Here is a 56197-nt window from a genome sequence, read left to right on the forward strand (position 1 = left end):
AACGTCACCGTCAACTACCCCGAGGGCCCGCTCTACAACATGTTCTCCTACAGCGCCTGCTCGAACAGCGGAGACAGCGGCGGCGCGATCGTCCACGAGACCGCGGCCATCGCCATCCACTCCGGCAGGCGCGACGGCTCCGACTGCCACGCCTACGGCCAGCCCGTCAACCCCGCCCTGGCCTGGTACGGCGTCGAGGTCTACTGACCCGGCACCGTCACCGCGCCGCGCCACCGCCGCCGGTCGCCGCACTCCGGCGGCCGGCGGCGTACGGCGCCTTCAGCGCCTGCCAGCGCGCCGCCTCGGCGGCCGTCAGGCGGCCGCGCAGTTCGGCGAGCTTCAGCAGGTTCGCCTCCGCGTTCCGGGCCAGGGTCTGGGCCTCGCCGAGGTAGTGGTCGTCGATGAGGGCCTCCACCTCGTCGTCGGTCATCACGGGCAGGATCCGCTCGGCGAGCTTGTTGGTGTTGCGGTACGAGCCCTGCAGCTTGAACGGCGGTTCCGTGCGCGCGGCGTCGGTCTGGGCCGCGGAGGCGATGTAGGCCGCGTTGACCTTGAGCACGGTGTCGCGGACGTGCAGCAGCCGGCGCAGCACGGCGAGGATCTGGTCCAGTTCCGCGGTGGCGTAGGGGTGGGCGAGGCGGTCGGCGTGGGCGGACCCGTCGCCTTGGGCGAGGCGGACCAGGAGGTCGACGTCGCTGCGCTCCCGGGACGTGAGCGGGGCCAGCACGGGGTTGGCGGTGAGGGCGTTCTCGATGTGGCTGAGGGCGAACAGCTGTTCCCTGCCGGACAGGACGTCGCCGAGGTTCCAGACGTCGGCGCGGTTGGCGAGCATGTCGGGTACCTGGAAGCGGGCCCCGGACTCGGTGAACGGGTTGCCGGCCATGCACACCGCGAAGCGCTTGCCCCGCAGGTCGAAGACGCGCGCGGAGCCGTCCCACACGCCGTCCATGCGGCGCTGCGCGTCGCACAGCGAGACGAAGCGCTGGAGCAGCTCGGGCGACGCGTGCTGGATGTCGTCGAGGTAGAGCAGGGCGTTGTTGCCCAGGGCGAGGGCGAAGTTGATCTTCTCGACCTCCCGGCGGGCGGCGGCGTCCGGGGCCGCGGCCGGGTCGAGGGAGGTGGTGCCGGTGCCCAGCGACGGGCCGTCGACCTTGACGAAGACCAGGCCGAGGCGGGCGGCGACGTACTCCAGCAGCGACGTCTTGCCGTAGCCGGGCGGGGAGAGCAGGAGCAGCAGGCCCTGGCTGTCGGTGCGGCGGGCGCCGGACTCGCCGCCGGCGGCGCCGAGCTGCCGGGCGAGGTTGTCGCCGATCAGGGGCAGGTACACCTCGTCCAGGAGGCGGTTGCGGACGAACGTCGACATGACCCGCGGCCGGTACGTGTCCAGCCGCAGCCGCTCGCGTTCGGCGCCGACGAGGGCGGTGCGGCGGCGGAGGTACGCGCGGTAGGCCGGGACCCGTACCTCGCGGAACTCGGTGGTGCGGGCGAGGAACTCGTCCAGGCGCACCGCGAGCCGCCCGCCGTCGATGCGGCGGTGCGCGCCGAGCAGCCCGTCGACGGCGGTCTCGGTGGCGGCGTCGGACTCGCGCCGGGCGAGGGCGGCGCCGGTGACCTCCACGGCGACGGCCTCCGCGAGGCAGCCGCCATCGGCGCCGGCACCGGCCGCGCCGGCGCCGGCCGCGTCCGCGCCGGCCGCGTACGCGCCGGCCGCGTACGCGCCGAGCCAGGCGGCGGCGAGCTGGTGGCGGGCGGCGGGGTCGCCGGCGAGGGCGTCGAGGTCGCGCTCGTACTCCTTGGCGGCGCCCGGGCCGAGCGCGTCCCGGAAGCCGGTGCGCAGGGCGCGGGCGGCGGGGCCGGTCACGAACGCGGGCGGGTCCGCGGCGGCCAGCTCCTCGAAGAGGTACGCGCCGGTGCCGCCCGGCGCGGCCGGGGCCGGCAGGCCCGCGGCGGCGGCGAAGTCCGCGGCGCGGGCCGCCAGTTCGGCCGCCAGCTCCGCCACGGCGCCGTCCAGGCCGAACGTCTCCCGCGCCCGCGCCAGCGACCGGGCCCGCGTCGACCACGCCGCGCGCTCCTCGGCCCCGGTCCCGTACGCCCAGAACAGCTGCGCCGCGGCCCGCGCCGCCGGCGTGAACCGCAGCAGGCCGCACGTCTCCCGCAGCCGCAGCAGCGCGCCGAGGATGGCGGCGGCGTCGCGGTCGTGGACGCCGCGGTCGTAGCCCTCGTCGTACGCCGCCTCCGCCGCCCGCCGCGCCAGCTCCGGCAGCCCGCCGTCGGCGGCGGCCGCCGCCGCCAGCTCCGCGGCGGGGGTGCCGGCGAGCAGCCGGGCCGCGAGGTACTCGCCCCGGTAGACCGCCGGCGACTCGGAGACCAGCGGCTGGTCCCAGAAGTCGCGGGTGTCCGCGAACCCGGGGTCGGCGACCGGCGCCCGGTAGTCCGTGCCGGTGATCACGAACGCCGGCTCCCCGTCCCGCGGCACGAGCGTCAGCTCGGCCGGCCGGGAGTTGACGGCGAACCGGTGCCGCCCCAGGCGCAGCGTGCCCTGCCCGTCGTAGAGGTCGGTACGGTCGCGCAGGGCCCGGGCCGCCTCCTGGCGGGCGGCCTTGAGCCGCCCCTCCAGCTCCTCGGCGTGCCCGGTGTCGCCGAGCGCGCGCAGCTCCGCCGCGGTGGTACGGACCTTGGCCACCAGCGGGTCGGACGCGAAGAAGGTGTGGACGTCGTCCGCGGACGTCAGGGCCGCGGCCCGGCGGGAGACGGTGCCGAGGATCCGCTCGGCGGAGCGCACCAGCCGGTCGGCGTGCCCGGCGCGCTCGTCGAGCTGCGCCTGCTTGCGGGCGGAGAAGGCTTCGTAGACCTCCTCGCGCTTCGCCGCGACCTGCTCGGCGAAGTCCTCCGCGGAGCCGAACTTCGCCTCCAGGTTCTCCAGCCGCAGCAGGAGCCGGCCGAGCTGCTCGTCGCAGTCCTCCGGCGTGCCGGCCGCGGCCAGGCCCCCGGTCACCGCCTGGCCCAGCAGCGCGAACTCGGCGGCGAACTCGGCCCGGCCCTCGCGCTCGTGCAGCTCGCGGCGGCGGGCGTCCAGCCGGGCGCGGGCCCGGTTGACGGCGCCGAGCACCTCGCCGATGCGGGCGAGGATCGAGGTCCGTACGGTCGCGTCCGCCAGGTCGAGCGTGCCGACGACCTCGGTGACCGCCTGGAGCGCCGCGGCCTGCTCGTCGATGCGCTCGGCGACCGGCGCCGCCGCCGCGGCCGTCGCCACCGCGGCCGCCTCGGCGGCCAGCTCGTCCACCGTCCGGTGGGCGGCGTCGAAGGCGGTCTCCTCGGCGAGGAACGCCACCGCGCGGCGGGCGGTGGCCGTCAGCGACTCCGCCAGCCGCCCGTCGAGTTCGCCGATGCGGCCCAGGTCGGCGTAGCGCTGCTCGCGCAGCGTCTCCAGGCGGCCCTGGGAGCGGCGCAGCCCGGCGATCTGGCGCACCCAGCCGTCGGCGGTGTCCGGGGCGGTGCCCCGGGCCCGGCGGATCTGGCCGGTGATCCGCGCGTCGGCCTCGTCGACCGCCGCGGCGGCCTGGACCCGCAGCTCCTCGACCCGCTCGAACTCGTCGATGACCTGCGCGGCGGTGGTACGGACCGCCGCCAGCGGCGCCGCGAGGTCCCCTCCCCCGCCGGCTACGCCCTCACTGGCGGGGGTACCCCCACTGGCCACCTCGCCCAGCCAGTGGTGGCGGTCGGCGACGCGGGCGGCGGCGGCGACGATGGCCTCGAAGACGGCGCTGTTCGGCTCCATCCCGTCGGCCATCCGGGCCAGCGACAGGCAGTCGGAGACGCCCCGTACCAGCTCGGCGTTGCCGATACGGGCCAGCGGCCCGGTGCCGGCGGGGCGGGCGGCGGCGTGGGCGTCGGAGACGTAGGGGGTGCGCCAGACCTGCACCGGGTGCACGCGGGTGGGCCCGCCGCCGGGCGCCGTCCGGAAGACGACCAGCGTGCCGTCGTCGAGGAGCGACCAGCCGTGCGTCTGCCAGAGGGCGGCGACCTCCTTGCGGATGACGTTGTACGGCAGGAGCAGGGTGCGGCCCTCGGCGCGGGCGTGGAAGACGTAGAGGACGTCCTCGCCGTTCGGGGCGTGGACGACGCCCTCGTATTCGAGGTCCTTGGTCTCGGTGTCGAAGGTGCGCGCGGCGCTGCCCGCGGGGACGTCGGCGAGGTAGTAGCCGCCGGGGAAGACGACGCCCTGGTCCTCGGGCAGCCGGCGGCAGGCCCGGCCGAGGCCGTCGAGCCGGACGGCCTCCCGGGTGCGGGTGTTGTAGACGAGGTGGCGGCGGGTCGTCTCGTTGTACGGGAGGATCCGCAGCAGGACGAGCGGGCCCACGACGGCGTACTCGATCTCGGCGTCGGCGAGCGACTGGAGGGGTTCGTCGACGGGCTCGCTGTAGACGCCCTCGCCCTCGCCGCCGGCGGTGCCGTCCCCGGCCCGGAGGGTGAGGGTGCCGCCGACGCAGGAGACGAAGACCAGGCCGCGGACGGAGACGTGCGGGTGGCGGCCCGGTACGTGGTCGGCCCGGGTGGCGGCCGTCCACTCGACGTCGTGGGCGGGCGGGAAGACGTGGTCGCGCTCGCCGCGGTCGTCGACGTACGCGACGGAGCCGTCCGGGGCGACGCGCCAGCGCAGGACGCGGATGTCGGTGAGGGCGTTCCCGGTCTGGAAGACGGCGAGGAGGTGGGAGCGGGCCAGGCGCAGCTGGAGGAGCCGGGTCTCGCGGTAGTAGCGGTACAGCTCGGCGAAGTCGCGGCGGAAGGCGGGGTCGTCGAGCAGGCCGGGGACGGCGTCGCGGGGCGCGGCGCGGAACCGTACCACCGCGCCGCCCCCGCCCCCCTCGCCCTCCCCCTCGGTCGCGGCCTCGCTCCCGGTCCCGGTCCCGGTCTCGCTCTCGCTCTCGCTCTCGCTCTCGCTGAACTCGACCTGCCACAGCGAGAACACGTCGCCGACCCCGGTCCCGTGGTCCCGGCCCGCGGGGGCGTTGCAGCCGAACAGCAGCACGCCGCCGACCTGCACGATGTCGCGGGGCACGCAGTCGTGCTCCGTCCGGAGGTGCTCGGTGCCGGCGAGCCGGGCCGCGGAGCCGCCGAACTCCGCGACGCGCCGGTCGTTGAGCGTCTCCGCCCGGCGGGCCAGCTCCTCGGCGGCGGTGCGCAGCCGGTCGCGCAGCACCTCGTACGTACCGGCCGCCAGGGCGTCCGCGCTGCTGCCGGGTACCTCCGGCGCGGGGGTCTCCACGTCGTCCTCCACCTCGTCCTCGACGTCCTCGACGTCCTCGTCGTCGGTCCCGGCCGGCGCCGGGGCCAGCTACTCGCTGCCCTGCGGCGGCGTCCCGTTGACCGCCGCAGGGCCGACCAGCGACGCCACCGGGAGGTCCGCCGCACCGCTCGCCCGCGCCGCCTCCAGCAGCCCCTCCAGGGCCCCGGCGTGCGGCCCGTCCGCCGCGATGAGGCGGGTGAGCAGGCCGGCGACGCTCAGGTCCCGCAGGCCCGTCGCGCCGAGGCCGGACGTCATCGCCGTCAGGTCCGACGTGAACGTGCTGTCCGGCCGCAGCCACGGGCCCGCCATCGCCTGCACCGACTCGGAGCTGCCGACGAAGCCGTCGACGCTCTTGCCCATCGACACCGCGTTGACCAGCTTGTCGAAGAAGACGCTGTCCCCGCCGACGATGCTGATGTCCGCGTTCTCCAGCCCGGTGGCGAGCACCGTCGCCTGCGCCTCGGCGATCTTGCGGCCGACGTCGACCTGCGCCATCCGGATGTCCTTCTCCGCCTCCAGCCGCAGCCGGTACTCCTCGTGCTCCCGGCTGGCCGCGTCCAGCGCGGCCATCGCGGCGGCCTTCTCGTTGATGCCCGCGGCCTCCGCGCGGAGCTTCTCCCGCAGCCCCTCGGCGCCGGCGAGAGCCTTGTCCCGCTCCACGTCCGCCTCCGCCTTGCCGACCTTGGCGACGGCCTCCGCGCTGCGCTCCTGCACCTGCGCGGCGGCGAGCCCCTCGGCGGCGGCGTCGGCCTGCTTGCCCTCGGCCAGCCGGATGGCGGCGGCCGCGTCCAGCTCGGCGGCCTTGCGGCGGGCCTCGGCCATGGTGAGCTCCTCGGCGGCCCGGTGGTCCGCCGCCTGCTCGGCGGCCTCGGCGGCCTTGATGTCCTTGACCAGCCGCTCCTGGGCCTCCGCCTCCGCGGCGATGATCAGCGCCTGGCGCTCGCGCTCGGCCTCCTCGACCGTACGCAGCTTCTTGATCTCCTCCTCCTGCTGCGCCACGGTCTTCTCGACCGCGATCCGCTCGCGGACGACGTCGGCGATGTCCCGCTTCTCGCCCTCGACCTCCTTGTCCTTGGCGATCCGGGACAGCTCGGTCGCCCGCTCCCGGGCGATGACCTCCAGCACCCGGTCCTTCTCGATCTTCTCGTTCTCGATGGCGACGACGCGCTCGCGGTTGAGCTGGGCGACGGCGACCTCGCGCTCCCGGTTCTCGTTCTGGATGCCGAGCTGCTCCTCGGTCTTGATGTGCGCGGTGTGCGCCTTGAGCCGCTCCTCGGCCTGGACCTTGGCGGTCTCGGCCTCCTCCCGCGCCCGTACGATCCCGACCTCGCGCTGCTGCTTCGCCTCGGCGTCGGCCTGGCGGCGCTCCAGTTCGAGGACCGCCTCGCGGGCCTCGACGTTCTTGCGGGTGATCTCCTTCTCCTCGTCGCGCCGCAGCTCGTTGGTGCGCACGTTCTCGACGGCGGTCAGCTCGGTGATCTTCCGGATGCCCTGGGCGTCGAGGATGTTCTGGCCGTCGAGCTGGGCCATCGGGGTCTGCTCAAGGAAGTCGATGGCGGCGTCCTCAAGGCTGTAGCCGTTGAGGTCGGTGCCGATGATGCGGATGATCCGGTCGCGGAACTCGTCGCGCTTGGTGTAGAGGTCGGCGAAGTCGAGCTGCTTGCCGACGGTCTTGAGCGCCTCGGAGAACTTGGCGTTGAACAGCTGCTGGAGCGTGTCCTGGTCGCTGGCCCGCTCGGTGCCGATCGCCTGCGCCACCTTGATGACGTCCTCGACGGTCTTGTTGACGCGGACGAAGAACGAGATGCGGATGTCGGCGCGGATGTTGTCCCGGCAGATCAGCCCCTCCTTGCCGGTCCGCTCGATCTCCATGGTCTTCACGGAGATGTCCATGAGTTCGGCCTTGTGCAGCACCGGCAGCACGACGGTGCCGGTGAAGGTCACGTCGACCTTGCGCATCTTGGAGACGATCAGCGCGTGGCCCTGCCGCACCTTGCGGAACAGCCGGCTCACGGCGAACACCAGCGCGAGCGCGATGAGCAGGACCACGGCTATGAGCACGCCGAGTCCCGTGGTGATGGCGGTCATCGGTACTTCCTTCTCTGCGGTCTGTACGTGCGGGTCAGCGCCGGCGTCAGCCGAAGGAGCTGAAGGGGCCGGAGACGTCGGGGACGCCGTCGGCGGGTGCGACGCGGAAGAACTCGCCTTCGTCGTCGTAGTCGAAGATCAGTGCCCGGCTGCCGGCGGTGAGGCCGTTGCCGTCGTCCCCGCGGACCTGGACGGTCGCGCTGGAGCCGTCGGCGGCCGTCACCTCGGCCTGGCCGTAGGCGGTGGTGACGCCGGCCGTGCGCACGACGCACACGCGGCCGACGAAGTCCCGGCGGGCGGCCGGCCTGCCGGTGCCGAGGAGGCGGCGCAGCGGGCGGGCCAGCAGCCGGGTGACGTACCACCCGGCGACCAGCGCCAGCGCCAGTCCGGCCGTCCGCGCCGTCCAGGCCAGCCACGCGGGCGGCCCGGCGGCGGCGACGGCCACGCCGGCCGCCAGCGCGCAGAACCAGGCAACGGCGACGACCAGCGACAGCGCCACCGTCACCGGCACGCCGCCGAGCCCGAGGGCGGCGGGCAGCACGGTGAGCCCACCTGTCCCCCGGGCGTCGGCGGCGGCGTCGACACCGGCCCCGCCGTCCGCGCCGCCGGCGTCACCGACGACGCCGGTCACCGCGGCGACCAGCCAGTACGCGACGACAACGAGCAACGCGAAGCTGAACACGACGGCCGGAAAACCCAGCGCCGCATCAACAAAAGCACCCATTGCCGCCCCCCTCCACCGCACCGGCGAAGGCCCCCCACCGCCGGCGTCGACAGAACTCACAGTGCCATCCCGGGCGTTCGGCGTCATTTCCCGGTTCCGGCAGATTTCCTGCACCGTGACTGCACGGATACGGTGCGGCACGACGGTCGGCGCCCGGCGCGGATCACCGGTTTCCCACGGGTCGCTCGGGTCGCTCAGGCCGGGGAGGCGAACTTCTCGAAGTGGCCCAGGAAGCGGGGGGCGCCGTCCTCCACCCGGTAGAGGAACACCGCGTACGGGCGCAGCTGACGCGTGGCGTCGCGGAAGACCAGCTTCTTGGTGACGCCCTGATGGGTGGTCCGGAACAGCCTCTCCGTGACCGCGCCGCCGTCCGTGGGGCTGCCGCTGGTGTCGCGGACGGCCTTCGCCAGCAGGCCCACGGCGTCGTACACCTCGGCGGACCAGTAGCCGGGGGGTTCGCCGAAGCGCTTCTCGTGGGCGGCGGCGAACTCCCGGGTGGCGCGCGCCGCCCGGGGGTCGAGGTGGGCGGCCGCCAGGACCCAGCCCTCGGCGGGGCTCGCGGAGCCGCTTGTGGCGGGGTCGAGGAACGGCGGGGCCCAGACGGTTTCGATCGCGCACCTCGGGCCGGTGAAGCCCGCCGCGTCGAGGGCCGCGGAGCAGCGGGCGGCGCGCTGCGGGGAGGCGCCGGCGTAGACGACGGCGTCGGCCCAGCCGGCCGCGTCGCGCGCGGCGGGGGCGAAGTCGCCGCCCGCCGCGACGGGGAACTCGCGGACGGTGCCGCCCGCGGGCGGGTTCGTCCGGAGCGACCTGGCGATCTCCCAGGTCACCCGGCCGCCGGCCGCGTCGCGGACAACCGCCGTGCGCCTGCTGGGGCGTTCGTTCGTCAGGTACAGGACCAGCGCGACGGGGTCGGCGCTGTAGTCCTGCCGCAGGGTGCAGACGGCCCCGGGCGTGGCCCACGAGAAGCCGCCCGCGCCGGGGGAGACGAGGATCTCGGGGAGCCGCCCCTTCTCGTAGACCGGCACGGCCGCCCGGGCGGTGGCGTCGGCGGTGGGGCCGATGACGCCGACCACCGCGTCGTCGCGGACCAGGCGTTCGGCCACCTCCCGGGCGCGGTCCGGCTCGCCGCCGTCGTCCTTGGTGGTCAGCCGCAGGCGGAACGGCCGGCCGGAGTCGGCGTTGTGCCGCTCGACGGCCAGGCGCGCGCCGCGTTCGTGCGCCAGGCCCGTGGCCCGGCCCGGGCCGCTGAGGTCGGCGTGGACGGCCACGGTGTGGGTGGGCCTGCGGTCGGGGCCCGCCGCGGCCTCCGCCTCCTCGCCGCCGTCCCCGCGCCGCCACGCCGCCACCGCGGCCGTACCGCCGCCGGCCAGCAGCACCGCGGCCCCGGCGCCGGTGACGAGGAGCCGGCGCCTGCCGGGGCGGGGCGGCGGCGTGCCGGAGGTCACCTGGGTGGGCTCGGCCTCCGGACCGGGGCCGGAGGCCGGCGGCGGCGGGTCCCGGAGGTCCAGCACCCGCGCCGAGCGCTCGGCGATCAGCCGCGTCGGCCCCGGCGGCAGCCAGTCCCCGCCGTCGACCCCGTCACCGCCCAGCCACCGCGCCAGCTCCGCCGGCTCCGGCCGCCGCGCCGGGTCCTTCGCCAGGCAGGCGGTGAGCGGCTCCAGCAGCTCCTCCGGGACCTCGGACAGGTCGGCCGGCTCGCGTACGGTACGGAACATCACGCCCGCCGGCAGCCCGTGGCCGAAGGGCCGTACCCCGCAGGACGCGTACGCCAGGACGCAGCCCAGCGAGAAGACGTCGCCCGCCGGGCCGACCTTCTCCTCCCGCGCCTGCTCGGGCGGGAGGTACCCGGGGGTGCCGACGACCACGCCGCTCCGCGTGAGCGCGCCCGCGCCCTCCACCCGGACGATGCCGAAGTCGATGAGCCGCGGCCCGTCGAGGGCGAGCAGCACGTTGCCGGGCTTGACGTCCCGGTGGAGCAGCCCGGCGGCGTGCACGTCCGCGAGCGCCTCCGCCAGCCGGACGCCGAGCAGCCGCACGCTCCGCACCGGCAGCGGGCCGAACTCCGCCACCGCCTCCGCCAGCGAGGGGCCCGGCTCGTACGCCGTGGCCAGCCACGGCTCCGGCGACTCGGCGTCCGCGCCCACCACGGGCACGGCCCAGCGGCCGGCGATGCGGCGGGCCGCGTCGACCTCGCGCCGGAACCGGTCCCGGAAGGCGCGGTCGGCGGCGTGTTCGGCCTGGATCACCTTCACCGCGGCCAGCGCACCGCCGGGCGTACGGGCCAGGTACACCGCGCCCATCCCGCCGGCGCCGAGCCGGGCGAGCACCCGGTGGCCGCCGATGGCCCGCGGGTCGTCCGGGGTGAGGGGGCGCATCTCACGTCCCCCGCGGTACGGGGCCGGCGTAGCGGAAGCGCCCGTCGCGTACGACGTAGCGGTGCGCGTCGGCTCCCTCGACCTCGCGCTCCTTGGTGAAGGCGTAGGTCCGGGAGATCCCCTCGTGGCGGGACGCGGCGAGCCGCTTCAGGAGGTCGGCGCGCGGCGGTGGCTTGCCGCGCTTCGCGAGGCGGGTGAGCGCGTCGCCCACCAGCGTCGCGGCGTCGTACGCCTCGGCGGCCCAGTACGCGGGCGGCTCGCCGAAGCGCTTCTCGTGGGCCGCGGCGAACTCCTCGGTGCCGGCGGCGCCGACGGCGGTGAAGGGGGCGATGAACTCCCAGCCGTCGGCCCCGTCGCCGGCCTCGGCAAGGAAGTCCGGGGTCATGGAGGTGTGGAAGGCCACGCGCGGTCCGGTGAAGCCGGTCGCCGCGACCGCACGGGCCGTGCGGCCCCCGCCCGCCCCGTCACCCGCGTAGTAGAAGCCGTCCGCGCCGTACGCGTCGACGATGTCCGCCACGACCGGCCCCAGTTCCTCGGTGCCGGCCGGCACCACCCGGGGGTGGGTGCCGATGCTGGCCGCGGCCATCCGGTTCGCGAGGAAGCCCTGCTGGTACGCGGCCGAGGCCCCGGCCCGGTCCAGCAGCACCCCCAGCCGGGTGACGCCGCGCCCCACCAGCCGCGCGACGACCGGCTCCGCGAGGACCGCGTACGACGGGCACAGCACGAAGAGGGAACGGCCCTCGTCGATGCTGTAGGTGAGCGACGCCGACGACACGGTGAGCAGCGGCAGCCGCGCCTCCCCGTACGTGCCGAGCACGGCGGCGGTGGTGACGTCCCCGGTCGGGCCGACGACGGCGAGCACCCTGTCGTTCCGTACGAGACCCTCGGCCACACGCTCCGCACGCGCGCGGTCCCCGCCGTCGTCCGCCTCCGTCACGCCCAGCGTGAACGGCTTGTCCTTGCGGGCGTTGAACTCCTCCACCGCCAGCCGGACGCCACGCACCTGCGCCCGGCCCACGTCTCTCCGCACGCCGGACAGGTCGCCCTGCACGGCGATGAGCGCGTCGTGCCGCCGCTTCGCGGGGGGCGGGGAGCCGGAGTCGTCGGCGAGCGCCGCCCAGAGCCCGAAGCCGCCGCCGGCCGCGAGCACCGCGCCGCCGGAGGCGAACGCCAGCACCCGCCGCCGCCCCGGCCCCGCCGCGGCGGCCCCGTCCACGCGGGTGGCCTCGATGTCGATCGGCGCGAGCAGCGCGGCGGAGCGCTCGGCGATCAGCCCCACCACGCTCTCGGGCAGCCAGTCCGCCGGGTCGGCCGGGGTGTCCTCCACGAGCCGCTCGTCGAGCTCCCGCGCGGCCGGCCGCGCGGCGGGGTCCTTGGCCAGGCAGGCGGTGAGCAGTTCGCGCAGTTCGGTGTCCGTGGCCGGCCCGGGGCCGGCCAGGTCGGGTTCGTCGTGGACGGTGCGGTAGAGGACGGCGTCGGCGGCGCCGGTGCCGAACGGGGGCCGGCCGGTGGCCGCGTACGCGAGGAGGCAGCCCAGCGAGAAGACGTCGCCCGCCGGGCCGCCGATGTCCGCGCCGCGCGCCTGCTCGGGGGAGAGGAAGCCGGGGGTGCCGACGACCACGTCGCCGGAGGTGATCGTGGTGTCCGCGGCACCGCGGGCGACGCCGAAGTCGATGAGCCGCGGCCCGTCGAGGGCGAGCAGCACGTTGCCGGGCTTGACGTCGCGGTGCGCCAGGCCCGCGTCGTGCACCACCGCCAGCGCCCGGGCGAGCATCTTGCCCAGCACCCGCACCGCGCGGGGCGGCAGCGGCCCGCAGCGCGCGACCGCCTCCGCGAGCGTGGGTCCGGGGACGAACGCGGTGGCCAGCCACGGCCGCGCGCCCTCGGTCTCCGCGCCCGTGACCGCCGCCGCCCAGCGGCTGTCGACGCTGCGCGCGGACCGCACCTCGCGGCGGAACCGCTCGCGGTACGCCTCGTCCTCCGCCAGGTCCGCCCGGATCACCTTGACCGCGGCCAGCGCGCCGGTGTCGTCGGCGCGGCCCAGGTAGACCACGCCCATGCCGCCGGCGCCCAGCCGGCCGAGCAGCCGGTAACCGCCGATCCGCGCCGGGTCCGAGGGCCTGAGGTCCTCCCTCACTTTCCCCCCTCCAACCCGGCCTCCAGGCGCAGCGACATCTGCGCCATCGCCTGGACCATGAGGCCCGACATCTCCTCGTCGGTGCGGCCCTTGCCCGCCACCCTGCCGGTCACCGTGAAGGTGACGGACTCCAGGCGCTTCTGCTGCCACTCGTAGGGGTAGCCCTGGCCGCCGGTCGCCTCGTTCACGTAGGTGGCGTGCTCGCCGAGGCTTTCGTACGCGACGCCCCGGGTGTAGTCCTGCGGGGAGAAGGCCGAGGACAGCAGGTCGGTGAGGGTCTCGGTGGCGCTCAGCCGCTGGGTGGGGCAGCGCATGCCCTCCTCCAGGGCGGTGGCCATCTCCCACCGGGCGCTGTGCTCGTCCCGGTGCACGGTGACGATCGCGGACAGCTGGATCGGCCCCTTGCCGTCCGCGGCGGGGACCTCGAAGCGCCGGGTCAGCGTGGCGAGGACGGTGTCCGGGTACTTCTGCTGCTGCCATATGCACTGGTCGTTGAGGACGGGCCAGGTGTCCGGATCCCGCTCGTACGGATCTCCCCGCCCGACGCCCGGGCCGAAGTCCTCCGGCACGGCGATGACCTCGCCGATCAGCCGCCGCGCCGCCGCGGCGCCCGTGGGCGGCGACAGCTCCGTGTCCGCCCCGGCCACATCCGGAGTCCCGGCGCTCTCCTCCGCCGCGGCGGGCGACGACTCCGCGCGCCTCTCCCGCTTCTCAGGTCTCTCCGGCTCCCCGCCCGATCCGCCGCCGCAGCCGGTGACCAGCACCGCCGCCGCGGCCGCCGCCGCACCTAACCGAGCCCTGGCCCGCCCCACCCGCATGCTGCCCCCCAGCATCCTTGCCGTCCGGCCCCGTGAGGCAGGACGACGCCACGTCACCCGACGGTTTCACCCCACCACGCAGCGTTTCCCCGGCGCCACGGCCTCACTCGGCGTACCGGCGCTATCCGGCCACGGGCAGTGCCTGCTCCGTCCAGATCGACTTCCCGGTGGGCGTGTGCCGCGTCCCCCACCGCCGGGTCAGCGCCGACACCAGCCGCAGCCCCCGGCCGCCCTCGTCGGTCTCCGAGGTGTGCCGGATGTGCGGCGTCGTCGGGCTGCCGTCGGAGACCTCGCAGATCAGCGCGCCGCTGCGCAGCATCCGCAGCCGCACCGGGCCCGCGGCGTGCCGTACGACGTTCCCGACCAGCTCGCTGACCAGCAGCTCCGTCGTCGTCACCAGCTCCTCGTCGGTCAGGTCCCACTCGGTGAGCTGCGCCCGGGCCAGGTTGCGGGCCTGCCCCGCCGCCCGCGGCTCCATCGGCAGCGGCCACTCGGCGACGTCCTCCGGCGCCAGCGGGCGGGTCCGGGCGAGCAGCAGGGCCGCGTCGTCGGCGAGCGCGCCGTGGGCGGGCAGCAGGGCCGAGGTGGCGGTGGCGCAGAGGGCGTCCAGGTCGGCGGCGTCCGCGCGGGCGGGCGGGGTGTCGCGCGCGAACCGGGCGAGCACCCCGGCGAGGCGGTCGGTGCCCGCGCTCAGGTCCCGGTCCAGGTTCTCGACCAGGCCGTCGGTGTAGAGCGCGAGCAGGGCCCCGGCGGGGAGTTCGGTCTCGCCGGTGTCGAACGGCGGGGTGGCCACTCCCAGCGGCGCGTTGGGGGGCGGGGACAGGAAGCCGACGGTGCCGTCCGGGCGGACCACGGCCGGTGGCGGGTGGCCGGCGCTGGCGTACGACAGGAGCCGGGTCACCGGGTCGTAGACGCCGTACAGGCAGGTGACGAAGGTGTCGTCGCCCAGCTCGCGCACGATGTCGTCGAGGTGGCCGAGGATCTCGTCGGGCGGCAGCTCCAGGTCCGACAGGGTGCGCGCGGCCGTGCGGAGCCCGCCCATGGTGGCGGCCTCGGCCATGCCGTGGCCCATGACGTCGCCGATGACGAGCGCCACCCGCGCCGCGGAGAGGGGGATCACGTCGTACCAGTCGCCGCCGACGTCGGCGCCCTGCCGGGCCGCCTGGTAGCGGGCCGCGGTCAGCACCGCGGACACCTCGGGGAGTTCGCGGGGGAGCAGGCCGCGCTGGAGGGTACGGGCCCGGGTGGTGGCCGCGTCGTACAGCGCGGCCCGCTCCAGCGCCTGCGCGATCAGCCCGCTGAGCGCGGTGAGGAGGGTGCGCTCGTCCTCGTCGAGCACCCGCGGCCGGTCGAAGGAGATGACCGCCGTGCCGATCCCGCGCCCGGACACCGTCAGCGGCAGGAAGGCCCACGCCTGCTTGCCGCTCTCGCGGGCCACGTCCCCCCGGTCCGGGTAGCGCTCCAGGTACTCCTCCCGGGAGGAGAGGTAGAGGGGCGTACGGGTGCGCAGGGCGTCCCGCTCCGGCCTCCGGACGCCGGCCGCCCCCGACCGGCTGGCCAGCAGCCGGGCGAAGCTCTCCTCGTAGCCCTGGGAGCCGATGAGGGTGAGCCGGTCGCCGTACAGGCCGTGCACGGTCAGCCCGCTGGCGCCCAGCGGCGCCACCACGCCGTCGGCCACCGCCGCCATCACGTCCTGCGCCGTGACCGCCTCCGCCAGCCGGCGGGTGGCGCGCTGCATCAGGGCCGCGCGCTCGGCGGCGGCGCGGTCGGCGGCGGCCCGGTCGGCCTCGCGCAGATGGCGTTCGGTGATGTCGGTGATGTAGAGGGCGAGCCCTTCGGGTACGGGGACGACCCGCAGGTGGTACCAGTACGGCCCGTCCGGCCACGGCACGTCGAACCCGGCCGCGCGGCCCTCCGCCGCCGCGGCCCGGGCGCGGTCCGCCAGCCCCGGCAGGGCCCGTACCGCGGGAACGTTCCAGAACAGCACGCCGTGCACGTCCTCCAGGGAGCCGAAGAGGCGCTCGGCGGCGCGGTTGAGGAAGACCACGCGCCAGTGGGTGTCCAGGGAGACGAAGCCGTCGCTCATGTGCCGCAGCGCCCACCCGGCCGACTCGGCGGCGGCGTGCGTGTCGGTCGAGTCCCAGATGGTGCCGGTGACCTCGACCGGCTCGCCGTCCGCGTCGGTGACGGTACGGGCGCGGGCCTCCACCCAGCGGTACGTGCCGTCCAGCCGCCGTATCCGGTACTCGGTCTGGAAGCCGCCGCGCAGCCGGATGCCCTGGTCGAAGCCGGTCACCGTCTGCGGCAGGTCGTCGGGGTGGATGAGCGCGGCCCACGCCTCGATGCCGCCGCTGAGCACGTCCGGGTCGATGCCGGCCAGCACCTCCTCGATGGGGCGCTCGCTGGTCAGCTCGCCGGTGCGGAGGTCCCAGGTGTAGCGGGTGGACGGCACCTCGCGCCGGCCCCGGCGGGGGCCGGCGCGGGCGCCCGGCTGGTTCTCCAGGGCGTGCAGCATCGTGGGGGACGGGTTGAGGGGGCCCTGCGGCCGGAGCTTCCCCGACATCCAGGCCGCCACCTCGGTGAGGAAGGGGCGGCCCGCGTCCTCCGGCGCCTCCCCCGGCGCGAAGAGCACGGACAGCGCACCGCGCCGGCCGCCGGGGCCCGGGACGGGGACGGCCAGGTGCCCGATCCCGGCGGGCAGGCCGGCGGGCCACTGCGCCGCCGGGTCGCCGCGGCCGGGCACCGCGGCGGGCGGGGCCAGGTCGCGTTCCCAGGCGACGGAGTCCTCCCGGACGGCCCGGCTGGGCGCGACGGTGTCCCGGGCGCGGATCACCAGCCAGGGCCGGGTGAGCGAGGCGGGCAGGCCGCTGTCGGCGACCAGGTAGAGGATGCCGCTCATGCCGCCGCCGGGGAGGTGCACCATGCCGCCCAGGCCGCGCACCTCGGCCACCGCCTGCTGGAGCGCGATCAGCAGCACCTCGGTGTCGCGGCGGCTCTCGTCCACGGCGGCGAGCAGCTCTCTCCGCAGGCGCTGCCGCTCCGCGGGCTGCTCCACGTCGCTCCCTCTCTCGCCTGCCGCCGTGATCAGATGTTATGACCCATTTCAGGCAGTCTCTACCGCCGGCCGCGGAGGCGCACGCCCGCGGGGACGCGAAAACCCCCGTTCCGGCGCGGAACGGGGGTTTCGGGCTCCCGGGCGGGGCGGCGTGCACCCCGGCGCGGCTACGTGCGGCTATCTGCCCGCCGCGAAGCGCATGAGCGCGCGCTCGTCGCCCTGCTTGATCTTCCCGGTCTCGTTGATCACCTGAAGCGTCCAGCTCGCGCCGTTGCGCGTCGCCTTCGCCACGGCGCAGCCGTTGTCCGCGGAGAGCAGGCTCGGCCAGATGTCGGCGACCTGCTGGGTGCTGCCGCCGGAGGCGTCGTACACCTTGAAACTGATGTTCCGCGCCTTCTGGAAGCTGCTGCCCTTCTTGTACGCGGCGGCGATGAACACGATGGCGGTGACCCGGTCCGGCACCTTCGAGAACTCGACGGTCACGGTCTCGTCGTCGCCGTCGCCCTTCCCCGACTGGTTGTCGCCGCTGTGCACCACCGCGCCGTTGCCCATCGGGTCCAGCGAGTCGAGCCCGGCCAGCCGCACCGGGTCCTCGCCGGCCATCGCGATGGCGATCAGGTCGAGGTCGGTGCCCTTCGTCTGCTTCAGCTTGCCGAGGATGCCGCCGCTGCTTCCGACCGTGGGGTCCCACGAGACCCCTATCGACAGGTGGGTGACACCGGCCAGGTCGGCCGGCTCGTCGTCTTTGGTGAGCGTGATCATTCCCGTTATCCCTTGCTGGTGAGACGGTGGCCGTCGGAAGTGACTCTGCTGGCCGTGGGGCCCCGGCGGCAGCCACTCCTCTACTGGAACATACCTCCCCCGGCCGGGCGGCCCCGCGGCAATCCCGCGGCGTGGACGCGCGTCCGCCCCCGACCGCCGTCGAACGCGCAACCGAAAACGCCCGTGCGGCGGGCCCCGTGTGCCGCTCCGGTGTGACCCCCGGCTTGGCACCGGAGGCTACCGACGACCGGCCCCGCACGCGAGGGGGAGCGCCGCGCCGGCCCCGGGTCACCCCCGGCAGCGCGCGCCCTCCCGCACCGCGCAGGTGCCCAGCGAGCACCAGCGCCGGCGCCCCGGCGCGTCGAGGAACAGCCAGCCGCAGTCGGGCGACGGGCACGCCGTCACCGTGAAGCGCTGCGGGTCGCCCAGCAGGTCGGCCGCGCTGCGGGCCACCGCCAGCACCGGCAGGCGCAGGCCCGCGGCGGCCCGGAGCCGCCAGCGGCCCAGCCCGTCCTCGTCGAGGACGAACTCCGCGGCCCGGGCGGCGTCCTCCGCGGTACGCGCCACGTGCGCGAACGCGCGCCGGTCGGCGGGGTCGACGAGGCAGTCGTGCACCGCGGTACGCAGCTCGCGGGCCTCCGTCAGCGCCGCCCGCGCGTCCGCGGGCCGCTGCTCCGCCTGCTTGAGGAGCCGGGTGACCAGCCAGTCCTCGACCAGGGCGAGGTGTCCCGCCCACACCGCCAGCGCCCGGTAGCCGGTCAGCCACTCCGCGCCCGTACGGAACCCGCCGCCCCAGCCGGCCCAGGTGTTGCAGAACTCCAGCGCGGGATTGCCGCTGGTGTGCAGCGGCAGCCGGACGTGCTCGATCCGTACCGCGTACGCGGGCACCGACGGCTCGTCCAGCGCCGGGTCGGCGCCCAGCACCTTCTCGTACACCTCCCGCAGGGCCGGCCCGGGCGCGACGCCCAGCTCCGCGTCCAGCGCCAGCCGGGTGGTGCGGTACAGGTCGAGGGCCTCCGCCTGCCGGCCGGCCCGGTACAGCGCCGTCATCAGGGCCGCCACCAGCCGCTCGCGCAGCGGGTACCGCTCGACCAGCGGCCGCAGCTCGGCGGCCAGCGGGCCGCCGTCGGCCGGTGCCCGGCCGGCGGCGCGGGGGTGGCCGTCGAGCCCGACGCGCAGCCGGTCCTCGGCGCGCTGCTCCAGCGCCCCGAGCCGCAGCTCGGCCAGCTCCGCGCCGAGCCGGGCGCGCAGCTCGCCGTCCGCGAGCCCGTCGAGGAGTTCGCCGCGCCACAGCGCCAGGGCCTCCTCGGTACGGCGCAGCCGCCCGGCGGCGTCGCGCACCGCGGCGGCGGCGCGGGCGCGCTCGGCGAACTCGGCGGCGTCGGTGCGCCAGCCGCCGGGCTCGACGGCGTAGCCGCCGCCGCGGGTGGCGATGCGGACCCCGTACGGCCGGAGGGCGGCGCGCAGCCGGCTGACGTAGGTGTGGAGGGTGCCGCGCCACCGGTCGTCGGGGCCCTCCTCCCACAGCAGCTCCGCCAGCCGGTCGGCGGGGACCACGCGCCCGGGGCCGAGGAGCAGCACCGCGAGCAGCAGCCGCTCCTGGCGCCGCCGGCCGAGCGGGACGGGGGCGCCGTCGCGTACCGCCTCGAAGGGGCCGAGCAGGCGGAACTCCAGCACGAGGGCAGCGTACGCCGGTGTGGTAAGCGGATGGTGAGACGGCGGTCCCAGGCTCGGTCGCGGACACACCACCGCGAGCCGAAGGAGCCCACCGCCATGCGCCGTTACGCCGCCGCAGCAGCCACCGCCGCAGCGCTCTGCCTGACCGCCGCCCTCGCCGCCCCGGCGGCCGCCACCGGGGACGGGGACGGCGACGGGGGCGGGGGCGACAGGGGCTGGCGCCCGGTCCACTACGACCCCGTGAACTACCCCGCCGGCGAGCGCTGCGACTTCGCCTTCCGCACGGAGCCCGTGCGCAACGAGACCATGGTCAAGACCGTCGCCACGTACCCCGACGGCTCCCCGAAGACGGAGCTGTACAAGGGGGCCCTGACCGTCCGCGTCACCAACCTCGAAACGGGCGCCGCGTACGTGGAGGACGCGAGCGGCCGGGGGCTGGCGCGGTACGCCCCGGACGGCGCGCAGACCTACTACGCCGTCGGGCCGTTCCTCGTCGGCTTCGAGGAGGGGCAGGGGAACCTGCCGCGCGGCGAGTACGTGGTCGACGGCGTGTACACCTTCACGTTCACGGCCGACGGGCAGCGGACGGTGGACTGGGTGGGCCCGAAGAAGCTGACCGACGTCTGCGCCGAGATCGACTGACCGGGCGCGCGTCCTTCACGGGGTGGCCGGGGCCCGTTCGAGGGTCAGGGTCACCTCGAAGGACGCCTCCGCGGACGCCTTGGACAGCACCACGCCGGCCTCCGCCGCCAGCGTCACCCCGAAGCTGACCTCCATCGTCGACACCCGCCACCCGTCCCGCGCCGGCACCTCCGCGAGCGACCGCTGCGCGATCGCGGACGCCTCGACGATCGCCGCCTCGATCTCGGCGCCGCGCTCGGCCAGCGGCGCGGTCGTGCCGCCTCTCCGCCCGATCTGCCGCCCGCCGCCTCCGGCGCCGAGGTCCACCGTCTCCACTCTGACCGGGGAGGTAGAGGCCGCCACCGTTTCCCCTCTCTGTGCGCGCCGTTGGGAACCGGGTCAAGCATGACACCCGGGGACGGATCACGGCCCGCCGAGCAGGGAGACGACGCCGGTGCGGGATGCGCAGCGGTTCCGTTGTCACCTTGGCCGGGGCCCGTTCGTCGTAGGAGTGGGGAGGGCCGTCCCGGCCGCCGCACCACGGCTGCCGGGACGGCATCCCGCCCATGCGGCGGTCCAAGGGGGGTACGTGGGAGGACGGCGGCTGGCTCTGCCCGCGGGGGTGGTGGCCCTCGCGCTGGCCGGGGGCCTGGTGTGGGGCCTGTGGCTGCGGCACACCGGCGACGACCTGGGGGACGAGTGCGGGGGCACGCTCGCCGTCGAGGAGGCGCGGGAGTTCTTCGGGGGCGCGGACCTGGAGGTCCGCGGGCGCACCGAGGACGCGACGGGCTACCCCGTCGACCCGGCGGGCCATCAGACCCTGCGGTGCTCCGTCCTGACCCGCGGCGGTTCGGGCGGCCCCGTGCTGCGTCTGGTGGTTCGCCCGCGGGCCGCCTACCGGTTCAGCGGCGCGGCCGAACGGGCGGAGGCGGTCCCGCTCGGCCACGGCTGGAGCGGCTCCTTCGACGGCGGCGACCCCGGCGGGCCGTCGGCGGCGGTCCTCCTCGCGTGCGAGCCGGAAGCGGGCGACGGCCTGCTGGTGCAGGCCGAGGCGACGGCCGGCGAGGACGAGCTGAGCGCACGGCAGCGGCTCCAGGTGGCGCGCCTCGCCACCGAGAGCGCGCGCCGGGCGAAGGACGCGTACGGCTGCGAAGGCCGGCCCGGCGGCCGCCCGGACGCCGTACCCCGGAACCTGGCCCCGGCCCTGCGGCCCGTGGCGCGGGCGCAGGGCACCTGCGCCGGTGTCCTCACGGCGGCCGACGCCGCCCGGCTGCGCGTGACCACGGTCTGGGAGCGGCCCGGCGGCAGGGCGCTGACCGAGTCCTGCGCCCTCAACCGGGGCAGGCTCGGGCTCTTCCGCCTCACCGCGTCCTACGGCCCGCCCGCCGACCAGGAGATCGAGCTGAGCACCGGGTACGAACCGGAAGGGGACACCGTCACGCTCCGCATCACGTGCCCGGCGCCGATCGGCCTGGCCTACTTCCAGCTGGTCCGCACGGCGGACGCGGGCCCCGACGGCGAGGTCCGCCGCCACGCCACCGCGGACCGGGGCGAACTGGACGACCTCCTCGACGCCTTCATTGAAGCCTCGGCACGCCGCCACGGCTGCCAACCCTGACCGACCCGCCCCGGCCGGGCTGGTGCACGCCGCGCCGGCGGCCGGCCGGGAGCCCCGCCACCAGCCACCCGTGGGACCCCACCCGGGCATCGGCACGTCCGCGGGCCTTCGACGCCGTGAACGCCTACAACTGCGGCGGCGGGGGCGGGTGACCGGGCGTTTTGGCCGCCCGCCGGGCCGCCGGTAACGTGTGCGCCTTCTCCGGCGGTCGTCAAGGTCATATCCCGCCGGACACACGGCAGTCGAGAGTGGGCGAAGGTCGGGATGAAGCACGTCATACGCGGGCACAGGGGTGCCGTCGCGGCAGCGGCCGGTACGGCGGCGGCGCTGCTCGCGCTCACCGGCTGCGGCGACGACGGCGGGGGCGGCGGCGGGTCCGGCGACGGGCCCGCGCAGGCGGACGCCGTCGAGGCGATGCGCTCCGCCGAGTCGGTGCGCGCCGTCGGCGAGATGCTGTGGGTCGCCGACCCCGCCCGGGTCGACGTGCGGGTCGACAAGAAGGGCAACTGCGTCGGCAGCGCGGGCAACGACAAGCAGGGCAGCGTCGAGTTCGTCATGCGCGGCGACACCGTGTGGCTCAAGCCGGACGCCGCCTACCTGGAGTCCGCGTACTCCTACGACGCCGCCGTGATCGCCGAGGTCGAGGGCTCGTACCTGGAGGAGTCCAGGGCCGACGCCCCCTCCGACATCGTGGACCTGTGCACGCTGGACACGTACGTCGAGGAGACCGACAGCGTCGTGTCGTTCAGCCCGGAGATGACGCGGAAGGGGACGACCGAGCACAAGGGCGTCCCGGTCGTGCATTCGTAGGGGGCGGGAACGGCAGTTGCCGCGGTGAGCACAACTACCGCCCCTCCCCGCAGATCTGTGCACGAGGGCGCCTCGTGCGAGAAAACTTCGCCCAGCCCGGCGCTAACACGCGCCGCGGCGTACGCCGTCATCGACGGGGGCCCGCTGCCGGACCGGACAGGGATGCGGCGGCCCTCTCCTTCTCACGGGACCAGCCGGAATACGCCCTTCGAAGATCCCCGCCGCTGCCTACGATGGAGGAATGGCTGGGGCGAGCGGCCGGCTGATCGCCGGCCGGTACCGGTTGGACGAACCGGTGGGGCAGGGCGGCATGGGCCGCGTCTGGAGCGCTCGCGACGAGCTGCTGGACAGACGGGTCGCGGTGAAGGAGATCATCTTCTCGGCCGACGTCGGGGACCGGCAGCGGGAGAAGCAGCTGCGCCGCATGATGGGCGAGGCCCGCGCGGCGGCCCGGCTCAACCACCCCGGGATCACCACGGTGTACGACGTCGTCGAGCACGACGGCGCGCCGGTGATCGTGATGGAGTTCGTCGACGGCGGCTCGCTGGCCGCCCTGCTCCGGGAGCGGACCCGGCTGCCGGTGCCGCGGGTGGCCGAGATCGGGGTCCAGGTGCTCGCCGCGCTGGCCGAGGCGCACGCCGCGGGCGTGGTGCACCGCGATCTGAAACCGGACAACATCCTGGTGACCGACCGGCGGGCGGTGATCACCGACTTCGGCATCGCCGGCATCGCCGACGCCTCGGCGGGGCTGACGACCACCGGCGGGCTGCTGGGCACGCCCGCGTACGCCTCGCCCGAGCAGCTGAGCGGCGAGCCGGCCACCGCCGCCTCGGACCTGTGGGCGTTCGGCGCCACGCTGTACGCGGCCGTCGAGGGGCGGCTGCCCTTCCACGGCTCGAACCTGTGGACGCTGCGCCGGGCCATCTGCGAGTCCGAGCCCGAGCCGTTCCGGCACGCCGGGGCGCTGGTACGGATCATCACGGCGCTGCTCGCCAAGGAACCCGGCGAGCGCGCGACGCTCGCGGTGGCCGCCGCCGAACTGCAACGCCACACGGGGCACGTGGAACACGCGGGCCTCCCCGGCCACCCGTCGGCGCCGCCGCCCCCCGCCCCCGGCGACGCAGCGGCGTCACCCTACGGGCCGCCGCCCGCGGGCCGCCGGCCGGCGCGGCGGCTGGGGTGGCGGCTGCGGGGGCGGCGGGCGGCGGATCCGGGGGCGTACGGGGCGCCGAAGTCGCTCGGAGGCGCGTACCCCGGCGCGTACACCGACCCGCCCGAACCCGCGTCGCCGCCCCTGCCCGCGCACCCGCCGCCCGGGCCGACCCGGGTCATGCGGACCGACGCCGTCGCGGAGCTGGAGCGCGGGGCGCGCGAGCGGCTGCGCAGCCAGGCGTCGGTGAACCTGCGCCTCCTGGAGGTCATCGCCGCGGCGCCGCCCACGGACGCGGACCTGCTGACCGGGCTGCGGAACCTCAAGGGCACCCACCTGCACCGCGTCGGGGCCATCCTGACGGACGCGGAACGCAAGCTGGTCCGGTTACGCGACGGCCAGGACGCGGCGTCGTGGCGGGCGCTGGAGCCGTACGCCGCGCACCACGAGGAGTGGCTCGCCGCCCGCCGCGGCGCGCTCGCCGCGCTGGACGCGGCGCTGGGGCTCCCCGAGACGCTGCTGACGGGCGACAGCCCGCGGGAGGCGCTGCTCGCCGCGGTCGAGGTCTTCGGGGCCCACCTGCGGGAGCTCCAGTCGAGCTGAGGGGGCGTGCGGCGCCCGGCTCACGCCTCGGCGCACTCCGGGTGGCCCCAGCCGGAGGAGTTCTTCGCGATCGTCGTACCGGCGGCGTACGACCCGCCGCAGCGGCAGCGGCCCGGGTACTTGGCCGTGAGCTTCGCCTTCCCGGAACGCCGCCGGGGAGCGGCCCTCTTGCCCGCCGCGCCCGTGCCGCCGGCGCCCCCGGCCGGGTCGTCCGCCGCCTCGGGCAGCGGCGAGCCGTGGGCCGAGCCCGCCGGCTGCTGCGTACGGGCCACCTGCGCGGCGGCCGCGTCGGCGGCGGCGTTGTAGGGGTCGCCGCCGACCTGGTGCGCGCGGACGTGCACCAGCCGTACGTCGCGGCCCGTCAGCCGCTCGTCGATGCCGCGCACCAGCTCCTGGTTGGCCACCGGCTTGCCCGCGGCCGTCTTCCAGCCCCGGCGCCGCCACCCCGGCAGCCAGTCGGTGACCGCCTGCATCGCGTACGTCGAGTCCATCCGCACCTCCAGCGGCGCGGCCGGGTGCGTGGCCTCCAGCAGCCGCAGCAGGGCGGTCAGCTCGGCGATGTTGTTGGTCGCCTTCCCGAGCGGACCGGCCTCCCAGCGCACCACCGCGCCGTCCGGGCCCGCCACCACCCAGGCCCACGCGGCCGGCCCCGGGTTCGGACTCGCGGCGCCGTCGCACGCGGCGATGATCAGGTCGTCAGCCATGCGGCCGATTCTTGCATCCCGTACGGGGACGCCTGCCGGCCGACCGCTACGAGCGCCTCGAACCCCGCACCGCCCCCGGTACGCGACCCGCGCCGCGGGCCCGGCGGCTGCCTCCGCGTACGTCTCCGTCGGACTCCCGGCCCCTGAACGTCAGGGCAGGGTCGACCGGCGGACGGACGGGCCCGACGGGCTGACGGGCGGGGTCAGAGTTGTTCGAGGCGGCGGGTGAGGAAGCGCCGCTCGGGGGGTGTGGTGGCGAGGTCGAGGGCGCGCCGGTAGGCATCCCGGGCGCGGGCGGTGTGGCCGAGGCGGGAGAGGAGTTCGCCGCGGGTGGAGTGGAGGTAGAGGTAGCCGTCGAGGTCGAGCCGGTCGATGACGCGCAGCGCCGTGTGCGGGGCGCCGGCCCGGGCGATGGCCACGGCGCGGTTCAGCTCGACCACGGGCGAGCGGGTGAGGTCGGCCAGCCGGCCGTACAGCCGGGCGACCCGCGGCCAGTCGATCCGCTCGCGGGTCTGGAGCGCGGCGATGGCGGCCCGGAGGACGTACGGGCCGCGCCCGCCCAGCGCGAGGGCCCCGTCGAGCACCGCCCGGCCGCGGGCGATCTCCCGCCAGTCCTCCCGCGAGCGGCCCTGGTCGTACAGCACCACCAGGTCGACGCGGTCGCCCCAGCGGCCGTCGCCCCCGCCCCCGCCGGCGCCGTCGCCGGAGGAGCGGGCCCGGCGGCGGGCGTGGTGGAGGGTCATCAGCGCGAGCAGCCCGTGCGTCTCGGGCTCGCGCGGCAGCAGGTCGGTGAGTACCCGGCCGAGGCGGAGGGCCTCGGCGCCGAGGTCGACGCGGCCGCGCCGGCCCTCGTTGAAGATGAGGTGGATGACGGAGAGCACGGCGTCGAGGCGTTCGGGCAGCTGGGGCGGCCCGGGCACGGCGAACGGGATTCCGCTCGCCTTGACCTCCGCCCTGGCGCGGGTCAGCCGGCGCCTCATGGTCGCCTCCGGGACCGCGAACGCGCGGGCGATGTCGGCGGTCGCCAGCCCGCCGAGGGCCCGCAGGGTGAGCGCGACCCGCCCCTCCGGGGGCAGTGCGGGATGGCAGCAGGTGAAGATCAGCTCAAGCCGCTCGTCCCTGATCGCCGCGCCGTCGCCCGCGCCGTCGCCCGCGCCGCGGACGTCGGCCCCGGGGACGTCGTCGGACTCGTTCGTGGCCATGGCCGCCTCGGGGAGCGGAAGGTGGCTCTTCCCGGCCGGGGCGCGGTCCCGGCGGATCCGGTCCAGCGCCCGCCGCCGCGCCGTCGTCACCAGCCACGCGCCCGGGTTCGCCGGCATGTCGTCGGCGGACCAGCGCTCCGCCGCGGTCGCGAACGCCTCCTGGGCGGCCTCTTCCGCCCGGTCGAAGTCGCCGAGGTACCCGACGAGGGAGGCCAGCACCCGGCCCCACTCGCCGCGGAAGACCTCCTCCGGCCGGTTCAGGGCCGCACCACCGGTCCGGTCTCCACTCCCCCGCCGCGCCGCGCGAGGGGGATGCGCGCCGCCGGCTCCGACGCCGCGGCCCGGGCGGGCAGCGACGTCTCCGGGCCGGGCTCGGCGTGGATGAGCGGGGCGAACAACATGGGCACCTCCGGGGGCGACGAACTCTCACCACTACGACGAAACAGCGGCCTCGGATGGGACATGATCCGGTTACGCGCTCGGTGCGCCGCCGCCCGGGGCCGCGAAGGCGGCGGCGTTCTCCGCGGCCCAGGAGGCGAAGGTGCGGGCGGGGCGGCCGAGGAGTTCGCGCACGGTGCCGGTGGTGGGGCCGGGGGCGGTGGCGTAGTCGGCGAGGGAGCCGAGGAGCCGGTCGGGTACGTCCGCGGGGAGGCCCTGGGCGAGCATGGCGCGGCGCACCTGATCCGGGGGGAGTTCCTCGAAGGCCAGGTCCGGGCGGCCGGCGGCCTCGCCGATGAGGCGGACCTTGTCGTGCTGGGTGAGGGACTGCGGCCCGGTGAGTACGTGGGCGTGGCCGGCGGCCCCGTCGCGTACGAGCGCCCGCACGGCCACCTCGGCGATGTCCCGCTGGTGGATCGGCGAGGTCGCGGCGCGGGCGTGGGCGCCGCGTACGACACCGGTGGCGCGGATCTGCGGGGCCCAGGCCAGCGCGTTGGCGGCGAAGTCGGCGCACCGCAGGAACGTCCACGCGAGGCCGCTGGCCCGGGCGGCGTCCTCGACGGCCCGGAACTCCTCGGCGAACCGCCGCTCCCCGGCGGGGTGCACCACGGTCGCGGCCGACAGCACCACCACCCGCCGCGCCCCGCGGGCCGCCGCCAGCGCCAGCAGCCCGGCGGCCGCGCCCCCGGCGGCCCGCGGGCTGAGCAGCACCGACGCGATCCCGTCCGGCAGTCCGGTGAGGCTGTCCGGCCGGGACGGGTCCCCCCGGACCACGTCCGCGCCGTCCGGCAGGGCGGCGGCGGCCGGGTCGCGGGTGACCGCGACGGTCTTCTCGCCGGCTTCCACCAGCAGGTTCACCGCCTCGCGGCCGACGTTCCCGGATGCTCCGATGATCACGTGCATGACGAGGCCCCTCGATCGTTCGCGTGCCTTAATATACGAGAACCGTAGCATATTGATTTGAGAGGCATACATTATGGAATCCGAAGCACCTGCGGGAGGCGACGCGGACACGGCGGGCCGCCGCCGGACCACCGCCGAGGTCAAGCGGGGGCTGCGGGAGCTGAGCGCCGAGCTGACCCTGCTCAACCGGCAGGTCGGCGGCCGGCTCGGCCTCAAGGACGTCGACCTGGACTGCCTCGACCTCATCAACGCGCACGGCCCGCTGAGCCCGACCGCCCTGGCCCGCCGCGCCGGGCTCCACGCGGCCACCACCACCGGCGTCCTCGACCGGCTCGAACGCGCCGGCTGGGTGGTGCGCGAGCGCGACCCGGCGGACCGCCGGGCCTCCCGCGTACGGGCCCTGCGCGAGCGCAACGCCGAACTGCTGGAGCTCTTCGCCGGGATGGACTCCCGGATGGACCGGATCTGCGCCGACTTCGACGAGGCCGAACTCGCCCTCATCGCCGCCTTCCTGCGCCGCACGGCCGCCGCCGGCCAGGACGCGACCGCGGAACTGGCGGACGGCTGACGGCGGACGGCCGACGGCTGGTGACTGGCGGCGGTCCGGGAGCGCGGCGGCGCCGGGCGGCGCACGGGCCGGTGGCCGGGCGGGGAGCCGCCCGGCCACCGGCCGTGCTGCGGGTGCGGGCGCCTGCCCGGGGCGCGTCAGTCGAAGACGAACGGCCCGGGCTCCTGCGCCGACGTGGCCTCGCAGGTCGCCGTGCTGCCGAGGACCTCGACGGTCAGGGACGTGGCCACCAGCGAGTCGCCGGAGGCGACCGTGCCGGCCAGCGGGCCGGTGTCGGCCGGGCTGTTCGCCGGGATGGCCGGGTTGGAGCTGCCGGTGAACTCCACCGTCTCGGAGCCGTTCTTGGTGAGGGTCAGCGTGGAGGTGGCGGTGTTCTCCGCGATGTCGATGGGGGCGGTGATGGCGGCGGTGGTGATGGTGATGGTCGCGGCGGTGCCGTCCTGCGTGGCTTCGAGGGTCGCCTGACCGGCGCCCCAACTGCCGCAGTCGAAGCTGACGGTGGCGGTCTGCGGCTCCACCGCGAGCGCGCCGGGCGCCGCCGCCAGCAGCGTGCCGGCGGCGATCGCGGCACCGAGGCCCAGGGCGGTACGTGCCGTCGGCCGTCCGTTCTTCATGGAGTGCCTCTCTCCTGTGGGGGGGTACGTGGGGGTTGCGCGGGGGGTTGCTGTGCCCGGGATGGATCACCCCGGGCACCTAGGCATTGAGGCAGCCGCATGGCCGGGAGGGCAAGACCGCCGGCCCTCTTGGCTTGACATGGGCGTCTCGATTGCGTCAATCGCCCCGGGCGGGTTTCAGCGGCGGCCGGGCGGCCACGGCCCGGGTGGGCGCCCGCGCGGCGCGGCGCGCCCCCCGGAGGGGTGATCCGGAGTGCCCTGGGCTTTCGCGGCGTCGTTAACCACCCCGGTGGGCGCCCACGCACCTTGTTCCCCGGGAAGGCGGCTTGTCCTCATGCAGCGCACCGACGCCGGCGCGGCGGGCTTTCCGCTCGCCGAGCTGCGGCACGCCGTCGACGCCGGCATCGGCCGCTGGCTCGACCGCGGTTCCGGATCCGGCGGCTCCGGGTCCGGGTGCTCCGGGTCCGGCGGGCTGGCCGACGCGCAGCGGTGGGCGCTCAGTCCGCCCGGCAAGCTCGTACGGCCCCTGGCGCTGCTCGCCTCCGCCGGCGCGGTCGGCGGGCGGTACGAGGCCGTCCTGCCGGCCGCGGTGGGCGTCGAACTCGCCCACGTCGCCACCCTCGTGCACGACGACATCATCGACGGCGACGGGCTGCGCCGCGGCCGGGCCGCCGCGCACCGCAAGTTCGGCACGGCCCACGGGATGCTGGCCGCCGACGCGTTGTTCTTCGCGCTGTTCCAGCAGCTCGGCGCCTGCCGGCGCAGCGGCGTGCCCGACCGGTCGGTGCTCGACGCCGTGGAGGCCCTCGGCGCCGCCGGGCAGCGCACCGCGCGGGGCGTCGCCCAGGAGATCGCGCTGAGCGGCGGTCTGCACGGGCTGACCGGGCGGGCGGACGGCGGGATCGCCGCGTACGTGGAGATGGTGCGGCTGAAGAGCGCGTCGCTGTTCCACGCCGCCTGCCACGTGGGGGCGCTGCTCGGCGGCGGGAGCGCGGAGCAGACGCGGCTGCTCGGGGCGTACGGGGAGGCGGTGGGGATCGCGTTCCAGATCCGGGACGACCTGCTGCCGTACGTGGCGCGCGAGGACGGCGACGCCGGGCCGCGCGCCGGCAAGCCCGTCTGCAGCGACCTCCGCAACCGCCGCCCCGCCCTCCCCGTGCTCCTCACCCACCGCCTCGGCGGCAGCGCCGAACGGGCCGTGCTCGCCGAGCTGGTCGACGGCACCGCCGACGCACCCGCCCGCCGGCGTCGGCTGGCCGAGCTGGCCCGCGACACCGGCGCGCTGCACGCGGCGCGGAGCATGGCGCGCGCGTACGTCGACCGCTGCCACCGCGCGCTCGCCCCCGTGCCCGCCGGCGCCGACCGCGACCGGCTCGCGCGGCTGGCGGACGAGGTGGCGGAGACGGCGTACGACGACGGGGACGGATGCGGGAACGGGCACGTGGACGAGCACATGGACGTGAACAGGCACGTGGACGGGGACGGGGGCGGGGATCGCGACGGCGCCGGCCACGGGCCGGGGTCCGGCCCGGCACCCGCGCCCCACGCCGTGCCCCCGCTGCCCGGCGGTGACCGCCGTGCCCCCTGACATGCCCCGCGGCGGCCCCCGCGCCGCCCGCTGGGACCGGCTCTTCGAGACCGACCGCGACGAGTACATCGACCGCCCCGGCTCCCCCGCCCGCTGCCGCCGGGTGCTCCGCGGCCTCGACCGGTTCCAGCGCCTCACCCTCGGCTACCGCACCTGCGCCCGCCTCACCGCCGCCGCCCTCGCCGCCGCCCCCGGGCCCGTCCCCGACCCCTTCGCCGACCCGTTCGCCGGGCCCCGCGTCCTCGAACTCGGCGCCGGCTGCGGGCGCCTGTCGTACGCCCTCCTCCGCCGCCTGCCCACCGCCCACGTCACCGCCAGCGACGTCAACCCGCGGGTCGTCGACGCCCTGCGCGCCGGGCCCCTCGGCCGCCACCCGCGGGCCGCCTGCGCCGTCGTCGACGCCACCGCGATCGACGCCCCGGCCGGCGCGTACGACGTGGCCGTCATGGCGATGTCCCTGCACCACCTGCCGCCCGCCGGGGTGGCGGCGCTGCTGCGCGAGGGCACGCGGGTGGCGCGGACGCTGCTGCTGGTCGACGGGTGGCGGCATCCGCTGAGCCTCGCCTCGGTGCCGCTGATGTTCCTGACCGGCGGCCCGGCCCAGGCGCACGACGGGCTGATCAGCCTGCGCAAGGTCTACGCCGCCGCGGCCGTGCGCGCGCTGGCCGGCCAATGCGGGGCGCCGGTGCGGGTGGACACCCGGTTCGCGCCGCCCGGGTACCTCGTCGCCACCGCCACCCGCTCGCCGGACGTCCCGGCGGCGGCCGTTCCGTCCCGTCCCCGTATCCGAAAGTGAGCCGCACCGGTATGCCCACGAGGACCCCGCCCGCAGCGGTCGACGACACCTTCGACGTGTCCGGCACCGACGACCCGCGCGCGGCCGTCGCCCGCTTCCGCAGCCCGCTCACGCGCATGCTGCTCGGCGGCGACGGCCTGACGACCACCCTGCTGGAGTCCTGGGCGGGGTCCCGGCTGCGGGTCGGGGACGTGTCCCTCCGGTTCGTCCGCCCCGAGCGCGCCCCGCGCGGCGCCGCGGCCCTGCTGGGGGCCGCCGCCGCGGCGGACACGGACCTGCTCGTACGGCACTCCACCCTCACCGACGCGCACGGGCGGCTCTGGTCGTGGAACCAGGTCGTCGCCGGCCCGGCCCGCGCCGTCGACCCCGCCGTGCGGCGCTGCCTCACCGACGGCTCGGCGCCCCTCGGCCCCGCGCTGCGGGCCGCGGGCGCGCGGCTGGGGCGCGCCGTCGTACGCGCCGGGGTCACCCCGTGGCCAGGGGCCCGGGCCGGAGGCCGGGCCCGGGCCGGAGACGGGGCCGGGGACCGGGGCGGCGTTCCGGACGTACCGGCTGTGGTGCGGGGACGTGGTGCTGGCCGCCGTCCGCGAGGTGTTCAACCCCGCGTACGTCCCGGCGGACCGGCGGGAGGCGCCGTGACGGGGCCACGGCGGCGGCTGCGCACACAGGTCGCGATCGTGGGCGCGGGACCGGCCGGGCTGGTGCTCGCGAACGTCCTGCTGCGGGCCGGCGTCGACGCGGTGCTCGTGGAGCGCCGCTCCCGCGCCGACGTCGAACGCCGCGCGCGGGCGGGCCTGGTGGAGCACCGGATCGTCGAGTACCTGCGCGCGCACGGCCTCGCCGACCGGCTGCTGGCCGACGGCACCCGGCACGGCTGGTGCGAGTTCCTGTGCGCGGGCCGGCTGCTGCGCTTCGACTACGCCGCGCAGTCCGGGGGCGTCCGGCACTGGGTGTACCCGCAGCAACTCCTCGTCCGCGACCTCGTCGCCGCCCTGTACGCGGCCGGGCGCCCGCCGGAGTTCTCCCGCCCGGCCGTACGCGTCCACGCGGGCGCGGACGGCTCCGGACACGCGCGCGTGGAGTGCGCCGGGCTCGACGTCGACTGCGACTACGTCGTCGGCTGCGACGGCCCGTACGGCGTCAGCGCGCACGCGCTCCCCGCGGCGCCCGCACCGGAACCCGAACCGGGAGCCGGGCCGGGAGCCGCACCGGAGCCCGGGCCGCAGTGCGGGCTGGACGAGCGCTACCCGTACGACTGGCTCACCCTCCTCGCCGAGGTCGACCGCGTCGTGCCGGGCGTCGTCTACGCCGTCCACGAGGACGGGTTCGCCGGCGTCATGCCGCGTACGGCGCGGCTGGCCCGGCTCTACCTGGAGATCCCCGCCGGCGACGCCGCCGCCCGCTGGACCCCCGCCCGCGTGCACGAGCGGCTGCGCACCCGGCTGACGGGCGCGGGCGCCGCCGTGCCGCGGCTGGGGCGCATCGTCGAGAGCGGCGTGCTGCGGATGCGCTCCCGCGTCCGGCAGCGCTTCCAGCACGGCCGCCTCTTCCTCGCCGGGGACGCGGCGCACGTGCTGACGCCGTCCGGCGCCAAGGGCATGAACCTCGCCGTCGCGGACGCCGCCGACCTCGCCGACGCCCTCATCCGCCGCTACCGCCACGGCGACGAGGCGTACCTCGCCGGCTACACCTCCCGCCGGCTCCCCGAGGTGCTGCGCACCCGGAACCTGGCCGCCGGCTTCCTGGACCTGCTGCACCCGCGCGGGCCGCAGCCCGCGGACCGCCGGGCGGCGCTGGCCGCGCGGCTGGCGCGGCTCACGGAGCTGGCCGCGCCGGGGGCCGCGGGCGCCGCGTTCGCGCACTGGTACGTAGGCGCCGGCCCCGACCTCCCCGTACCGCACACCTCGGAGCCCACCCCATGACCCTCCCCGTGACCGTCGCGGTCCAGGCCCGGGCCCTGTACGGCTTCTCCCGCGGCAACCAGGCCCTGCTCAGCATCGCCCAGCCCCTCGTCGGCGCCCTCATGGCCACGGACCGCCCCGACCCCGGGCGGCTGGCCCTCGCGGTCCTCGCCACCGCCGCCGCCTTCCTCGCCGTGTTCGCGGCCAACGACCTGTTCGACGCCCGCCTCGACCGGCGCAGCGCGGCGATGGCGCAGACCCGCCGGGGACCCGACCTCGACAGCGCGGGCGGGCGGCACCCGCTGGCGCAGGGCAGGCTGCGGGTCGCGGCGGGGGTGGCGTGGGTGCTGGTGCTGGGCGCGGTGGCGCTGGGGGTGGCGGTGGCGCTGAGCCCGGTGTGCGCGGCGCTGTTCGGGTGCGCGGCGCTGCTCCAGGCGGTGTACTGCCGGCTGGCCACGGTGACCGCGTACAAGTGCCTGCTCAGCGGGGTGATGGTGGCGATCGGCGCGTGCGCGGGCTGGTTCGCCTTCGCGGACGCCGTCGACCCGCTGCGGCTGGGGCTGCTGGCGCTGTGGATGGCGGCGTGGGAGATCGGCGGCCGGAACATCCCCAACGACCTCGCCGACGTCGACGAGGACACCCCGCTCGGCATCAGGACCGTCCCCATCGTCCACGGGCCGCGCACCGCCGCCCGCCTCGCCGCGGCCCTCCTCGCCGTCGCCGCGGCGGCGGCCTGCGCGCTGGCCGTCGCGGCGTGGCCGTCGTACGGCGCGGTGGGCCTGGCGGCGGTGGCCCTCACCGCCGTCCCGACCGCCCTGGTGCCCGCCGCGCGCCTCCTGCGCCGCCCGGACGCGGCGACGGCGCTGGGCGCCTTCAACCGGGCGTCGTTTCACCCGGTGGGGGTGCTGGCGGCGTTCACGGCCGGGGCGGTGGTGTTCGTGACCTGACGGCCCCGGGGGCGGCCGGGCCGGTCACCGGATGACGCCGCGGAGTCCCGCGAGGGCGAAACCCACCGCGGAGCCCAGCAGGACCAGCGCCGCCACGCCCCAGCCCACCGGAATGGACCACATCGGCCACCCGGCCCCCGCCTGCACCCACAGCATCACGATCGCGGCGGCACCGATGGCGAGGGCGTGCCACCGCACCGCGGCCGCCGCCACCACGTGCCGCCGGCTGCGGCGGCCGAACAGCCCCCACAGGCCGCCGGCGAAGGCCACCACCCCGAAGGACACGCAGCCGATCGCCCCGGCGAGCCGGTCCTCCGGCCAGCCCACCGGCCCGTCGGACGTCTGCTGCCGCCGCCCCTCGGCGTCCCGCACCTCGACGACGTCCCCCTTCCACACCAGGCCGACGACCTTCTCGTCCGGCGCCAGCCCCGACAGCACCGGACCGGTGTTGCGGAACGTCACGTGCCACGGCTCGCCGCCGGGCAGCTCCAAGTCGGCCTCCGGCGACTCGCCGTCCCTGCCGCTGTTCAGGTCGGTCCCGCGGACGGTGAAGTCCTGCTCCCAGAGGCAGTCCGACACCTCGACCGGAACGGAAGCGCACTCCGGCGCGGCCCGGAAGTCCCGCTCCCGGTCCAGCGCCTCGCGCACCTGGAAACCCATCCCCACCCCGAGGGCGCCCACCAGCACGGCGACCAGCATCCAGGCCACCGCCCGCAGCCCCCGGGCCCACGGCGCCTCAGCCATCCGTCCTCCCCCCGGTTCCGAGGGTCACAGCATCCACCGGTGAGAAGCGGGCAGGCAACCCGGACACCGGGCAGCACCCGCGGGCCCAGCTTGCCGACCCCCGGCAACCACCGCGGGCGAGCGCGGGGTGTGGGTTCCGATCTCCGTTGTCGTCCGGTGGCCCAGGCTTCTTGGCCAAGGGGCAGCTCTGCGTTGCACCCGGGGGGCGGGCAGCATGGCGGTGTGGCTGAGCTGTCGTGGGATGACGTGAAGTGCTTCTTCGACCCGGATCTGATGGGGTCGCTGCCGGATGTGCGTGTCCCTGGCGCCTCGGTGGAGGACTGGCAGGCGGTCCTCGATCTTGTCGCGGAAAGGGGCTGGCAGTGCCGGTACTCCGAAGGCGAGACGGTGCTTCCGCTGCCGCGGGCGGAGGTTGACGGCCATCCGGTGCTCGGTTTCGATGCCGAGGCCGACCGAGTCGTCCTCCTCGTGGAGCCGCTGGTCAGGACGCGGGCGAGTTCCCACCGGCGCTCGTAGGCCACCATCCCGCCCGCCGTCGAGGCGGGGAGTCCGCCCGCGCCCTCGTCCGCCGGAATCCGCGGACCGCCGGTGACAGGCCACGTGGACAACGACATCTCTGGTCGGAGTCCACGGCGCGCGGGTGTCAGGGGCGGGTGGCGGCGTAGTACGGCATGCTGTCGAGCGGGGTGATCTCGACGTTCTTGCCCGTGCGGGGGGCGTGGATCGCCTTGCCGTCGCCGACGTACATGCCGCATGACCGTTTCCTCTCCGCCGCCGACGCGCGCCGCCACATCGCAGCCAGCGCGGCGGCCACCGCCCGGGGCCCGGTCCCGGCCGCGGGGGCCCGGCCGCGGGGCCGGGCGCGGTCGTTAGGCTGCCGGTGACGCCCGCCGTCCGGATCCGGTCGGCGGCCGGCCGACCCCTGGACGCGACCGTGACAGCCCGTACGCTCCTCGCGCCGGCGCTCACCGCCGGCTGCGTGCTGCTCCCGCAGCTGGGCCCGGCGCTGCCCGCCGGGCCCGTGCGGGCGCCGGGCTGCCTGGGGCTCTTCGCGGTCGCGGCGGTCGTCGGGTGGGTGGCCGCGGGGCGGCAGCGGCGTACGGACAGGGGCGGGCTCGCCGCCCTCGCCGGGGCGCACCTCGCGCTCGACCCGCTGTGCGCCCTCGCCGCCCTTGACGGCTCCGCGCCGCCCTGGGGGCTGCTCGGCGCCCAGGCCGTCGCGCTGCTGATCTCCGCGCGCCTGCTCGGCGCGGCGGACGCGCTGCTGGCGCGCGGGCGGGCGCTGCTCGCCGAGGTGCGCGGGTACGTCCGCGCGCGGCGGCGCGTACGGGGCGCGCTCACCGCGTACGAACCGCCCCACCCGCCGCTCCCCGCCCCCGCCGCGCCGCCGCGCGGCCACCGCGGCGCGGCGCGCCCGCCGCTGCGCGGCCCTCCGGTGCACGCCCCGCACCCCGCCCGGCCCCCGGCCCCGGGCCGCTTCGCCCTCGCCTCCTGACGCGGGCCCGGCGCGGCCGGTGCCGGGGGGTGCCTCCGGCACGTACCGCCACCGCCCGCACCCCAGCGAGGAACCGATGCCCGAAAACCAGTCCCGCCCCCAGACCGCGCGCAAGAGGAAGCACCTCTACGCCGCCGCCGTCGTCGCCGCCGCCTTCCTCGCGGTGTTCGCCTTCGCCGCCGCCTTCCTCCCCGACGACGACTCCCCCACCGACGCCACGCCCGCCGCCGACCCCCGCGTCGTACGCGCCGACAGCCACCGCCTGACCGCGCCCGCCGACAGCGAGGTGACCCTCGTGGAGTTCCTCGACTTCGAGTGCGAGGCGTGCGGCGCCTACTACCCGGCCGTCGAGAAGCTCCGCGACCGCTACGGCGACCGCGTCACCTTCGTCGCCCGCTACTTCCCCATGCCCGGCCACCGCAACGGCGAACTCGCCGCCCGCACCGCGGAGGCCGCCGCCCGCCAGGGCAAGTTCGAGGAGATGTACGGCAAGCTCTTCGAGACCCAGGCGGAGTGGGGCGGGGCGCGGGGGTCGAAGAAGGAGGTCTTCCGCGGCTTCGCCCGCGACCTGGGCCTGGACCTGGCCCGCTTCGACCGCGACCTCGCCGCCCCCCGCACCGCCGACCGCGTCCGCACCGACCAGCGCGACGGGCTCGCCCTCGGCGTCCAGGGCACCCCGACCTTCTTCCTCGACGGCGAGAAGATCTCCAGCCCCCGGTCGTACGAGCACTTCGCCGCCGCCCTGGACGAGGCCCTCGCCGCCCCCTGACGGGCGGCCCGCGCCCGCCGTCCTACGGCTTCGCCGTGCCGCCCCGCTCGTCGATCATGCCCTTCATCAGCTTGATCTCCGACCGCTGCCCGAGCGTCATCGTCTTCGCCAGCCGCCGCACCGCCGGCGTCCCGGCCGCACTCTCGGCCATCCGCGACATCGTCACGCCGCCCCGGTGGTGCTCGGTCATCAGCGTGAGGAACAGCACCTCGGCGTCCTCGCCCGTCTCCCGGCGCAGCCGGTCGAGCTGGGTGTTCGTCGCCATGCCCGGCATCAGGGCACCGTCGTGCGGCTCGAAGGACATGTCGTGGCCCATCCAGGACATCGGCGGCTCCGCCGTCGTCTTCGGCAGCTTCCACATGTCCAGCCAGCCGAGCAGCATGCCGCGCTGGTTGGCCTGGGTGTTGAGGATGTCGTACGCCAGGCGGCGCACGTCCTCGTCGTCGGTGCGGTCCCGCACGATGAGGGACATCTCGACGGCCTGCTGGTGGTGGACGGCCATGTCGCGGGCGAAGCCCGCGTCCGCGGAGGCGTTCCCGGGGACGGCGGCGGCGTCCTCGCCGTCCCCGCCGTCCCCGCCGGTGACGAGGACGGCGAGGAACCCGCCGCCGACGAGGAGCGCGGTCACCAGCATCGCCAGCGGCCCCCGCAGAGCGGGCCGGAGGGCGGTCACGCGCCCTTCCCGCCGGTGCACGCGGCGCCCGGCTCGGGGGTCTGCGGCCCCTGGACGTACTTCTCGAAGAACTTCTCCACCCGGGGGTCCGACGCCTTCTTCACCGTCAGCTGCTTGCCCCAGGCGGTGAGCGTGAGGGTGCCGGGCTGGTCGGGGTACGGGCTGATCATCGTGTACGGCGTGTTCTGCACCCGCTCCGTGAGCTTCTTGACGTCCGCGTCCTTGGCGCCGTCGGCGTACGTGACCCAGACGGTGCCGTGCTCCAGCGCGTGCACGGCGTTCTCGTCGCGTATCGGCTCGGTGTAGACGTCGCCGTTGCAGTTCTGCCAGGTCGGGTCGTGGTCGCCGCCGGCGGGAGGCGTCATCTTGTAGTCGACGTCCTCGGTGACGTGGTCCCGGCCGAGGTCGTCCCAGCTCTGCTCGCCCTTCAGCGGCTTGGCCGCCTCCTTCTCCTCCTCCTGGGCGGCGTCGACGATGAAGTAGCCGCCGATCGCCGTGGCTATCACGACGACGGCGACGGCGAGGTAGGTCAGCTGCTTGTTGCGGCGCTCGCGGGCGGCTTCCTTGCGGCGCAGCTCCTCGGCGCGGGCGCGGCGGGCGGCGGCTTTGGACTTGGCGGAACCCATGACGGACCCTTCTCCCCGCCGGGCGCGGACGTGTACGCGCGGGTGCGGCGGGGCGGTTGTGAACGTGGACGGAGACGACGGAGGTACGGGCGTACCGCGGTACGCCGCGCGCGCGTGCCGCCGCGCGGTGGGCGGGGCGGCCGTTCGGGGACGCGCGCGCCGCCCCGTCCTAGGTCCGCTGGACCTGCAATTCGTGCAGGCAGGGCGAGCCCACCGCGCTCGGCGCGGGCGGGCCGACGCCGCCGTCGACGGCACCCGCCGGCTGCGCGGCGTGCGCCGGGCTGGCGGGGGCGGGCCCGGGGCCGGGTCCGAACAGGGGGGTGGCGGTGGCGCGTTCGGAGGCGGCGGGGCAGTCGCCCACGGGGGCGTCGGGGGTGTGGGCGGTGGAGCAGTTCACGGGGAGCGGGACGGCGGAGCGGGGGGCGGAGTCGGGTGCGCCGGAGGCGTCCGGGGCGTCCGCCGCGTCTCCCGTGTCTCCCGCGTCCGCCGCCGGCCGCGCCTCGGACCGGGCTCCGGCCGCCCGTAGACCGTCCAGACCGTCCAGGATGTCGGCGCGCGGGCCGTCAGCTCGCAGAACCAGGGCGTGCCCCGGGGCGTCGCCGCCCCCGCCGCCGTCCGCGCAGGCCACCGCCCCGGCGAGAAGCCCGACGAGGGCGAGAACGCAGCCGAGCACGCGCACGCGCGGGCGGGCGCGCGTCGCGCCGCCCCATCCCCTGCGTGGCCTGGTCATCGCCGCGCATCGTAGCCCGCCCGGGTGCGGCGGCACAGCGGGGCATCCGGTCGGCGGGGGCGGCGGGAGGGCGGGGTGGCGCGCCCCGGCCGGTTACGGTCGGGGCACGGGGAGACGCCGGCCACCCGCCCGTCCCCGTACCGTCACGTCCCCGTCCCGCACCTGCCGCCGCACCACCCGCAAGGAGCCCGTGTGTCGCAGTCAACCGGCCCGGTCGCGGCCATGGAGCGGCACCAGGTCGCCGTCTACCTCGGCGCCCTGGCCACCGGTGCCCTCGTCGGCCTGGCGGCGCCCGGCGCCGGGCCGGGGCTGGAACACGCCATCAACCCCGTCCTCGCCGCCCTGCTGTACGTGACGTTCCTCCAGGTGCCGGCGGCCCGGCTGCTCCGCTCGCTGCGCGCCGGCCGGTTCCTGGCGGCGGCGCTGGCCGTCAACTTCGTCGTCGTCCCGGCGGTGGTCGCGGCGATGTTCGCCTTCCTGCCGGACGAGCAGGCCGTCCGCATGGGCGTCCTGCTGGTCCTGCTCACCCCCTGCGTCGACTACGTCATCGTCTTCAGCGGCCTCGCCGGGGGCAGCAACCACCGGCTCCTCGCCGCCACCCCCCTGCTGCTGATCGCGCAGCTGGTCCTCCTCCCCGGCTACCTCTACCTCTTCCTGGGCTCCGACCTCGCCGACGTCGTCGAGGCCGGGCCGTTCGCCGAGGCGTTCGCGTTCCTCATCGCCCTCCCGCTCGCCCTCGCCTGGCTCACCCAGGCGTGGGCCGCCCGCCGCCGGACCGGGCGGCAGGCCGCCGACGCGGTGGGGACCGCGATGGTGCCGCTGATGGCCGCGACACTGGCGACGGTCGTGGCGTCCCAGGTGCCGAAGCTGGACGACGGCGACAGCCTCGGGGACGTGGCCCGCGTGGTGCCGTTCTACGTGCTCTTCCTCGCCGTGATGGCCGTCGCCGGCCTCGCCGTCGCGCGGCTGTTCCGCCTCGACGCGCCGGACGGCCGCGCGATCGTCTTCACCGGCGCGACCCGCAACTCCCTGGTGGTCCTGCCGCTGGCCCTGGCGCTGCCGGACCGGCTGGCCGCGGCGTCGGTGGTGGTGGTCGCGCAGACGCTGGTCGAAGTGGTCGGGATGGTGGTCTACGTCCGCGCGGTACCCCGCCTGCTGCCCGACCCCGCCCCCTGAGCCCACCCCACGGACGCGAAAACCACCCCAACCCGACCCCGCACCCACCGCCACAGCCCCCGAAACCCCCGCTCCCCCACGGACGCGACACGCACGTACGTCCTGTCCGGCACACCCCCGACACCCGCCAACCGGCCCACGGCCCCTCCACCCTCCGCCCCCCGCGGGACGCGAAAACACCCCAACCCGACCCCGCACCCACCGCCCCGCCCCCCGAAACCCCCGCTCTCCCACGGACGCGACACGCACGTCTGTTCTGTCCGGCATTCCCGGGATGTAGCTTGGGGGGTAGTCCCCGGAAGGGAGGCTGATGCGATGCCGTGGATCGTCTGGCTCCTCGCCGCCGCGGCACTCGGTGCCGCCGAGTTCTTCACGATGACGCTGGTCTTCGGCCTCCTCGCCGGCGCCGCGCTGGTGGCCGCCGTGGTGGCCGGGGTGGGCGTCGGCGCGCTCGGGCAGTTCGTCGCCCTCGGGGCGGCCACCGCCGCCGGGTTTGCCGTCGTACGTCCCCTCGCGCTCAGGCACATGGCGCAGACACCGCTCAGCCGTGAGGGCAGCGACGCGCTGCTCGGCAAGCGCGCCGAGGTCGTGCAGGAGGTCACCGCCACCCGCGGCCTGATCAAGCTCTCCGGCGAGGAGTGGTCCGCGCGGGCCCTCGACGAGACCGCCGTCATCCCGGTGGGCGCCCTGGTGGAGGTCATGGAGATCGAGGGCGCCACCGCCGTCGTGTACCCCCGCGAGCTGCTCCCCTGACCCGCTGAACCGCAACACCGCTGAACCGCTGAACGCACAGCCATCGGAGGAAGTGTGGACCCGGTTGTCATCCCGATTCTCGTGGCGGCGCTGGTCGTCGTCTTTCTCGTGGCCTCCAGCGTGCGGGTGGTGCCACAGGCGCGCCGCTACAACATCGAGCGGTTCGGCCGCTACCGCCGGACGCTCCAGCCCGGCCTGAACTTCGTCGTGCCGGTCGCGGACCGCATCAACACCAAGCTGGACGTGCGCGAGCAGGTCTACTCGTCCGACCCCAAGCCGGTGATCACCGAGGACAACCTCGTCGTCAACATCGACACCGTGCTCTACTACCAGATCACGGACCCGCGGGCGGCGGCGTACGAGGTCTCCGACTACCTCCAGGCCATCGACCAGCTCACCGTCACCACCCTCCGGAACGTCATCGGCGGCATGGACCTGGAGGAGACGCTCACCTCCCGCGAGGAGATCAACGCCCGGCTCCGTACCGTCCTCGACGACGCCACCGGCAAGTGGGGCATCCGCGTCAACCGCGTGGAGATCAAGGCCATCGACCCGCCGCACAGCATCAAGGAGGCGATGGAGAAGCAGATGCGGGCCGAGCGCGACAAGCGCGCGGCCATCCTGCACGCCGAGGGTGAGCGGCAGGCCAAGATCCTCACCGCCGAGGGCACCAGGCAGAGCGACATCCTGGAGGCCCAGGGCACCCAGCAGGCCATGATCCTGCGGGCGGACGGCGAGGCGCAGGCCGTGGAGCGCGTGTTCCAGGCCGTCCACCGCAACAACGCGGACGCGAAGGTGCTGGCGTACAAGTACCTGGAGACGCTGCCGCACCTGGCGAACAGCGACAACAACACCTTCTGGGTGATCCCCGGCGAGCTGACCGAGGCGGTACGCACCGTCACCACCGCGTTCGGCGACAAGTCGGCCGCGAGCCTGCCGCCGTCCGCGCCGGCGACGGCGCCGGAGGCCGACGAGGAGCCGGCCGAGGGCGGCGAGGGCGGGACGCCGGAGCTGGAGGCGGGCGGGCCGCCCGCGCTCGACGCGGTGGCGGCGGCCGTCGAGGCGGCGAAGGAGGCCGACGCGGCGGTGAACGAGGCCAAGGCGGAGGCGGCGGAGGCGGCGAGTTCCGCGCAGGCGCCGAAGCTGAACCGGAAGAAGCCGACCGGGGGGCAGAAGACCGAGGAGTAGGCGGCCGGGAGCAGGCGGGCCCGCTCGGGCAGGCGGGCCACGCCGCGGTCGTTCAGGCGGGGTAGGCGTGGGTCTGGGTCGCCTTGACGGCCGCCCAGACCGTCGCCCCCGGGTGCAGGTCGAGTTCGGCGGCGGCGGTGGTGGTCAGGTCGGCGGCCAGGGGGAGTTCGCCGGTGAGTTCGGCGCGGATCTGGTCGGCGTGGGTTTCCAGGCCGGCGACGGCGCAGCGCCAGAGGTTGCGGGCGCTGGAGCCGGTGGGGCGGTCCCGGTGGAGGGTGACGGCGCTGGGCGGGAAGGCGACGTACGCCGGGCCGGTGAGGTGGTCGGCGGTGGTGATCGCGGGTCCGTCGGCGAGGTCGACGGTGTGGCCGCGGGCGTGGCCGCGGTAGAGGTTGAGGCCGACGAGGTGGGCGATGTAGTCGGTGCGCGGGTGGCGGGCGACGTCGGTGGGGGCGCCCTGCTGGACGAGGTGGCCGTCCTCGATGACGACGAGGTGGTCGGCCAGGACCATGGCGTCGAGCGGGTCGTGGGTGACGAGCACGGCGACGGCCTCGAAGTCGGCCAGGTGGCGGCGGAGCCCGGCGCGCACGTCGAGGCGGGTGCGGGCGTCGAGGGCGGCCAGCGGTTCGTCGAGGAGCAGCAGCCGGGGCCGGGTGGCCAGCGCGCGGGCGAGCGCGACGCGCTGCGCCTGGCCGCCGGAGAGCCGCCGCGGCTTGGCGGCGGCGTACGCGGCGAGGTCCATCCGCGCCAGCCAGTCGGCGGCCTCGGCACGGGCCGCGGCCTTGCTCGCGCCGCGGCAGCGCGGGCCGAAGGCGACGTTGTCGAGGGCGCTGAGGTGGGGGAAGAGCAGGTAGTCCTGGAAGACGACGCCGATCGGCCGGTCCTCGGGCGGCGTACGGTCCAGCTCGGCGGCGTCGAGGCGCAGGTGCCCGCCGGTGAGCGGGACGAGGCCGGCGAGGGCGCGCAGGGCGGTGGTCTTGCCGGCGCCGTTGGGGCCGAGGAGCGCGACGACGTCGCCGGGGCGGGCGGTGAGCGCGACGTCGAGGCGGAAGGTGCCGCGGTCGACGACGAGCCGGGCGTCGAGCCCGGAGCCGGGCCCCGCGGCGGCGGGCATCGCGGCGTCCCGCCCCGCGCTCTCGCCTCCCGGGCCGCTCATGCGGAGGTCATCCAGCGGTCCCGCAGCCCCGCCAGCACCGCCACCGACACCGCCAGCAGCACCAGGCTCAGCGCGATCGCCGCCTCCGGGTCGCGTTGCAGCGCGAGGTAGACGGACAGCGGCATGGTCTGCGTACGGCCCGGGAAGTTGCCCGCGAAGGTGATCGTGGCGCCGAACTCGCCCAGCGCCCGCGCCCACGCCAGCACCGCCCCGGCGGCGATGCCGGGCGCGACGAGCGGCAGGGTGACGCGGCGGAAGGCGGTGAAGCGCCCGGCGCCGAGGGTGGCGGCGGCCTCCTCGTAGCGGGGGTCGGCGGCCCGTAGCGTGCCCTCGACGGCGATGACGAGGAACGGCATCGCCACGAACGCCTCGGCGACCACCACGCCCGCGGTGGTGAACGGCAGCGTGACCCCGAACCAGTCGTCCAGCCACCGCCCCACGACCCCGTTGCGCCCCAGCGCCATCAGCAGCGCCACGCCCCCGACCACCGGCGGCAGCACCAGCGGCAGCGTCACCAGGGCCCGTACGAGACCCCGCCCCCGGAACTCGACCCGCGCCAGCAGCCACGCCAGCGGCACCCCGACGACCAGGCTGAGGGCGGTCGCGGCGGTCGCGCAGAGCAGCGACAGGCGGAGCGCCTGCCAGACCTCGGCGCTGGTCAGCAACTCGGGCATGCCGCTCCACGGGGCGCGGAGCAGCAGGGCGAGCAGGGGCAGGACGAGGAACGCCAGGCCGAGCAGGGCGGGTACGAGGAGCGGCAGCGGCACGCCCGCGCGCGGGCGGGGACGGGGGCGGCGGGGCCCGGCCGGCGGCGCGGCGCCCTTGTCCGTCGCGGAAGGGGGCGTCACGGCGCGAGGAACCCGGCCTCGCCCAGCACCTTCCGCCCCTCCGCGGACCGCACCAGCTCGACGAACGCCCGGCCCGCGGCGGCGTTCGGCGCCTGGCGGAGCAGCGTGACCGGGTAGTCGTTGAGCGCGTCGGCCGCCTCGGGGAACCCGACGCCCGCCACCTTGCCGTCCGCGGCGCGCACGTCGGTCCCGTAGACGACGGCGGCGTCGGCCTCCTTCAGCACCACCTTGTTGAGGGCGGACTTGACGTCCTCCTCGTACGACACGGGGGTGAGGTCCAGCCCGCCGGCGTCCAGCGCCTTCCGCGCGGCGGCGCCGCAGGGCACCGCCTCGTCGCAGAGCACGACCTTCAGGCCGGGGTCGGTGAGGTCGCGGAGCGAGGCGATCCCGTCCGGGTTGCCGGGCGGGACGGCGATCTCCAGCCGGTTCCGTACGAAGGTGGCGGGGGTGCCGGCGGCGGCGCCGGCGTCGGTGACGATGTCCATCGTGGCGGGGCTGGCGGAGGCGAAGACGTCGGCGGGGGCGCCGCCGGTGATGCTCGCGGCGAGGGCGTCGCTGCCGGCGAAGCTGAACGTCACGTGCGTCCCGGGGTGCTTCTCCTCGAAGCGTTCGCCCAGCTTCTCGAAGCTCTCGGTGAGCGAGGCGGCGGCGAAGACGGTGACCTCACCGGACACCCCGCCGGACGTACCGGAGCCGTCGCCCGAGCCGGATCCCGGGCCCGGGCCGGAGCAGGCGCTCAGGACCAGCAGACCGGCGGCGGCGACGGCCGCCACGACGGCCCCGGGGGCCCGGCGGGCCCGGCGGGCGGAGCGGGTCGGCACGGGGCGGCCCTCCACTACGGCCTCTCGACGACCACGTTGGTCGACTTGATCACGGCCACCGCCGGCACCCCCGGCTCCAGACCCAGCTCCTCCGCCGACTCCCTGCTGATCATGGACACCACCCGGAACGGCCCCGCCTGGATCTCCACCTGCGCCGAGACGTCCCCCCGGTGCACGTCGGTGACGATCCCGGTGAAGCGGTTGCGCGCGGAGGACCCGGTCGACTCCCGCTCCGCCCGGTGCATCTCGCGCGCGTACGCCGCGAGGCCCGCCCCGGGGATGATCCGCCGCCCCGCGTCGTCGCGCTCGGCGGTCAGCTTCCCGGCGTCGACCAGGCGCCTGACGGTGTCGGCGCTGACCCCGAGGAGCGCGGCGGCGTCGCCGATGCGGTACGTGTGCATGCCGTCGATGGTAGCAACGCACCCGCGAGGCAGATACCCACCACGACTCAGCAGAAGCAAGCCCGCCTACCGAAAATCCTCGCACATGCGTAGACGCGGCCGACCCGGCACGTCGCGCGGCCGCTCTACGCCCGGCCGGCGAGGGGCTCGTCGGCGAGGTAGGGCGGCGCGGGCTCGTACTGGATGTACCGGCGCACCGCGCGGGCGTGCTCGGGCCCGTGCAGGTGGCCCACCAACCACAGGGCGCTGTCGATTCCGGCGGACACGCCCTGGCTGGTGAGCAGGTTGCCGTCCACGACATAGCGGGCGTCGCGGACGACGGTGACGTCCCCGCGCGCCTCCAGCGTGTCCTCGTAGCTCCAGTGGGTAGCGACGCGCCGCCCGCGCGCGAGCCCGGCGGCGTGCATGAGGGCCGTGCCGGTGCACACGCTGGCGGCCCAGGAGACCTGCGCCGCGGTCCTGGCGATCCAGCCGGTGACGACCGGGTTGCGCAGCTCCGCCTCGCGCGCCCCGCGCCCGCCGGGGACCAGCAGCACGTCGAGGGGCGGGTGGTCGTCGAGCGTGTGGTCGGGCAGGACGCGCATGCCCTTGTTGCAGCGTACGGGCCCCTCCCGCTCGGCGATCAGGACGGCGGTGTCGGCGTGGTCACGCAGCATCGACGAGGCGGTGAACACCTCCCAGGGGCCGACGAAGTCCAGCTCCTCGGCCTCGTCGAAGATCAGCAGTCCGTAGGTGGTCACGCGTGCTCCTGTTCGTGTTGCCGTGCCGCATGGGCGTCGTTGGTGGACCGGAACCGCGCCCGGTAGTCGGAGGGCGCGATGCCGAGATGGCGGTGGAAGGTGCGGCGCAGCGTCTCGGCGGTGTTGAACCCGCACCGCCGCGCGACGGCCTCGACCGGGTCGTCGCCCTCCGCGAGCGCGCGCTGGGCGGCCTCGACCCGTACCCGCTCCACGTACGAGGCGGGCGGCGTGCCCAGTTCGGTGGTGAACCGGCGCTGGAGGTGACGCGGGCTCAGCCGCGCGCAGTGCGCCAGCTCGGCGATGCCGTGCCGGGCGCCGGGGTCGGCGTGGATCGCCGACACCGCGGCCCGGATCGGGTCGGTCGCGGGCTCCTTCGACCACAGCGCCACGCTGAACTGGGACTGGCCGCCGGGCCTGCGCAGGAACATGACCATCTCGCGGGCGACGGCGTGGGCGACGTCCCGCCCGAGATCGTCCTCGACGAGCGCGAGGGCGAGATCCATTCCGGCGGTGACGCCGGCCGACGTCCAGACGTGCCCGTCCCGGATGAAAACGGGCTCGCAGTCGACCTCGACCTCCGGATGCTCCCCGACGAGCTGCCGCTCACGGGCCCAGTGGGTCGTGACCCTCCGCCCGTCGAGGAGCCCGGCGGCGGCCAGGAGGAACACCCCGCTGCACACCGAGGTGACGCGGCGGGCACACGCCCCCGCGTCCCGGACCCACCCGGTCAGCCGCGGATCGAGGCGCGCCCGGTCGACTCCGCCGCCGCCGGCCACGACCAGCGTGTCCACGTCCTCGGGAGCCACCTCGTCCACCCCGTACCCGGCGTGGACCGGCAGCCCGCTCCCCGCCGCCACCGGCCCGGAACGGGGCGCCACCACCCGGAGGCGGTAGCCGCCGGCCAGCTGCCCGGCGTGCTGGAACACCTCGTGCGGGCCGACGAGGTCGAGAGGCTGGAACCCCTCGAAGATCACGAAAACAACGCTCCGCTCCTTCACCCCTCCACCCTCGGGGATCCGGCGTCATGGCGTCCACGACACGCACCCCACAGATCGCGCCACGGGGCCCGCGACCGACCGCGCCGCCGGCGGGTTCCTCCGCCTGGTGATTGCCCGGCAAAGTGGCTAGGTTGCCCGCGCCTCGCCCGATTCCCAACAGATGGGGAGTGACCCCTTCCGCCCCGCCCGTCGCCGTACGGCTTTCAGCGGGGCTGGCGGGGCCGGTCGAGGAGGATGAGGGGGACCGCGGCCGCCGCCAGGGCGGCTCCGATCAGGCAGACCGACGTGAGCGCGGCCCCGTGCGTGAGCGAGATCGCCGCGAGGACGGGGGTGATGCTGATGCCCAGCTGGAAGGCCGACACCGTGGTGGCCCCGGCGAGGGTCGGGGCGGCGGCCGCGATGGTGAAGACGCGGCCGTAGAGGGCCGGGTTCAGTACGAACGCGGCGATGCCCATCAGGAGGACCGTGGGCACCACCGCCCACACCTCGTGGATCGCGGCGAGCATCACGAGCGACAGCAGCACGGTCGCCGACGCGCCGGTCAGGAGCGCGAGGTGCGGGCGCCGGTCGGAGACGCGGCCGCCGATGGACAGGCCGACGAAGGCGCCGGCCCCGAAGAGCGCGAGGATTGCCGGTATCCACGCCTCGGGGAGGGCGGTGATGTCGTCGAGCATGGCCGCCAGGTAGTTGAACGTGATCATGTACGCCGCGGTGGTCAGGATCGTGATCGCGTAGATGCCCCACAGCGCCGGTTTCCGCATCGTGGCGAACTCCCGCGACACGCTCGGCGCGGTGGTGCGGTCGGCGTGCGGGTCGGCCCCGGGGAGGCCGAGGAGGCAGCCGAGGATCCCCGCCACCGTCAGGGCCACCACCGCCCAGAAGCCGCCGCGCCAGTCGGTGAAGTGGCTGAGGAGCGTGCCCGCGGGACCGCCGGCGACCATGGCCACGCTGAGACCGCTGACCACGACCCCGGAGGCGCGGGCGTTGCGGTCCGGCGTCACCAGGCCGATCGCGGTCACCGACGCGACGGCGAAGAAGCCCGCGTAGGCGATGCCCGAGACCACCCGGGTGGCCAGCAGCACCGGGTAGTCGCCCAGCAGCCCGACGGCGACGGAGGCGGCGAACACGCCCTGGGTGGCCATCAGCGCGGTGCGGCGGGGCCAGCGCAGGCTGAGCACGGCGAACGGCGGCCCGCCGAGGACGACGCCGAGCGCGAACGCGGTGATCAGGAACCCGGCGGAGGAGAGGGTGACGTCCAGGTCGTCGGCCACCGCCGGCAGCACGCCGGCCAGCAGGAACTCCGCGCTTCCCATCGCGAACAGGCTGAATCCCAGCAGGTACACCCCCGCGGGCAGCCTGTCGGAGCGGCTGCTCCGGGTCGTCTCCATCGTGTCCATGCGGATCACCTCCACCGAGAGGATCGGGACACCCGGGAGAAAACAGCAAAGAATGTTGCCGGTTCCGGGACGCATCCGTTGACTGCCTCCCATGGACCAGCAGCCGACCGTCAGCGCCGCGATCGAGCAGGTCGCTCCCCGACTGCGGCACGCCCGCCGGCAGAAGGGCGTCAGCCTCGCCGCCCTGGCGCGCGCCACCGGCATCTCGACCAGCACGCTGTCCCGGCTGGAGTCGGCCCAGCGCAAACCCAGCCTCGAACTGCTCGTGCCGATCACCGCGGCGCTCGGCATCCGCATCGACGAGATCGTCGCCGCGCCCCGGGTACTCGACCCCCGCGTGCCGCAGGAGCCCACCGGGAAGGACGGCCGCGTGCTGATCCCGCTGTCGCGGCAGCAGGGCGAACCGCGCGCGTACAAGATGACCATCCCCGCGCACGACGAAGAGCCCCACCTGCGGACCCACGCGGGCTATGAATGGCTCTACGTGCTCCGCGGGCGGCTCCGCGTGAAACTGGGCGACCGCGACTTCGTCATGGGAGCCGGCGAGGCGGCCGAGTTCGACTGCCATGTTCCGCACTGGTTCGGCGCCGCCGGGCGCGGCAGCGTCGAGGTGCTCAGCCTCTTCGGAAAGCAGGGCGAACGCATCCACCTCCGCACCCCCCGACGCTGACCGCCGGAGGGCGGCCCCTCCCGCGTCGTCCGCGGTGACGAGGGGCATCCGTGGCCGGCGGATGTCCCGGTATCCGCGCCTCAGCCGGGCCGGCACTCCCCCGTGTTCCGCGTCTCGGAGCACAGGCCGTGCCCCTTGTCGTGCAGGATGTCGCGCCCGGCCTGCCGGGTGAGGTAGTTCAGGAACGCCGCGGCTATCGACCCCGCCGGCGGATCGCCGAAGGTGTACGCGAACTCCGTCTGCCAGTACGGGTAGTTGGCGTCCTCGACCGCCGCCGGCGTCGGCTCCCTGCCGTCCATCCGCAGCTTGACGAGCCGCCCCGCGTCCGGGTGGCCGCCGACCCGGGCGGCCTCGCTGTAGCCGACGGCGCCGGGGCCGGCGGCGACCGCGTCCAGCATCGCGTCCGTACCGCTGACCTCGCAGCGGCCGTACCGGCGCGCGGACAGGGCGGCGCAGTCGGTCTCGGTGAACTGCGGCGGCTCCTGGCCGTCCAGCACCTTGGCGACCAGGGTGCCGCGGGTGCCCGAGCCGGGCTCGCGGTTGACGAGGTGGACGGGGACGTCGTTGCCGCCGAGGTCCGACCAGTTCTCGACGCGGCCGGCGAAGAGGTCGCGTATCTGCGCCCGGCTCAGGTTCTCCACGCCCGCGCCCTCGTTGACGACCAGCGTGAACACCGAGAAGGCGACGGGCCGCGGGATCAGCCGGGGGTGGCCGTCGGCGGCGAGGCCGTCGGTGAAGGCCAGATGGTCGCCGAGCCCCTCGCCGACCGGGATCCCCGCGTCCGTACCGGCCTCGTCCAGCTCGGTGACCCCGTCGGTGCTGCCCCGGAACGTGTCCTCCGCCAGCGGAATCGTCACGTCCGCCCCCTCGCAGCGGGCGGTGTAGTCGGCGGCGGCGGCCCGTACGGCAGGCTCGAAGGCGGTGGAGCCGTGCAGGTACAGCGTGCCGCCGACGCAGCCCAGCGGCGGCCGGCGCTCGTCGCGGAGGAAGAGCGTGAACCCGGCCTGCACGACGACGGCCGCGATCAGGATCCAGATGGCCCACCAGGCGGGCCGCGACGCGAAGACGTGGCTCTCGGTCCGGGTCGCCCGCAGCCGCAGGAACCGCGCCAGCGGGTCGTACCAGCGGTGCAGCCCGTCGGTGCCCTGGACGACCGGGGGCGGGAAGCGGTCGCGGCCCTCGTCGTCGGGCCAGCGCTCCAGCACGACGAGCACCTTGTACTCGGCGCCGCGCGGCAGCGTGACCTTCGGCAGCTGGATGGTGCCGGTGCGGTCCGACGCGTCGTTGTGGCGGCGGAAGCCGGGTTTGGCGACGACCTCGCGCACGGTGTCGCCCTCGGTCCGTACCTCGAAGAAGAAGTCGCGCAGGAAGTCGTCGCTCGGGTCGGTGAGGACCACGGCCGTGACCCGGCGGTTCCGGAAGGTGACCTTGATGCCGTGGTGGTCGGCGGGGTCGGCGAGGTAGTCGTCCGAGACGATCTTCACCGAGCCGGCGTTCTCGACGCGCAGGAGGACGAAGGACGGGTCCTTGAGCTGGTGCCCGTCGTGCTGCATGTCCCCGAGCACGCCGGCGTACGGCTTGTTGGCGGCGTCGGCGGCGAGCGTGTCCATCTGGACGCGGTAGCCCAGGCGCTTGCGGCCGATGACGGCGAACTCCCACAGGAACGCCAGAACGGGGAACGCGAGGCTGAGAATCGCGATCCACTGCTCGATCCGTTCGCTCACCGACGGGTCACCCGAATCTCCTTGAGACGTGCGGTTGTTGGGAGGAGACCAGGGTGGGGAGCCGGTACGGACAGCGGCCAGGGCTGCCGGAAACGTCCGGCGAGTGTTCATCCGCGGGCCATCTGCGACACGTTCCGTTCGCTCATTCCGCCGGTGCCCGCGCGGCGAACGGCGGCGGGGCGGCAACTCGGCGGCCCTCAGGAACAACTACGGCATGGAGGGGGGCAACGCTCACCGTTCGAAGACGAGCAGGGAGACGAGATGAGACGACGGCGAGGCAGGCTGCGGCTCCACGCGGCCCTGGCCGCGATGGCCCTCACGGCCGCGACCGGTTCGGTCCTGTCGATGACCGGGGCGTCGGCGGCGACCGGCGACGCCACCGGCTACGCGACGCAGAACGGCGGCACCACCGGCGGCGCGGGCGGGCAGACGGTGCGGGCCACCACGGGAACCGAGATCAACGAGGCCCTGTGCAACCGGGCCGGCGCCGACACCCCGGTGGTCATCGAGGTGGAAGGGACCATCAACCACGGCAACACCAGCGACGTGTCGGGCGACAGCTGCGACGTCACCGACGACGTGATCGACCTCAAACGGGTCAGCAACGTCACCATCGTCGGGGTCGGCGGCGGAGCGGTCTTCGACCAGCTCGGCATCCACATCCGGGAATCCAGCAACATCATCATCCAGAACGTGACCGTCCGCAACGTCCGCAAGTCGGGCTCGCCCACCTCCAACGGCGGCGACGCCATCGGCATGGAGAGCGGCGTCCGCAACGTCTGGGCCGACCACCTCACCCTGGAGGCGTCGGGCGGGGAGGACGAGGGGTACGACGGGCTGTTCGACATGAAGAACGACACCCGGTACGTGACCCTGTCCTACAGCATCCTGCGCAACTCCGGCCGCGGCGGCCTCATCGGATCCAGCGAGAGCGACACCTCGAACGGCTACGTCACGTTCCACCACAACCTGTACCGGAACATCGACTCCCGCACGCCCCTGCTGCGCGGCGGCGACGCCCACATGTACGCCAACCACTACGTGGGCCTCGTCAAGTCCGGCATCAACTCCCGCGCCGGGGCCCGCGCCAAGGTCGAGAACAACTACTTCCAGGACTCCAAGGACGTCCTGGGCACCTTCTACACCAACGAGCGCGGCTACTGGGACGTCGGCGGCAACATCTACGACAACGTGACCTGGTCGGACGAGGGCGACGAGAACTACCCGGCCGGCCCCGACCCGCAGTCCACCACCACGGTCGGCATCCCGTACCCGTACAGCCCCGACGACGCCGCCTGCGTGCCGGAGGTCGTGAACGAGACGGCGGGCGCCGGCAAGGGCCTGAAGGTGTCGGACGGGACCTGCACGCCGCAGGACCCGGATCCGACCGACCCGCCGGACGACGGCGAGACGGCGCGGTTCGAGGCCGAGTCCTCCTCGGCGACGTGCGACGGCGCGATCGAATCCGAACACGCCGGCTACTCCGGCACCGGGTTCTGCAACACCGACAACGCCGCCGGCGCGGCCGCGGGGTTCACCGTCGAGGCGGCCGAGGCCGGCTCCGCGACCCTGGAGGTCGGTTTCGCCAACGGCGGCTCGTCGGCCCGCGGCGCGGACCTCGTCGTCAACGGCACCACGGTCCGGTCGGTCTCGTTCGAGGCCACCGGCTCGTGGACCACCTGGTCCACCAAGTCCCTGGAGGCGCCGCTGAGCTCCGGCACCAACACCGTACGGCTGGTCGCCACCGGCTCCGCGGGCCTGCCGAACATCGACTACCTGGACTCCCCGACCGGCACCCCGCCGGACGACGGCGGCGGCGACCCGCCGACCGCGGACGCCCTGTACGTGGCGCCGGGCGGCAGCGACGGCGCCTCCGGGAGCGAGTCCGACCCGACGACGCTCACCGCGGCCATCGACCGGATCGGGCCCGGCGGGACGATCTACCTGCGCGGCGGTACGTACCACCCCGCGCAGACCGTCCACATCGAGCCGGGCAACGACGGCGTCCAGGGCAACCGCACCGAACTGTTCGCCTACCCCGGCGAGACCCCGGTGCTGGACTTCTCCGCCCAGAGCGAGGACTCGTCCAACCGCGGGCTGGCGATCGGCGGCGACCGGTGGCACCTGCGGGGCCTCGTCGTCGAACACGCCGGCGACAACGGGATCCTGCTGGGCGGGAACGACAACATCATCGAGCGGGTGGTGACCCGGTACAACCGCGACACCGGGCTGCAACTGTCGCGCTACACCGCCGGTGCCCCCTCCTCCGAGTGGCCGTCGAACAACCTCGTCCTCAGCTCGGAGTCCCACGACAACGCCGACTCCGACGGCGAGGACGCCGACGGGTTCGCCCCCAAACTCACCACGGGCCCGGGGAACGTCTTCAGGAACTGCGTCGCCCACCACAACATCGACGACGGCTGGGACATGTACACCAAGGACGACACCGGCCCGATCGGCGCGGTCACCGTCGAGGACTCGCTCGCGTACGGGAACGGAACGCTCTCGGACGGCACGCAGAACTCCAGCGGCGACCGCAACGGCTTCAAGCTGGGCGGCGAGGACATCGCGGTCGACCACACCGTGGTGCGGACCATCGCCTTCGACAACGGGAAGCACGGCTTCACCTACAACAGGAACCCCGGGTCGATGACGATCGAGAACAACCTGAGCATCGGCAACGAGGAGCGCAACTACAACTTCGACGCCGGTGACTCGACGTTCCGGAACAACACCTCCTGCGACGGCGGGTCGAACGACCGGATCATCGGCGACGACGCCGGCGGAAACCAGTGGTGGTCCGGCTCCGACGGATCCCGGTGCGCCCCGTACTCCGGCTCCCTGGACTGGTCCTTCGCCTCCGACGGCGGCCTGACGGTCACCATCGGAGGCACGCCGGTGGACCTGTAACCGGCCCGGCCCCCGGGGTAGGCGCCGACGGCACCCGGCCGGCCCGTCCGCATCGACCGGACGGGCCGGCTTCCGCCCGGGGGTCCGCCCGGGGCGGCGGTCCGCTCAGACCAGCAGGCCGCCCGTGGCGCGGATGTTCTGGCCGGTGACCCACGCCGCGTCCGGCCCGGCGAGGAACGCCACCACCGCCGCGATGTCCTCCGGGCGGCCCAGGCGTTGCAGGGCCGTGAAGGCCGCCGACTGGACCAGGGCCTCCGGGGGGTTCGTGGCGTGGAGGAGGTCGGTCTCGGTGGCGCCGGGGGACACGGCGTTGACGGTGATGCCGCGCGGCCCCAGCTCCCGCGCCGCGACCCGCGTGAACTGCTCCAGCACCGCCTTGCTGGCGCAGTAAAGCGCGTGACCCGGCGCGGGAACGGCGGTGTTGAGCGTGGAGATGTTGACGATCCGGCCGCCCTCGTCGGGCATCAGCGCCGCGGCCTCGCGCATCGCGAGGGCCCCGAACCGCGCGTTCGCCGCCATGACCCGGTCGAACTCCGCCGCCGTCAGCTCCGCGAGCGGCATCCGCGGGTTCACGGCCGCGTTGTTGACCAGGATGTCGAGCCCGTCGCGGACCGGGGCGAACGCCTCGGCGAGAGCCTCGGGCCGCTCCTGGTCGGCGCGGACGGCGCGAGTGCCGGGGACGGCCCGGAGGACCTCGTCCGCCGCGGCCTCGTTCTCCTTGTACGTGAAGACCACGCGCGCGCCGTCGCGGGCGAGCCGGGTCACGATCGCCCGGCCGATGCCGCGGGAACCGCCGGTCACCAGTGCCGTTCTGCCGTTGAGCGCCATGGGCGGGACGCTAGCGGCGGGCGGGCGCGGCGTATTGAAGATTTGCGCACAGGGCGGCGGGGGTGAGGCCGGTCAGCTCCCGCACGTCGCGGGTGAAGTGCGGCTGGTCGGCGTAGCCGCAGACGGCGGCGGTGCGGGCGAGGTCGTACGGGGCGGGGTGGCCGGGGGCGTAGGCGGGCCCGGAACGCACCGGGTCGGCGGGCCCGTACGGCGGCGGGTCGGTCGGCCCGTACGGAAGCGTGGCGGCGAGGCGGCCGACCGCGTGCTGGAGGCGGGCGATACGGGCCACGCGCCCCGGCGACAGGCCGATCTCCCGCTGGAACCGCAGCTCCAGGTACCGCCGGCTGACCCCCAGCCGCTCCGCCAGCACCGGCACCGCGATCCGGGGCCCGGGGCGCTGCAACCGCCGCCAGGCCCGCGCCACCACCCCGTCCGGCGCCACCCCGGCCGCGGCCGCCGGGGTGGCGACAGCGGCGCCCCGGCCGCCGAGCGCCGCCGCCAGCCACGCCCCGACCCGCTCCGCCACCACCGCCAGCCGCGCCGCCATCTCCCGCTCCGCCGCCAGCCGCTCGGCCAGCTCCGCCTCCCGCCGCCGCCCCAGCACGTCCGCCAGCTGCACCGTCGCGCCGGCGAACTCCCGCGCCGGGGCGCCCAGCAGCGCCGCGGTCCCCGCGGGGGTGAGCCCGACGGTGACGCCCTCGCGCCACCGCTCCGTGGCGTGGATGCCGTAGCCGGCGCGGGCCCCGGTGACGAGCCGGTCGGCGCCGGTAACGTCGACGACGAGCACCGTGACGTTGACCGGCAGCAGCCGGTGCCGCACGGCCGCCCCGCCGCCCGCGCGGAACGCCGACCACCCGACGACGTACGGCGCCAGCGCGGCCGGGGGCGGCCACGCCGCGGACTCGCACGGCGCGGGCTGCGGCTGCGCCGGGATGGAGTGGAGGCCGACCATCGCCATGCGATCCGCCCGCGTCAGCGCGTGCTCGTGGTGAGGTGCGGGAGTTGCCGTGCGGGGTGTGCGGGGCTGCCGTCCGGGGCGCTGCACATCGGGATGCGGTGTCCGGAGGCGTCGCCCAGGGCCTCGATCACCGAGGGGGACGTCTGGTGGTTCTGCCCCGGCTCCGGCCGGGTGCAGTACGTGACGCGCACGCCGCGCGGCCGGGCGGGTTCCCCGCGCCGCAGCCCCGGCACCCGGCAGGCGCGGTACGAGGGGAGGCCCACGTCCGCGGGTGCGCACCCACCGCGGCGGGTGCGCGGGAAGTCGCCGAGTGCGGTGCCGTCGCGCATGCGCCCATTGTGCCCGCACCGCCGGACAGGTACCTGCCCCGGCGAGTGCCGGGCAGCGCCCGGCCACCGCTGTGGCGGGCGGTGTCGGGGTGGACGGCCGTGCGTGACGGGGCGGCGGCGACGGGCCGCCGGTGTCGGGGGCGGCCGGGGCCGGTGGGCGGCCCGGCACCGCCCCGGCCCCCCGGCCCGGATCGCCCACGGTCCTCGGTCACCCCGGACGTAGGCCACCACCGACCCCTATCGCTTGAACGTCGCCCAGACGACCTTGCCGGGGCCGGTGCGGTCGGCGGTGCCCCACTCGTCGGCGAGTGCGTCGACGAGGTGCAGGCCACGGCCGTGGTCGTCCGTGGCGGCGGGGTGGCGCAGGTGCGGGGGTGCGGCGCTGGCGTCGTGGACCTCGACGCGTACGGCGTCGTCCTCGACGGTGACCTGCACGCGGAACTGGCGGCCCCGGGGCGTGCCGTGCACCAGGGCGTTGGTCACCAGCTCGGAGACGCACACGCGGATGTCGTCGACGCGGTCGGCATGGCCGGCGGCGCCTGCGCGGGACACGACGAAGTCACGTGCGTGACCGACCGAGCGGGCACTCCGGGCGAACTGGCGCGCGTACGTGGTCATGGTTCCTGCCTCGTTCCGGGTGCTGCTGAGCTGTCGTTCCGGTCCGTCCCTCGTCCGGGTCGGATGATTACGCTGTGTACCCCCAGCATCACCGGGGTGACGTACGCTCACCAGGCCGAATCGCTTTCCAAACCCGCTGGAAATCGGGGGTGTTGCACGCATGACCGAACCGTCACCCGAACTGAACGGTGAGCCCGCGAACGGCCTTCACTGGTTCGGCCGCGAGGTAGAAGCGGCCCTGGCCCACAAAGGTGCCAAC

General features: G+C 75.7%; 50 protein-coding genes (2 of these 50 only partly in view). 19 read left to right on the forward strand and 31 right to left on the reverse strand.

Annotated features, from left to right (window positions below; all coding sequences use genetic code 11):
* On the forward strand, window positions 1–207 hold the 3' portion of the coding sequence (locus tag ACHZ99_RS12515; RefSeq protein WP_420304544.1) for a S1 family peptidase. It extends 915 nt beyond the left edge of the window; only the last 207 of its 1122 coding nucleotides appear in the window; its start codon lies off the left edge, out of view; it ends in the stop codon at window positions 205–207.
* Between the two features lie 10 nt (window positions 208–217).
* On the opposite strand, the gene ACHZ99_RS12520 is transcribed toward ACHZ99_RS12515, so the two are convergent.
* The 9 genes from ACHZ99_RS12520 to ACHZ99_RS12560 form a co-directional block, all read right to left on the reverse strand.
* A complete protein-coding gene (locus tag ACHZ99_RS12520; RefSeq protein ID WP_420304545.1) occupies window positions 218–5278 on the reverse strand; it encodes a DNA repair ATPase in 5061 nt (1686 codons plus the stop codon).
* Between the two features lie 57 nt (window positions 5279–5335).
* The gene (locus ACHZ99_RS12525; protein ID WP_420304546.1) at window positions 5336–7375 is read right to left on the reverse strand and encodes an SPFH domain-containing protein; all 2040 of its coding nucleotides are present in this window, start codon (window positions 7373–7375) and stop codon (window positions 5336–5338) included.
* Between the two features lie 46 nt (window positions 7376–7421).
* Complete coding sequence (locus tag ACHZ99_RS12530; protein WP_420304547.1) at window positions 7422–8099, reverse strand: hypothetical protein; 678 nt, start codon at window positions 8097–8099, stop codon at window positions 7422–7424.
* Window positions 8100–8293: 194 nt separating this feature from the next.
* The gene (locus tag ACHZ99_RS12535) at window positions 8294–10474 is read right to left on the reverse strand and encodes a bifunctional serine/threonine-protein kinase/ABC transporter substrate-binding protein (protein ID WP_420304548.1); all 2181 of its coding nucleotides are present in this window, start codon (window positions 10472–10474) and stop codon (window positions 8294–8296) included.
* Between the two features lies 1 nt (window position 10475).
* Window positions 10476–12611 (reverse strand): bifunctional serine/threonine-protein kinase/ABC transporter substrate-binding protein, encoded by a 2136-nt coding sequence (locus tag ACHZ99_RS12540; RefSeq protein ID WP_420304549.1) that lies wholly within the window; start codon window positions 12609–12611, stop codon window positions 10476–10478.
* Entirely contained in the window at window positions 12608–13444 is an 837-nt protein-coding gene (locus ACHZ99_RS12545; RefSeq protein WP_420304550.1) for a hypothetical protein, read from the reverse strand. The genes ACHZ99_RS12540 and ACHZ99_RS12545 overlap by 4 nt, the downstream gene beginning before the upstream one ends.
* 106 nt (window positions 13445–13550) lie before the next feature.
* A complete protein-coding gene (locus ACHZ99_RS12550) occupies window positions 13551–16484 on the reverse strand; it encodes a SpoIIE family protein phosphatase (protein ID WP_420304551.1) in 2934 nt (977 codons plus the stop codon).
* Window positions 16485–16661: 177 nt separating this feature from the next.
* The gene (locus ACHZ99_RS12555) at window positions 16662–17246 is read right to left on the reverse strand and encodes a TerD family protein (protein WP_420304552.1); all 585 of its coding nucleotides are present in this window, start codon (window positions 17244–17246) and stop codon (window positions 16662–16664) included.
* 288 nt (window positions 17247–17534) lie between these two features.
* On the reverse strand, window positions 17535–18920 hold the full coding sequence (locus ACHZ99_RS12560) for a BTAD domain-containing putative transcriptional regulator (RefSeq protein ID WP_420304702.1): 1386 nt from the start codon (window positions 18918–18920) through the stop codon (window positions 17535–17537).
* Between the two features lie 99 nt (window positions 18921–19019).
* On the opposite strand from ACHZ99_RS12560, the gene ACHZ99_RS12565 reads away from it, so the two are divergent.
* Window positions 19020–19565, forward strand: coding sequence for a hypothetical protein (locus tag ACHZ99_RS12565; RefSeq protein ID WP_420304553.1), 546 nt, complete (start codon window positions 19020–19022; stop codon window positions 19563–19565).
* A 15-nt stretch (window positions 19566–19580) separates the two neighbouring features.
* On the opposite strand, the gene ACHZ99_RS12570 is transcribed toward ACHZ99_RS12565, so the two are convergent.
* Window positions 19581–19907, reverse strand: a complete 327-nt coding sequence (locus ACHZ99_RS12570; protein ID WP_420304554.1) for a CU044_2847 family protein — start codon at window positions 19905–19907, stop codon at window positions 19581–19583.
* Window positions 19908–20133: 226 nt separating this feature from the next.
* Here ACHZ99_RS12570 and ACHZ99_RS12575 point away from each other — a divergent pair, with 226 nt between their 5' ends.
* The 3 genes from ACHZ99_RS12575 (at window position 20134) to ACHZ99_RS12585 (ending at window position 23725) form a co-directional block, all read left to right on the forward strand.
* Window positions 20134–21162: a hypothetical protein gene (locus tag ACHZ99_RS12575; RefSeq protein WP_420304555.1), complete on the forward strand. Its 1029-nt coding sequence runs from the start codon at window positions 20134–20136 to the stop codon at window positions 21160–21162.
* 264 nt (window positions 21163–21426) lie between these two features.
* A complete protein-coding gene (locus tag ACHZ99_RS12580) occupies window positions 21427–21972 on the forward strand; it encodes a hypothetical protein (protein ID WP_420304556.1) in 546 nt (181 codons plus the stop codon).
* Between the two features lie 241 nt (window positions 21973–22213).
* Window positions 22214–23725: a serine/threonine-protein kinase gene (locus ACHZ99_RS12585; protein WP_420304557.1), complete on the forward strand. Its 1512-nt coding sequence runs from the start codon at window positions 22214–22216 to the stop codon at window positions 23723–23725.
* 20 nt (window positions 23726–23745) lie between these two features.
* On the opposite strand, the gene ACHZ99_RS12590 is transcribed toward ACHZ99_RS12585, so the two are convergent.
* The 4 genes from ACHZ99_RS12590 to ACHZ99_RS12605 form a co-directional block, all read right to left on the reverse strand.
* Complete coding sequence (locus tag ACHZ99_RS12590; protein WP_420304558.1) at window positions 23746–24429, reverse strand: ribonuclease H family protein; 684 nt, start codon at window positions 24427–24429, stop codon at window positions 23746–23748.
* Between the two features lie 203 nt (window positions 24430–24632).
* The gene (locus ACHZ99_RS12595) at window positions 24633–25850 is read right to left on the reverse strand and encodes an RNA polymerase sigma factor (protein WP_420304559.1); all 1218 of its coding nucleotides are present in this window, start codon (window positions 25848–25850) and stop codon (window positions 24633–24635) included.
* A gap of 38 nt (window positions 25851–25888) precedes the next feature.
* Window positions 25889–26032 carry a hypothetical protein gene (locus ACHZ99_RS12600; RefSeq protein WP_420304560.1) on the reverse strand — a complete coding sequence of 48 codons (144 nt, stop codon included), beginning with the start codon at window positions 26030–26032 and terminating at the stop codon, window positions 25889–25891.
* A gap of 70 nt (window positions 26033–26102) precedes the next feature.
* A complete protein-coding gene (locus ACHZ99_RS12605; protein WP_420304561.1) occupies window positions 26103–26972 on the reverse strand; it encodes an NAD(P)H-binding protein in 870 nt (289 codons plus the stop codon).
* Window positions 26973–27045: 73 nt separating this feature from the next.
* On the opposite strand from ACHZ99_RS12605, the gene ACHZ99_RS12610 reads away from it, so the two are divergent.
* Complete coding sequence (locus ACHZ99_RS12610; RefSeq protein ID WP_420304562.1) at window positions 27046–27540, forward strand: MarR family transcriptional regulator; 495 nt, start codon at window positions 27046–27048, stop codon at window positions 27538–27540.
* A gap of 137 nt (window positions 27541–27677) precedes the next feature.
* On the opposite strand, the gene ACHZ99_RS12615 is transcribed toward ACHZ99_RS12610, so the two are convergent.
* Window positions 27678–28154, reverse strand: coding sequence for a hypothetical protein (locus tag ACHZ99_RS12615; RefSeq protein ID WP_420304563.1), 477 nt, complete (start codon window positions 28152–28154; stop codon window positions 27678–27680).
* A 334-nt stretch (window positions 28155–28488) separates the two neighbouring features.
* Between ACHZ99_RS12615 and ACHZ99_RS12620 the strand changes: the two genes are divergently transcribed.
* Genes ACHZ99_RS12620 through ACHZ99_RS12635 form a run of 4 tightly spaced genes read left to right on the forward strand, consistent with a single transcriptional unit; the run spans window position 28489 to window position 33386 of the window.
* Window positions 28489–29742 (forward strand): polyprenyl synthetase family protein, encoded by a 1254-nt coding sequence (locus ACHZ99_RS12620; RefSeq protein ID WP_420304564.1) that lies wholly within the window; start codon window positions 28489–28491, stop codon window positions 29740–29742.
* Window positions 29732–30538: a class I SAM-dependent methyltransferase gene (locus ACHZ99_RS12625; protein ID WP_420304565.1), complete on the forward strand. Its 807-nt coding sequence runs from the start codon at window positions 29732–29734 to the stop codon at window positions 30536–30538. Before ACHZ99_RS12620 ends, ACHZ99_RS12625 begins: the two co-directional genes overlap by 11 nt.
* Before the next feature lie 11 nt (window positions 30539–30549).
* Entirely contained in the window at window positions 30550–32460 is a 1911-nt protein-coding gene (locus tag ACHZ99_RS12630; protein ID WP_420304566.1) for an FAD-dependent monooxygenase, read from the forward strand.
* A complete protein-coding gene (locus ACHZ99_RS12635) occupies window positions 32457–33386 on the forward strand; it encodes a UbiA family prenyltransferase (RefSeq protein ID WP_420304567.1) in 930 nt (309 codons plus the stop codon). Before ACHZ99_RS12630 ends, ACHZ99_RS12635 begins: the two co-directional genes overlap by 4 nt.
* A gap of 24 nt (window positions 33387–33410) precedes the next feature.
* Here the strand turns inward: ACHZ99_RS12635 and ACHZ99_RS12640 are convergent, their stop codons facing one another.
* A complete protein-coding gene (locus tag ACHZ99_RS12640; protein WP_420304568.1) occupies window positions 33411–34130 on the reverse strand; it encodes a hypothetical protein in 720 nt (239 codons plus the stop codon).
* Window positions 34131–34352: 222 nt separating this feature from the next.
* Between ACHZ99_RS12640 and ACHZ99_RS12645 the strand changes: the two genes are divergently transcribed.
* The 3 genes from ACHZ99_RS12645 to ACHZ99_RS12655 all read left to right on the forward strand — a co-directional run bounded on the left by ACHZ99_RS12645 (window position 34353) and on the right by ACHZ99_RS12655 (window position 36394).
* Window positions 34353–34646: a hypothetical protein gene (locus ACHZ99_RS12645; protein ID WP_420304569.1), complete on the forward strand. Its 294-nt coding sequence runs from the start codon at window positions 34353–34355 to the stop codon at window positions 34644–34646.
* Between the two features lie 418 nt (window positions 34647–35064).
* The gene (locus ACHZ99_RS12650; RefSeq protein ID WP_420304570.1) at window positions 35065–35625 is read left to right on the forward strand and encodes a hypothetical protein; all 561 of its coding nucleotides are present in this window, start codon (window positions 35065–35067) and stop codon (window positions 35623–35625) included.
* Between the two features lie 76 nt (window positions 35626–35701).
* Entirely contained in the window at window positions 35702–36394 is a 693-nt protein-coding gene (locus ACHZ99_RS12655; RefSeq protein WP_420304571.1) for a DsbA family protein, read from the forward strand.
* 22 nt (window positions 36395–36416) lie between these two features.
* Here the strand turns inward: ACHZ99_RS12655 and ACHZ99_RS12660 are convergent, their stop codons facing one another.
* The 3 genes from ACHZ99_RS12660 to ACHZ99_RS12670 form a co-directional block, all read right to left on the reverse strand.
* Entirely contained in the window at window positions 36417–37028 is a 612-nt protein-coding gene (locus tag ACHZ99_RS12660) for a DUF305 domain-containing protein (protein ID WP_420304703.1), read from the reverse strand.
* A 35-nt stretch (window positions 37029–37063) separates the two neighbouring features.
* Window positions 37064–37693 (reverse strand): DUF3105 domain-containing protein, encoded by a 630-nt coding sequence (locus ACHZ99_RS12665; protein WP_420304572.1) that lies wholly within the window; start codon window positions 37691–37693, stop codon window positions 37064–37066.
* Between the two features lie 169 nt (window positions 37694–37862).
* On the reverse strand, window positions 37863–38423 hold the full coding sequence (locus ACHZ99_RS12670) for a hypothetical protein (protein WP_420304573.1): 561 nt from the start codon (window positions 38421–38423) through the stop codon (window positions 37863–37865).
* Between the two features lie 222 nt (window positions 38424–38645).
* Here ACHZ99_RS12670 and ACHZ99_RS12675 point away from each other — a divergent pair, with 222 nt between their 5' ends.
* From ACHZ99_RS12675 to ACHZ99_RS12685, 3 genes are all read left to right on the forward strand, one after another.
* Window positions 38646–39599, forward strand: a complete 954-nt coding sequence (locus ACHZ99_RS12675; protein WP_420304704.1) for an arsenic resistance protein — start codon at window positions 38646–38648, stop codon at window positions 39597–39599.
* 315 nt (window positions 39600–39914) lie between these two features.
* The gene (locus tag ACHZ99_RS12680) at window positions 39915–40352 is read left to right on the forward strand and encodes an NfeD family protein (protein WP_420304574.1); all 438 of its coding nucleotides are present in this window, start codon (window positions 39915–39917) and stop codon (window positions 40350–40352) included.
* A 54-nt stretch (window positions 40353–40406) separates the two neighbouring features.
* On the forward strand, window positions 40407–41540 hold the full coding sequence (locus ACHZ99_RS12685) for an SPFH domain-containing protein (RefSeq protein ID WP_420304575.1): 1134 nt from the start codon (window positions 40407–40409) through the stop codon (window positions 41538–41540).
* Between the two features lie 52 nt (window positions 41541–41592).
* Here ACHZ99_RS12685 and ACHZ99_RS12690 read toward each other — a convergent pair whose 3' ends face one another.
* From ACHZ99_RS12690 to ACHZ99_RS12720, 7 genes are all read right to left on the reverse strand, one after another.
* Entirely contained in the window at window positions 41593–42654 is a 1062-nt protein-coding gene (locus ACHZ99_RS12690; RefSeq protein ID WP_420304705.1) for an ABC transporter ATP-binding protein, read from the reverse strand.
* A 38-nt stretch (window positions 42655–42692) separates the two neighbouring features.
* Window positions 42693–43544 (reverse strand): ABC transporter permease, encoded by an 852-nt coding sequence (locus ACHZ99_RS12695; RefSeq protein WP_420304576.1) that lies wholly within the window; start codon window positions 43542–43544, stop codon window positions 42693–42695.
* Window positions 43541–44365, reverse strand: coding sequence for a molybdate ABC transporter substrate-binding protein (modA, locus tag ACHZ99_RS12700; protein ID WP_420304577.1), 825 nt, complete (start codon window positions 44363–44365; stop codon window positions 43541–43543). The genes ACHZ99_RS12695 and modA overlap by 4 nt, the downstream gene beginning before the upstream one ends.
* Window positions 44366–44379: 14 nt before the next feature.
* Window positions 44380–44766, reverse strand: a complete 387-nt coding sequence (locus ACHZ99_RS12705; protein ID WP_420304578.1) for a TOBE domain-containing protein — start codon at window positions 44764–44766, stop codon at window positions 44380–44382.
* Window positions 44767–44891: 125 nt separating this feature from the next.
* The gene (locus tag ACHZ99_RS12710; protein WP_420304579.1) at window positions 44892–45506 is read right to left on the reverse strand and encodes a DJ-1/PfpI family protein; all 615 of its coding nucleotides are present in this window, start codon (window positions 45504–45506) and stop codon (window positions 44892–44894) included.
* Window positions 45503–46504, reverse strand: a complete 1002-nt coding sequence (locus ACHZ99_RS12715; RefSeq protein WP_420304580.1) for a GlxA family transcriptional regulator — start codon at window positions 46502–46504, stop codon at window positions 45503–45505. Before ACHZ99_RS12715 ends, ACHZ99_RS12710 begins: the two co-directional genes overlap by 4 nt.
* Before the next feature lie 203 nt (window positions 46505–46707).
* Window positions 46708–47901, reverse strand: a complete 1194-nt coding sequence (locus ACHZ99_RS12720) for an MFS transporter (protein WP_420304581.1) — start codon at window positions 47899–47901, stop codon at window positions 46708–46710.
* A 91-nt stretch (window positions 47902–47992) separates the two neighbouring features.
* On the opposite strand from ACHZ99_RS12720, the gene ACHZ99_RS12725 reads away from it, so the two are divergent.
* A complete protein-coding gene (locus ACHZ99_RS12725) occupies window positions 47993–48571 on the forward strand; it encodes a helix-turn-helix domain-containing protein (protein WP_420304582.1) in 579 nt (192 codons plus the stop codon).
* A gap of 80 nt (window positions 48572–48651) precedes the next feature.
* On the opposite strand, the gene ACHZ99_RS12730 is transcribed toward ACHZ99_RS12725, so the two are convergent.
* Window positions 48652–50295: a PstS family phosphate ABC transporter substrate-binding protein gene (locus ACHZ99_RS12730; protein ID WP_420304583.1), complete on the reverse strand. Its 1644-nt coding sequence runs from the start codon at window positions 50293–50295 to the stop codon at window positions 48652–48654.
* A gap of 261 nt (window positions 50296–50556) precedes the next feature.
* Between ACHZ99_RS12730 and ACHZ99_RS12735 the strand changes: the two genes are divergently transcribed.
* Window positions 50557–53205 carry a carbohydrate-binding protein gene (locus tag ACHZ99_RS12735; protein ID WP_420304584.1) on the forward strand — a complete coding sequence of 883 codons (2649 nt, stop codon included), beginning with the start codon at window positions 50557–50559 and terminating at the stop codon, window positions 53203–53205.
* A gap of 105 nt (window positions 53206–53310) precedes the next feature.
* Here the strand turns inward: ACHZ99_RS12735 and ACHZ99_RS12740 are convergent, their stop codons facing one another.
* The 4 genes from ACHZ99_RS12740 to ACHZ99_RS12755 all read right to left on the reverse strand — a co-directional run bounded on the left by ACHZ99_RS12740 (window position 53311) and on the right by ACHZ99_RS12755 (window position 55938).
* Window positions 53311–54033: an SDR family oxidoreductase gene (locus tag ACHZ99_RS12740; RefSeq protein WP_420304585.1), complete on the reverse strand. Its 723-nt coding sequence runs from the start codon at window positions 54031–54033 to the stop codon at window positions 53311–53313.
* A 10-nt stretch (window positions 54034–54043) separates the two neighbouring features.
* Window positions 54044–54991, reverse strand: coding sequence for an AraC family transcriptional regulator (locus ACHZ99_RS12745; RefSeq protein WP_420304586.1), 948 nt, complete (start codon window positions 54989–54991; stop codon window positions 54044–54046).
* 14 nt (window positions 54992–55005) lie between these two features.
* Window positions 55006–55320 (reverse strand): hypothetical protein, encoded by a 315-nt coding sequence (locus tag ACHZ99_RS12750; RefSeq protein ID WP_420304587.1) that lies wholly within the window; start codon window positions 55318–55320, stop codon window positions 55006–55008.
* A gap of 237 nt (window positions 55321–55557) precedes the next feature.
* On the reverse strand, window positions 55558–55938 hold the full coding sequence (locus ACHZ99_RS12755) for an ATP-binding protein (RefSeq protein ID WP_420304588.1): 381 nt from the start codon (window positions 55936–55938) through the stop codon (window positions 55558–55560).
* A 160-nt stretch (window positions 55939–56098) separates the two neighbouring features.
* Here ACHZ99_RS12755 and ACHZ99_RS12760 point away from each other — a divergent pair, with 160 nt between their 5' ends.
* A protein-coding gene (locus ACHZ99_RS12760) for a helix-turn-helix domain-containing protein (protein WP_420304589.1) crosses the window boundary here: on the forward strand, window positions 56099–56197 show its beginning. The gene runs 732 nt beyond the window's last position; 99 of the gene's 831 nt are visible here — the first part of the coding sequence; the start codon lies at window positions 56099–56101; its stop codon lies beyond the right edge, outside the window.

It is taken from the genome of Streptomyces sp. MAR4 CNX-425 (assembly GCF_048656465.1).
GTDB lineage: Bacteria > Actinomycetota > Actinomycetes > Streptomycetales > Streptomycetaceae > Streptomyces.

Coding starts and splice junctions, on each gene's coding strand:
- ACHZ99_RS12525 (WP_420304546.1), bottom strand. CDS start 7,375: ATGACCGCCATCACCACGGGACTCGGCGTGCTCATAGCCGTGGTCCTG.
- ACHZ99_RS12530 (WP_420304547.1), bottom strand. CDS start 8,099: ATGGGTGCTTTTGTTGATGCGGCGCTGGGTTTTCCGGCCGTCGTGTTC.
- ACHZ99_RS12535 (WP_420304548.1), bottom strand. CDS start 10,474: ATGCGCCCCCTCACCCCGGACGACCCGCGGGCCATCGGCGGCCACCGG.
- ACHZ99_RS12545 (WP_420304550.1), bottom strand. CDS start 13,444: ATGCTGGGGGGCAGCATGCGGGTGGGGCGGGCCAGGGCTCGGTTAGGT.
- ACHZ99_RS12555 (WP_420304552.1), bottom strand. CDS start 17,246: ATGATCACGCTCACCAAAGACGACGAGCCGGCCGACCTGGCCGGTGTC.
- ACHZ99_RS12565 (WP_420304553.1), top strand. CDS start 19,020: ATGCGCCGTTACGCCGCCGCAGCAGCCACCGCCGCAGCGCTCTGCCTG.
- ACHZ99_RS12580 (WP_420304556.1), top strand. CDS start 21,427: ATGAAGCACGTCATACGCGGGCACAGGGGTGCCGTCGCGGCAGCGGCC.
- ACHZ99_RS12585 (WP_420304557.1), top strand. CDS start 22,214: ATGGCTGGGGCGAGCGGCCGGCTGATCGCCGGCCGGTACCGGTTGGAC.
- ACHZ99_RS12590 (WP_420304558.1), bottom strand. CDS start 24,429: ATGGCTGACGACCTGATCATCGCCGCGTGCGACGGCGCCGCGAGTCCG.
- ACHZ99_RS12600 (WP_420304560.1), bottom strand. CDS start 26,032: ATGTTGTTCGCCCCGCTCATCCACGCCGAGCCCGGCCCGGAGACGTCG.
- ACHZ99_RS12605 (WP_420304561.1), bottom strand. CDS start 26,972: ATGCACGTGATCATCGGAGCATCCGGGAACGTCGGCCGCGAGGCGGTG.
- ACHZ99_RS12610 (WP_420304562.1), top strand. CDS start 27,046: ATGGAATCCGAAGCACCTGCGGGAGGCGACGCGGACACGGCGGGCCGC.
- ACHZ99_RS12615 (WP_420304563.1), bottom strand. CDS start 28,154: ATGAAGAACGGACGGCCGACGGCACGTACCGCCCTGGGCCTCGGTGCC.
- ACHZ99_RS12620 (WP_420304564.1), top strand. CDS start 28,489: ATGCAGCGCACCGACGCCGGCGCGGCGGGCTTTCCGCTCGCCGAGCTG.
- ACHZ99_RS12630 (WP_420304566.1), top strand. CDS start 30,550: ATGCCCACGAGGACCCCGCCCGCAGCGGTCGACGACACCTTCGACGTG.
- ACHZ99_RS12635 (WP_420304567.1), top strand. CDS start 32,457: ATGACCCTCCCCGTGACCGTCGCGGTCCAGGCCCGGGCCCTGTACGGC.
- ACHZ99_RS12640 (WP_420304568.1), bottom strand. CDS start 34,130: ATGGCTGAGGCGCCGTGGGCCCGGGGGCTGCGGGCGGTGGCCTGGATG.
- ACHZ99_RS12655 (WP_420304571.1), top strand. CDS start 35,702: ATGCCCGAAAACCAGTCCCGCCCCCAGACCGCGCGCAAGAGGAAGCAC.
- ACHZ99_RS12660 (WP_420304703.1), bottom strand. CDS start 37,028: ATGCTGGTGACCGCGCTCCTCGTCGGCGGCGGGTTCCTCGCCGTCCTC.
- ACHZ99_RS12665 (WP_420304572.1), bottom strand. CDS start 37,693: ATGGGTTCCGCCAAGTCCAAAGCCGCCGCCCGCCGCGCCCGCGCCGAG.
- ACHZ99_RS12670 (WP_420304573.1), bottom strand. CDS start 38,423: ATGACCAGGCCACGCAGGGGATGGGGCGGCGCGACGCGCGCCCGCCCG.
- ACHZ99_RS12675 (WP_420304704.1), top strand. CDS start 38,646: ATGGAGCGGCACCAGGTCGCCGTCTACCTCGGCGCCCTGGCCACCGGT.
- ACHZ99_RS12680 (WP_420304574.1), top strand. CDS start 39,915: ATGCCGTGGATCGTCTGGCTCCTCGCCGCCGCGGCACTCGGTGCCGCC.
- ACHZ99_RS12690 (WP_420304705.1), bottom strand. CDS start 42,654: ATGCCCGCCGCCGCGGGGCCCGGCTCCGGGCTCGACGCCCGGCTCGTC.
- ACHZ99_RS12705 (WP_420304578.1), bottom strand. CDS start 44,766: ATGCACACGTACCGCATCGGCGACGCCGCCGCGCTCCTCGGGGTCAGC.
- ACHZ99_RS12720 (WP_420304581.1), bottom strand. CDS start 47,901: ATGGACACGATGGAGACGACCCGGAGCAGCCGCTCCGACAGGCTGCCC.
- ACHZ99_RS12725 (WP_420304582.1), top strand. CDS start 47,993: ATGGACCAGCAGCCGACCGTCAGCGCCGCGATCGAGCAGGTCGCTCCC.
- ACHZ99_RS12735 (WP_420304584.1), top strand. CDS start 50,557: ATGAGACGACGGCGAGGCAGGCTGCGGCTCCACGCGGCCCTGGCCGCG.
- ACHZ99_RS12740 (WP_420304585.1), bottom strand. CDS start 54,033: ATGGCGCTCAACGGCAGAACGGCACTGGTGACCGGCGGTTCCCGCGGC.
- ACHZ99_RS12745 (WP_420304586.1), bottom strand. CDS start 54,991: ATGGCGATGGTCGGCCTCCACTCCATCCCGGCGCAGCCGCAGCCCGCG.
- ACHZ99_RS12750 (WP_420304587.1), bottom strand. CDS start 55,320: ATGCGCGACGGCACCGCACTCGGCGACTTCCCGCGCACCCGCCGCGGT.
- ACHZ99_RS12755 (WP_420304588.1), bottom strand. CDS start 55,938: ATGACCACGTACGCGCGCCAGTTCGCCCGGAGTGCCCGCTCGGTCGGT.